Source organism: Pseudomonadota bacterium (assembly GCA_036141575.1).
In the GTDB taxonomy this organism is placed as follows: Bacteria; Pseudomonadota; Alphaproteobacteria; order UBA2136; family JAPKEQ01; genus JAPKEQ01.
The window spans coordinates 1-44,131 of sequence record JAYZXF010000005.1 but is presented as its reverse complement, the minus strand read 5'-3'; the positions used below and the strand labels follow the sequence as shown (position 1 = coordinate 44,131).

Here is a 44,131-nt window from a genome sequence, read left to right as displayed (position 1 = left end):
AGCCGTGTCTTCTGATCGAGATTATGAGCAGATTCTTCGTGTGGTGAAGGGGCTCACTTATACAGCATTTGCACCGTTTAAGTCTTCAGCAAAACAGCTGCTTGCTTTTATTAAGCATTATGAAATCCAACTGACAGATACTCCGGAAGAAATTGCAGATAAAGAATATGGGTGGCGTATTGCGTTGGCGAAAGAATCTGGCAACTTTGTACTTGCAAGTATGTTGGAGCAAATTTTTACGCAAATGCGTCCGTACTGCCTTAAGCGTCTTGCGGTAGAAGAGCATCGCATGCAGGCGCTGACAAAGCAGCAAGTGATTATCAGCTACTTAGAGCGAGGCGATGTGGCTGCTGTTGAAAGGTGTTTTAGCCTTTAAGATGAAGCGTCTTGGCGCTTGAGGTAATCTTTAAGTGTTGTGTAGGCGTCATTAATAATACCCATGCGTTCTGCAGCGTCGTCTCCCGTGTAGATGTCCGGGTGGAACTTTTTCGCAAGGGCTGTAAACCTTTTCTTAATCAGGGTTGGTGAAAGTGGAGGTTCAATTCCAAGTGTTTCGCAAGCCTCTGTAATGCGCTTAGGCATTTTAGGTGTAAAGATTTTTGCTGTTTCAGCACTGCCCTCCATGTAATCAAACATGGTGTAGGGGTTTTTGTACGTACGATCAGCCGCAAAAGTTGCTTTTTTGTATGACTCCGTGTTTACACCCATTTTCCATGTGGGGCGTCCCCATGTGCCGCCTGACTGCATGGTGTAAAGATCGTCACTGCTAAAGCCTTTCAGGCCATTCCATTGTTTGTTGAATTCTTTGATGTGTTTTTCGCAGAAATACTGGCGTGCAGAAATGTTTTGAGGGTCCCTTGGTGCAGGGAAAGTTCCTTCAAGTTCGCATTCTGGATGGGCGCATTTCTCAGTCATGCTTAAGATATAAAGGCAAATACCTTGTTTATCAAGGCCATGAGCCAAGTTTTTTGGTGTAAAAATAACCATAGTGATAAGCAAAGGCCGGGACCAAATGCAATGTGGCCATTTTTATTCGGAATAAATGAAAGGGCAATGCTGATAAAGCAAGCAGCCATCATGTAAAATGGTAAGAAGGTTGCGCCAAGCCAAAGACCTGAGGCGCCAATAAGTTTGATATCTCCACCGCCAAGGAATGCTGATTTGAGCATGAACTCAATCAAGAAACTGAAAAAGAGAATAGCGCCAAAGCCAATAAAGCCTCCGAGTAAGGCCTGCTGCCATGACAGTGCAACAACCCCAATGGCAATACCTGCAAAGGAGAGAAGGGCCAGTGGAGCTACATAAATATTCGGCAGAGTGTGGTTTGTGAGGTCAAGTGCCACGAGCCTTGCAAGAATCAGGCTTGTGAAGCCCCAGAAGGCATATTCTGTCATACCATTAAGGCTAGGGTAAGCAATACTAAGCAAGCCGAGAAGTATGGCAAGGGTCAGGGGTATATGAAAGCGTTCAGGAATAAGTCCTTCAGCCATATCCTCTTCTGTTAAGAATTTACGCTCAAAGGCAAACACGGCTTACTGGTACCAAACCTGTGCACTAAATGGCGGATCTTCACGGTCCGTCAGGTTTGAGTTGTAGCGTAGTGTACGGTTCCAAGGGTCTGTGGAATAGCTAGTTGGTAGATTTAGTAGGTTGAGTAGGGCTTGCATAGAGGCGTTATCACCACTTGTGTATGTTGTATCTGTACAAGCACTTGTTGTCCCTGCAATGTCGGTATCAGTACATACAGAGTCAAAGTACTGAATATTACCATTCGTATCTAGGCTTGAAACAGGGTAATAGTTAAAGTTGGTATAAGACTTACCACCACTTGTACACCATGCTGGCCCTGGACAAGCGCCATCGGCATCTAGGTACCAAGCTGCTTCTACAGCAGCAAGGCGATCAGAAATTTCTTGTCCTTGTTTTCTGTAAAGGGCGACACGGTCGCGTTCAATTGTGATTGTTGAAAACTTAATACCAATATCATCCCCTGCAGCGTTCCAAGCTTGCCAGTCAGCATACGAAGCAATTGTTACAGAGTCATCTGTGCTATTTTTACCATTGGTATGGATTGTTCCATACCAAACTGTAACGGGCACATCTTCAATTTCTATATTTGTAGAGCCTGTTACATAGTTCCAGTTATTTCCCCAAGGGTCTTGTTGGAATTGAGATTCTTCAATCATGCCTGATGTGAATAGAGTAGCAATATCAGGAGAAAGTACGGTGATACCTGTTGTAATGTAGTATTTCATGTTTGCATTCACTAGCAAATCTACAGCGCGCTCAGCGCCATCATTTTTACTACGCTCTACGCGTGAAAGGACGGTTACACCACCTGTTGCAGCCATAATACTGGCAATGATCAGTGCCACACGGGCATCCATTCCAAAAACAGCACCTGTTTGGCTTTTTAGGCGTTTTGCAATAGCGCGTATCATTTTTTTCCCCTTATTTCCCTAGTTCATGTCCACGCGGACATTAAAGTTTTTACCCCATGGCGTTGTAAAGCTCAGCGTAGCTTCCGTATCACTGGCATAGGTGTAAACAAAATCATTTCCCCAAGTGTCTTTGTAACCTGTGAGGTTGTTGACACCGTTATCATATTCCGTTTGATTGGCAGGGAACCTGCTGTTTTCTGTATAGAAAGTGTAAAGCATGCTGGCTTCTTTTTCCAGAAGTTGCCTTGAGTGCTTAACCTGCTGGTTTCTTAAGGCTTCTGTATCAACTGTTGCGAGCGGTTTATCTAAGCCACCATCATAGTTTGCAATAGCTGACTCGTTGGCAAGTCCGCCTACGTCTGAACGTAAGAAAGCATCATCTGAAGAGGTGATAGCAATACGTTTGTTTTGAATATCTTGAACTTGGCTACTATCTACTTCTCTAATTTGAATGGCTGCACCACTGCGTGTTGTGTTTGTGGATGCAGAAAGAAAGCCTTGGGCGCGGCTTAAGTCATAAGTTTGGCTGTAATTATTGCTCGCAGTATTGCTATTCTCCGACAAAATAGCGATTTCTAAAGCTTCTTTAAAGTCTTCAGAGTGCCTTTGTTGGGCTTTGAGCTTTTCAGCTTCAAGGGTTTTTAGGTCCTCCCTTGCCCATTGCGCGAGCATGGTACTAAAAACAGTAAGAGCAGCAAGCACGCCAAACATAAACGGTGAAAAACCGCCTTTTTGACATTTTATTTTGCTCGTATGGTGCTCTCTTGCTTCCATCATCTCTTACAGGGCCAGATTGATCTTAAGCGGGTAATCTTTATCTCCAATGGTTAAGATCACTTTTCTATGGCCAATTTCTTTTACTGTTACCCCTATCTTATGGGTAGCCATACGAGTTGCAGCCCCTGATTTTATGCCAAGTTCTGCTTCATATTGCTCAATAACGTTATTTGCCTCGTTAATAAAGGATTGGTACATGCCTTTATCCATTGAATCTTGAGGGGGTAAGTATTGCTGAACAATGGATCTAAAGTTTGTGTTTTGTCCCTGAGGTCTTTGAACTGAAAGGAAAAACCTTTCTTTTTCACTATACTTTTCACCATCAAGCACGGCGTACTTAAATGGAGATGTCACAATGCTATCAATTTTGATTTTTTTGATATCTTGCGTAAAATCTTGCGTGTTGAGCTGATCTTGCTCTTTTTGCAGTGTTTGACGCAGGAGCCTTTCAAGGAATCTTTTGAATTCCGCAGGGGAAAGGCGACCTTTAGCATCCGTATAGAAGTCAGGCAGTTGGCCCTTAGCTTGATATGTTTGTAATCCAGCTAGGCGATTATCAATATCCTTGAGGTTAATTTGTGTATCAGAAAAGAGACCTTCACCTGCAAAGAGGTCTTGAAACTTTTTATTAATGATCTCTTCTTTAGAAATTTGGCCTGTCGCTACGTATTCTACAATTGTGTTATTAGGAGCAAGCTCAACAGGGACAACTCTGCCTGTTACAAGCATAGCAGATACTTCACCATCTTTAAGTGCGATATTTGCAGTTGCGATTTCTCCTGTACGGAGAAAAATACGTTGCTTTGTACCAACATAAGCCTGAGGTACCGGATTTTTCTCTCTTATAATGGCAACAGATTCGTTTTCGTTGTATCGGCTATAGATATCAATCAGGTTTTGGGCTGTTTTTGGATCAAATGGGTTCACGCCCTGTGTATTCAAAGATCGGTCAAGGTTTCCTGTGAGTACAGAGAACGACTCAGGTCTTTTCTCTTGAATTTCTTTCACAATATCATCTCGTGTGAATTCAAAGTCAGGCTGACCTGTAAATGTATTGGGCCATTTGAGGTTTTGGGCATAGCCTGTGCTTGTGAGCGAAAGGCTGTACAGCGCAAGTGCTATTTTAAATCTGGCGTGGGTTGTGGACATAGAGGTACCCTTCTATTTGAACCGTATGGTGGCCAGGTTTAAGTTCTCGGTTTGTGCGCGCACAGTTAAAGCAAGTTTTATACACAGAAAATCCAGGTGTTGATGCGATAAGTGTGAGAAGTTCTGTCACGGCTGCATATGTTTCTGTGCCTGTAATGCGGTATGTGTGGTAGTAGATACCAGGTGCTGCTGGGTTTTGCGTTGGCTGACCTACAAAGTTAAAGTCTAAATCCTTTTCTGCAAGGTTGAAGAGCCTTTCAATGTTGTTTTTTTGGTCTTGGCCAGCTTCTAAAGTCTCTCTAATTGATTTTTGAATATTCGTTTGAATACGTAAAATTTTATCTCTATTTTTCATAGAACTACGCAAGCTATTTTCAGTGACCTGAATTTTATCGATATTTTCAAAAACTTTAAACGTACCAAGGATGGCTGCAAACGCGAAAAGGGCAAGCCCAATAGTGAATTGAATCATGATTCAGGCTCCTCTACTGCATCTGCTGTTTCACCAAGGGTGCGGTTACCAATAGCTCTGGTTTTACGGGCTTCTTGTAAGTAAGGGTGAAGCTCTTTAATAGCGTCTCTTAAAGGAATTAACCCCTCAAGTTTCATCTTTTTATTTCCTGGCTGGCGTCTTACAGCCTTAACTGTATTACTCAGGGCAAGAAACGATTTGGCAACAGGCTCTTCCTCAAGCCAGCCATCATAAGCATCGCTATCTGCATTAATTGTTAATAACAGATTTGTTGGCGGATCTAGAGGAGATGGTGACTCGAGTTCGAAAGAGTCAATTTTCATGCCTGAATATTGGATAGCATATGATACATCCTTCAAAATGAATGGGAAGTACTCTCTATAAGACATGTTCTGTTGTTGCGTTCGGATCATATTAGAAAGAACAGCAAAGTTTTGTCCTGATGGAATGGACTGTGTGACACGGTTTCTGTCTGCTTGAAGTTTTTGAATTTTGGTATCTTGCATGTAGGTGATAGCAAAAACCATCATAGAAACGAGAATACCAATAGATAGCATGATATTACCGTATTTCTCTTGGAAAGACGGCATATTCAGCCAAACTTCACTAAAGACAGGTGATTCACGAAGAGGGAGCACGTTTACACGCAGCTCTTCTAATTTATCTTTTTGCCAGTTTGTGTAAATATTTTTCGTATAGCTTCTTGGGTATGATTTAAGAATTGCCTTAATATCTTGAACCCACGTCAACTGAGATGTTGGTTGTAAGTAGTTATCTTTAATATCCCAGTGGAAAATAACATCAGCTACAACGATAAAGTTCACCGTGTTCGAGTCTGCAGGGGGCATGCGACAATAATCCATGAGAGGAATATGTTTAATGCTCTCTGTCATTAATGTATCAGGGACTTCTTCATCTGAATAATCGTCAATCAGAATTTCTTCTGGGGCAACAGGTTCACCTGAAAGGTCACGTGGTGCAAAGAAAGAAAGGCACATGTTACGGCGTGCTTGTTCATCTGATACATCTTGCCAGCTATCACCAAAAATAGGTTGATCTGAACCATCAGGGAGATATTCTACGCGGTTTAGGCCTGTAAAACAGATGTTTTTAAACTGTTGTCCAAGGTTGTTTTTTACAATAGGCATGTCAATACTCTCCTACGACTGTGCAAGTACAATTGACATCATCTCAAGTAGCATGACGCTACCACCCATTAGCCACAAAATAACAGAGAATGTACTAATAAATCGCTTGTGTGTATCAGATAGATCTCGTTCTAGAATGGAGTATGCGTGGTTCATACCTTCAATCATGACATCGTTGGTACCTGAATCATTACCTGCATAGTTTTCTGATACGCGGATTGGTGTAACAATAAGGCCTGGGAACCCTGCTTTTTCCATGGCATCTGACATTTTACCACCTGTGGTAATGACCTGGTTAAAGGCATCGATTTTACGGCGCAGTACAATGTTTGTCGACATGGCCTCCATAATAGGGATCATCTGCTTTGGCTTTACACCACTTTCCACAAGGTGTGGGAAGTAAAGCAGCATGTTTGCATATGTTTTATAACGAATAAACTTACCCATCAAAGGAACGCGAAGCGTGTAGTAATCTAACCAAAAACGCCCTTGCGTTGATTTGATTGCAGCATATGCGCATACGCCAAACGTAATTCCGATGGCCATAAGAATGTGCCAGTGGTCTGCACACCATCCAGTAATGTCCATAACCATGCGTGGTGCTGTACCAAGTTGCTTACCTTGGGCAATCTTCAGCTGAGTTAGGACAGGAAGTGTATTTAAACCTGTGTTGAAAATAGAAAATAAACTGAACGATAGCATGAGGAGAGGTGTGAGAAGCTCAGCCATACCTGCACGAGATGCCGCGATTTTTTTATCTTCTAGAACTTGTAGAATGTGGAATGATTCTGTCATGTAGTTTGAGGCTTCACCAGCCATAACGGCGGCGCGGTGAACATCATCAAACATCACATGTTCCATTTCCATGGACTTACTCATAGGTTTACCTTGAGCAACTTTTTGGGCAATGGCGTGTAGAGCGGCAGAAATATCTTCTTTACCTTCACTGCGGAAAGATTTAGCAACAGCACGTACGGCAGATTCAGTGGTTTGACCACACTTAAGCATTTGATACAAAAGGAAGAACATGCGTTCACGATCTCGTGCGCGCATTTCTGTTACCCGGGGGCCTAAAGCATCACGACTGAATAGTTTCCAAGTCTGCACTGAAAAATCTTTCTAGTTCTTCAAGGGATGTTACCCCAGTTTTTACATGTAGAATACCCTGCGTCAACATATCAGGCATTCCAATTTCCATAGCTTGTCTGCGGACAACATCAATCCAATCAGGGCGGAGTGCTGTGTTTGTCCACACGTTTCGCGTAATATCTTTACGCCAAAGTTCTAAAATTTCTTCAATTGCTGTACGGCCTATGTAGCCTCTGTGTCGGCAAGCTTCACAACCGTTTGCATTCGCTTTGTAAATCACGTCTCCCGGTTTGAAATCAATTGGGCGAAGGTTGTTCAATTGTTCTGCAAAGTCTTCATCAAGCTCAAGTGGCACTTTGCATTTGTTGCAAAGTCTCTTTACAAGACGTTGTGCAATGATACCACGCACGTTAGAGAAAATTTGCTCAACCGGAACGCCGCGCTGTACAAGGCGGTCAAGGGTCATGAAGGTATCGTTGGCGTGCATCGTTGTAATAACAAGGTGACCAAGGTTACCGGCATCAATACAGCGGCGGGTATCTTCAGGGCTACGTACCTCACCAATAAACAGAACATCAGGGTCAAGACCAAGAGCGGCATACATGAATGACTCAAGATTTAGGCCTGCGCTGAGATCTTCTTCCGTTTGGATGACGTTATCCATACGTTCCTCAATCTGTTTCTCGTATGAGATGACATTTTGACCAGGACGCTGACCACGACGAATGATCATGCGTGCACCAGTTGACTTACCAGAACCTGTAGGCCCGGCGAAAATAATACATCCTTCCTCAAAACGCATCAAAACATCAAGCTTACCGATACTCTCTTTACGCCAGCCAAAGTTATCAATGCTGCCTTCAAATGGTTTTAGGAAACGCATGGCAATCTTTGCTGTGCCTTCTAGCGTAATGGGCTGTGTTGTATAACGAATATCAATATGCTGACGGGCAGACAGTTCAAATGTCATACGTCCGTAGAGCGGTTTCTTATAGTTTTCTGCACGTACACCAGCCATGTGACGAAGACGACCTACCACACGCTCATAAACTTCAATAGGAAGCGGTACAAGTTCTTCAAGCTCGCCATCAATACGTGCCATAACCGTTGGTTTACGGTTTAGGATTTCAACGTGTAAATCCGAAGCGTTGTTTTTATAAGCGGTACGAATAATTTCATCTGTAAGGTGAACAATGGCATCATCGTTACCAGCGTTAATTTGTGCGTAGGCTGTCTCCACAAGGAATTTGAGAGAGTGACCTTCACGCTTAGACATACGCTCAATGGCAGATTCAATAGATTTTGCTGAGGCCCATACAAATTGGTGCCTGTTTTTACGGTGACGTAGAACAATCTCACTGAGTAGACGTTTGTTTGGTAAATCAGCTGCTGCCCATGTGATGGCACCACGGCCAAGTTCAATGGGGCAGGCTGTATAGAAGTTCATAAAGTCGGCGTTAATGCCATCCACTTGGTGTGGTGTGGTCCGTGCCATTTCTTCATCTGTACGCACAGGGTAATCATAAGCAATGGCTTTGTAGCGCGATTGCTGCATTTCAGAAAGCTTACCGGCTTTACCAAGAGCATCAATAAGCTGCTCCGGGTCTTTTTGCACAGTAACAGGCAGACCTTGTAGGTCTGCTATGTTGATCACTTGATCACTGATCATGAGATCGACAATGTCCATCCGTTACATCGCTTTCTTTTTCTTAAGTCCTATTATGGCAAAAAATAATGCCAAAACTCAAATAATAGGTGTGTTTTCTAAAGAAAATGGCCTCGTATGTCTGACGAGGCCATTTCTGCCGTTGCTAAATGAGCACAAATTTAAGAGGTAGGCTTAATTTTATACGCAAGGGCCAGGGCCTTGGCAACGAGAGAGTTTATATCGAGTTACAGATACACCTGCTGTATCAACGTATCTGAAGTTACCGTTTGCGGCATCAACTGCACCGTCAATTTGTGAATCGATACGCTCAGCAATTGGTGTTGGTACTTGAGTTAGTTCTAACCATACATAGCAAATGCCAACACATGCAGCACCAGTTGGGTTGGCAGCGGCAGCGTCAGGGCCTTCTCCAAGTGAATATGTACCAAATCTTACTTGGTTGTCGTTGGCTATTGTGAGGTAGGGGCCGTTCCATGATACAGCACCAGAATCAGCCAGAAGGTCATTAAAGGTAACTGTATCTACACCTGTATCAAAGACTTGGTTGATGTAACCTTTTGAGATGTTATCAAACTCAGTTGTAAGGGCGGTTACGTTTGTTTCTGTGATACTGCTAATAACGGCAGCACCAGCAATTACAGAAAGACCACCAAAAATAGCGAGGGCTACGCGGGCATCAAGGCCGAACATGGCACCTTTCTGATTTTTAAACTTTTTAAAACTAAACATATCGTGTTTTCTCCAGTCATAGGGTTGCATTGTATTATGATGTTACATTTTAATTGTAACTGACAGGTAGGGAAAAAATGAGAACTAAGCTTAAAAAGTTCAATTAAAACAATTGGGTGTGATACTTTTGCAAAAAGAAAAAGGAATGTAACGTTACATTACATTCCTTTTGATATCTTTCTATAAACTAGTTAGACAGTGTCTCAAGCCATGCAATAAGGTGGGCGCGGTCAGCATCTTTTCTGATGCCTGGGAAGGCCATTTTTGTGCCTTTAATGTATTTCTTAGGATTCTTAAGGTATTCGTTAAGAGCGTCTTTATCCCAGTTGATTTCACCTTTCTTACCTTGGAAGGCTGCACTGTAAGCAAAGCCATCTTTCGCCATGATTGGTGCGTTGAAGATGCCCCAAAGGTTCGGACCTATACCGTTTTTGCCGCCATCATTAAATGTGTGGCAAGCTTTACATTTACCAGAAACCTTAGCACCTTTAGCTGCATCGGCTTCAAATGTATGAATGTCAAATGGTGCAGCTTCAGCAACAACAGTACCTTCTGTAGGTTTGCCGTGAACTTCTGCTTTTGCAACCATGTTTTCTTCTGCGTGTGCATTATGAGGAAGCACTGTACCTGTAATAATGAAGTGGCCACCAAAGTAAATCACTGCAAAAAAGTCAGCAATAAGAACAAAATGCGTAAAAAGACGTGTTGCTGGAGACATAAAATTAACCTTTTTTCTTAAAATGTCTGAACCTTGGTGCATAATAAACGGGTGTTTAAGAAGTCGTCAAGCTTCATGGGGATGGAAATTGACTAAAGTTAAGTAAGAAAGTTTTTCTACTGTGGTAATTGGGAAGGTTATTGGTGTTCTGGCTGGTTTGATGGTGAACTGGTTTCCTGAAGGCGCGATTATTGGTCTGATTGTCGGGATTTTGCTGGATGAGCTTGTTTTGAAGCGGGTTGTTCAGCGCAGTAAAGAGACTTATTGGATGCAGGAGTTTTCTTGTTTGTATTTAGAGCTCTTAGCTTCAGTGGCTGTAGCTAAAGGAAAAATTACGAAACAGGATATCATTTGTATTCGTAATGATGCATATATTGCCGCTAAAGATAACCCGATTGCCAATCGTATTTTGAAACGTGCGAAAAAGAACCGTAAAAATTACAATTATCTTATTGAGGAAATTCAATCCTGCTGCGAAGGGGTTGAGAATATGTTGAGTATTGTTGCAAATGGTGCTGCAAGGGTTGGTGTGTTGCAGGGAGCTGCTGGCCGTCAAAAAGTGGAACAGCTCTTTCATGAGTTTGGCATGCCACCTGTGAACTGGGGGAAAGTTTCTATTGATGATGGTATATCTCAAGCTTCATCTCGGAAAAAGGCATCAGGTTCGTCTTCGAGTTCAAAACAAGGTCAAGATCATTCCTATGATGACAGCCCACATGTGACCAGGGCTTATGGAAGTAAAAGCCCTTATGCAGTTCTGGGTGTAAAAAGCACGGCAACGGCTGCAGATATTAAAAAAGCTTACAGGTCCCTTATCCAAAAACATCACCCTGATAGAGTAAGGGCTGAAGGTAAGTCTGATAAAGCAGTAGAAAAAGCTGAAAAGAAAGTTGCTGAAATTAATGCGGCCTATGAGGTCCTGCAAAAGAAAAAGCGCCCGTAGGCGCTAGTTTCTTGAAAAGTCGATTAGTGCAAAGGACCTTTAGGTTGGTGCTCTGGCGGAAGGCGGTTGGTTAGAATTTGCAACAGACGCCAAGGCTTATCAACCTCAACTGGGAACATCATTTTGATGTGATCCAGCTGTTCGCCTTTTACATAAGGCTTGATATATTCCCATCCAAGGCTACCAGGTTGTTCTGCAGGCTCGCTGAACATAGCAATCCAGATGTCTTGGCCTTGCAGGTCATCTAGGTTGTCGGTGGCAAATTGCGCCAAAAGGCGGGTTTCTGTGCAATGTTTGGTCAGAGACAGTTGCATGTATTGTGGTCTTGTGCCTTCGACGAATTTCAGGAAAAGGTCGAAATGACGGCCGTTATCAAAAGGCTCTACGCGCTTGATGCGCATGCGTGCGTAGTGGATACGCATAATGAACATCCTCCTACTGAGTGTGGGTGAACTTGGAATCAAGATTTGTTGTATACATAAACTGTAGGGTGTTTATGGGTGTCGTGCAAGAGAAAGCTAGCGAAAATTGTTTTTTTTGTTAAACTAGCGAGTATGAAATTACAAATGCTCATTCCTGTATTGACTTTGGCTGCATCTCTTTCAGCCTGTGGGCATTACTATTCTTATAATAATGATGGTTACCGTTATACGAGCCATCATCCCGTAACACAGCCATATGTGAGTTCAGGTCATCAGCAACAAGCTCAGGCATCTGGTGAGAGTGTTGGTATTGTTCATTCTTATGTATCGGCTCTGGATGAGGCGAAAGCGGATATGGCGACTGAAAAAGCTGTGTCTACTGAAAGTGAAGAGCTTTACACAGATAGTTTTTCTCCTTGGGTGAAAGCTGAAGACGGGCTTGGTGAGGGGTATGTCTTCTCAACAGGTAACCACCGTAAGCGCTTTGAAGATGCACTAGAAACAACACCGCAAGGTGGTGAGGTGCGTTGGCAGGCCGGCTCTCAAGCTGTATTGTTTAAGCCAAACTCAGCAATCTACCAACCTTACTACAGTGGAGGCCGTTGCCGCGACGCTGTGGTGATGGTGACAGGTGGTGTGCAACAGCATAAAACGCGTGGTCTATTTTGTCAGCGTGCGCCGGGTGCCAGCTGGGTGATGCTTTCAGCTTTGCAGGGGTTATAGTAGCAACCGCATAACTTTTCTCTTCAGTTACGTAGCTGTTACTACGCGTCTTCATTAAAAGTCATGTGCTTATTTATTCTATCCGCCTGAAAATTGTAAGTTTATGCTTTGGTTTTGTTGTTAAAAAACAAGCGGTCAGGCTTGACAATTGATACATCGTCCTCTATAAATCCACCATCACTTTACTCTATCTAGAAATGGGTAAATGTTAAGTGGTTGTTTTCAAAGTATTTTTGAGACAAAAACAGTAAAGACATCCGCCACAAAAAAGGTGGTGCATGCGGTATATCATTTTATGGTGCCGGTGCTAATGGGTGATTGAAGTTAACAAATAGCAAGGTGAAAACTATGCCAACAATTAACCAATTGGTGCGCAAGCCTCGTAAGCCTCAAGTTGTTAAAAACAACGTGCCGGCTCTTAAAGCTTGCCCTCAGCGTCGTGGTGTTTGTACTCGTGTTTACACAACGACTCCTAAAAAACCTAACTCAGCACTTCGTAAGGTTTGCCGTGTGCGCCTAACAAGTGGTTTCGAAGTAACATCTTACATCGGTGGTGAAGGTCACAACCTTCAAGAGCACAGTGTAATTCTTATCCGTGGTGGTCGTGTAAAAGACCTTCCGGGTGTGCGTTACCACACTGTTCGCGGTACGCTTGACTGCCAAGGTGTTAAAGATCGTAAACAAGGCCGTTCTAAGTACGGCGCGAAACGTCCTAAGTAAGAGAAGGAGTATTAAACATGCGTCGTAGAAGACCTGAGAAACGTGAAGTCCTACCAGATCCTAAATTTGGTAACGTAACACTTGCAAAATTCATGAACATCGTGATGCAAGACGGTAAAAAGAGTGTAGCTGAGAAGATTGTTTACGGTGCCCTAGATGGTATCCAAGCAAAATCTGGTTCAGATCCTCTTAAAGTATTTGATGAAGCACTTACAAACGTGAAGCCAGAAATGGAAGTACGTAGCCGCCGTGTTGGTGGTGCGACTTACCAGGTTCCTTGTGATGTGCGCCCTGAGCGCGCACAAGCACTTGCTTTCCGTTGGGTAGTGGGCGCCGCGCGTAACCGTGGTGAGCGTACTATGAAGGATCGCCTAATGGGTGAACTTATGGACGCCTCTCAAAACCGTGGTAGCGCTGTTAAGAAGCGTGAAGACACGCACAAGATGGCAGAAGCGAACAGAGCGTTTGCACACTTCCGCTGGTAGTCGGATTTGGGGCGGGCGCTTAGCGCTCGCCTCGCTTTTTATTAAACACAAAAAAATAACCTAAAGGGTGCTGAGACTAAAGCACCACAAGGAGAAAAATAATGGCTCGTGAATATGCCTTAGACCATTGCAGAAACATCGGGATTATGGCCCACGTTGATGCTGGTAAAACAACGACAACAGAACGTATTCTATTTTACACTGGCCGTGAGCACAAAATTGGTGAAGTACACGATGGTGCAGCGACTATGGACTGGATGGAGCAGGAGCAGGAGCGTGGTATTACAATTACCTCTGCTGCGACAACATGTTCTTGGAAAGACCACCAAATTAACATCATTGATACACCTGGACACGTAGACTTCAACATTGAAGTAAAACGTTCTGTACGTGTACTTGATGGTCTTGTAGCGGTATTTTGTTCAGTAGGTGGTGTTGAGCCACAGTCTGAAACAAACTGGCGCCACGCAAACAACTACGGTGTTCCTCGTCTTTGCTTTATTAACAAGATGGACCGTGTTGGTGCAGACTTTGATAAAGGTGTTGAGATGATCCGTGATCGCCTACGTGCGAACGCGATTCCTATCCAAATGCCAATCGGTAAAGAAGATGGCTTCAAAGGTCTGATTGACCTTGTAGAAATGAAGGCTGTTGTTTGGAACGATGAGAGCATGGGTGCTGACTACGATGTAGAAGAAATCCCAGCTGACCTTATGGATCGCGCTCAAGAGCTTCGCGCTGAGCTTATTGAAGCTGCTGTAGAGCAAGACGAAGCTGCTCTTGAAGCTTACCTAGAAGGTAACGAGCCAGATAACGAAACACTTAAAGTTCTTATCCGTAAAGCGACTCTAAACATGGCGTTCTTCCCAGTACTTTGTGGTACTGCGTTTAAGAACAAAGGTGTTCAGACTCTACTTGACGCTGTTCTTGACTACCTTCCATCTCCAGATGAGATTGATGACGAGAACCTTAAAGCGACGCCAATGGATAGCGAAGAAGAGATCGTTCTTAAAGTTGGTGACAGCGAAGCTATGGCTGCGCTTGCCTTCAAGATTGCTTCTGACCCATTCGTAGGTACTCTAACATTTGTACGTGTTTACACGGGTGTTCTTAAGAGTGGTTCTTACATCTACAACTCTGTTAAGGGTAAGAAAGAACGTGTTGGTCGTATCGTGAAGATGCACGCAAACAAGCGTGAAGAAGTATCTGAGCTCGTAGCAGGTGAAATCGGTGCTGTTGTCGGTCTTAAAGACACAACAACTGGTGACTCTCTATGTGATGAAAACAAGAAAGTTGTTCTTGAGACAATTACTCCAATGGAACCTGTAATCTCTATGGCGATTGAGCCAAAGACAAAAGATGCACAGGAGAAAATGGGTATTGCTCTTGGTAAGCTTGTTGGTGAAGATCCATCATTCCGCGTGAACACTGATGAAGAATCAGGCCAGACTCTTATCCATGGTGTAGGTGAGCTTCACCTTGAAATTATGGTTGACCGTCTAAAGCGTGAATTCAAAGTAGAATGTAACGTTGGTGCGCCTCAAGTAGCATACCGTGAAACGTTCACTCAAACGGGTGACGCTGAAGGTAAGCACGTGAAGCAATCTGGTGGTCGTGGTCAGTACGGTCACGTAAACGTGACATTCGAACCGCGTGAGCGTGGTGAAGGCTTTGAGTTTGAGTCTAAGATTGTTGGTGGTGTGGTTCCTAAGGAATACTTCAACGCAATTCAGCAGGGTATTGAAGAAGCCCTGAAGGGTGGTGTTGTAGCGGGTTACCCACTTATTGACGTGAAAGCGACTCTATTTGATGGTAGCTACCACGATGTCGATTCATCTGAAGCAGCATTTAAGATGGCTGGTATTCTTGCGGTACGTGACGCCAAGAAGAAATGTGGCGCCGTTCTACTTGAGCCAATGATGAAAGTTGAAGTGACGACTCCTGAAGATTACATGGGTGACATTATTGGTGACCTAAGTTCTCGTCGTGGTCAGATCAACGGTAACGAAGACAAGTTCGGTTCTAAAGTGATCACTGCTGAAGTGCCACTTGCGAACATGTTTGGTTACGTGACAAACCTACGCTCTATGAGCCAAGGTCGTGCGAACTACACAATGGAATTCAGCCATTACAACGAAGCTCCGGCTAACGTAACTGCTGAAGTTCAAGAAGGTCGCGCTAAAGTAGCGTAATTTACCTCACTTAAGCAAAAGCCCCGTATGTGCGGGGGGGTATAGTGAAAGGCGTGACAGTTCCGTTTTCTGACCACACTCTCACAATATCGAAAAGCCGCTACCTTAATTGGTGGCGGCTTTCTTGTATTTTAATTTACAAAGTCTTTTTGTTAAAAATAACCTCGTCCTAATACAATATCATCTGCATCGTGTTCTTCACTAGGGAAGCATTCATTAAGATGCCATACAAGTCTTTGAAACCCATCTAAGCTTAAAGGATGGTCATTTAAATATTTTTCAAATAAAGATTTATTAGATTCTCTTCCAGATGCTGTTGAAAAATTAGAACGAATATTAGATGCTAGTCTCTTTGATTTTCTAAGAACTATAACTTCATCAATAGCTGTAAGCTTTGTATTAATAGGTGTCATATCAAGCCATTCACATAATAATATATATTTTGATCCTGATGTTGCTTTTTTTAACTCTCCCGCCGTGGCTGAAGCTTCTTGAAACATGGTTTTATCTAGGTTAGTTTTTATTTCAGTAGCAAAATAAGAAACCTCTACCTCTTCACTAAACCTATCTTCCTCATTGTCGCTCCTAGTAATTTCAATCTTATGCTTTCTCGTTACAGAAAAATCTTGATCTTTTTTCTTAATATAAGTGCCACCTTTTGAAAGCTCTACAAAAGGGCTATCAAATGATAATCCAGCAAAGCTAGATTTGGGGCCACAATTAAGCCCTGTCAATCGAAGAAATCCTGGAACAAGACGACTATCAAATAACCTAGGTAAAAATTCTTCTAGTATCGTATTATCAAGTTTGAGTTGTCCTTTCTGTCGGTATAAGAAGTCTGTTTCTGCACAGTATATCAGATCAAATTCAACGGATTTCTTGTAACTATTCAATAGCTTTACCAGATCCCCTAAAAGTTCCTCCCCCTCACTTTCCAAAGAATTCATATCATTAACCCAAGTGTCATATATATTTATCTGCTCAGATACTCTACCTAATTCTTCTTCTGGTAATTTATTATTTGAAACTAGTGCTTTAAGTTTGTCGCCATGTGGGGTTGCGTATTTAATATCAGCCATAACAATTCTCCTTCTCTAGAATTGGTGAAGAGTTTATATCGCCACTTCTGTTAATTGCCATTTCAATTTCTTGAGACTTATCTTTATCACAGTAGTTAAGAGAGCTTTTTAACGCCTCAATTCCTATGTTTTTACCTATTATCTTAGCTTTTTTTATATCAAAACTATTCGGCTTCAAAGTAATTACATCTTCATAAATTCTCTCACCAAAACGGTTAAGAAAACTTCTTTCTTTCCAATCTATAATTTTTCCTCCTAGCCCTTCGGAAGATATGGCAGCGATTAACTCGCCATTTTTAAAAGCTGTCCCTCTAACTCGTGATTCGCGGCCTAAAACAATAGTCATGCATCCATTGTCATTTCTTAATACTCGTGCCGCTTCAACCATGTACTGGGCCATATCCATACAGTACTGCACTACTGTCATATATCTATTTTGCCTAAATTTACGATTTGCACCAACCTCTGCTGTTGCTACCTTCAGGGGAGTATAGCCTAGTGCCTCTAGAATCGGTCTATAATTTTGATGATAGTTAAAAACATTAATATACGGAGGTGAGGTTACAATGTAATCTACAGAGTTGCTCTCCAATCTTAATTGTCTGGCATCTGAGACTTCAGCAACAGGCTTCTCCTTAGTATATGGCAGGTTAAGTAAATATTTTTTTATATATTTTACGCTGCTATGCATTTTTTTTTCATTAATGTAGTTATTACTTCCAGCAGACAATAGCAAAAAAGGTTTGAGAACATTTTCCACATTTGTATCAAATTTTTGCTGGAAAAAGACTTCTGCCACAGAATATAAATCTATTCTCTCTTCTTTATTAAATAAAGATAGAATATGATTAAATAATGAATCTAAAGTTATAATTAATTGACACCTTTCCTCATAAGGCATTGCACTTACAGAGGAAAATTGAGCTAAACAAATTGCTGCTGGGTTAATATCACAACCATAAGAAGAAAGGCCTCGTTGAGCAGATTCATATAAGACAGTGCCGCTACCACAAAAAGGATCGACCACCACCCCTTCCTTGGGTGCATATATGTCTAGAAGGTAGTCAACAAGTTGCGGGCTAAATTGGCCTCTCCAAGGAAGAACACTCGTCCTGTCTCTGTCTTTAATATCTAAAAGATCTTGATCATTTGATCTAACAATCTTTTTTGAAAAGGGTGATGACCCTAATGCAGTAGAAGCATTAAACATAAGCTAATCTGTTCTCCAATTAAATGTACTTATTTATCAAAAAATTGCGTGTGCGGCATTGTCGCACATTTATAGTTAAAAACCTAAATATTATCTCTTGTATTAGACTCTCAAACCTTTAGGAGATTAGTTGGAGGTGAAGTTCTTTGGTATAATTAGTTGTCATAATTCTTTAAATAATATTTTCTGGGTAAGGCTTATTATGGTTTTTATACAGTGTTATGCATGATATCAATTTTTTACACGTTTATGGATGAGCCATCAAGCACACATAGCAGCGTGTTGTGTGCTTAACGTTTCGAAGAAACGAAAGGTGTGAGCAGTACACATGCGTTAGCACTATAGTACCCCGCCTTTAGGTGGGGATATTTATCTTTTATTACACTACAAGATAGTAAATTAAAATTAAACGGTTAATAGTTTTCCTATTAAGTTTTTTGTTCCCTTTAACAATTTTTGCTAAATTTGAAGCATCCACGCCAAGTTCTTTTGCAAGGGTTCGTATAGAAATATTATTTTCTTTCATGTGTTTTTTTATTTTTTGAATAGTTTCTTGTTCTTCTAAGTGCTGTTTATCCAAAGTTTTTACAGCAAAATATAGTTTTCTAAGGCAAGTAGCTGATGGCTGAGTATCACCTTTGCAGTCATTGAAACAACCTTTTATAAGGCGCGCTACAACGTAGTTGTTGAGCTTCTTATGCCTTACCCTGCAACGTTTTCACCAACGCTTTATTCTCTTTTTGAGATACGAGGCGCATATACAGAAACCCGTAAAGGATTCTCTTTTTAAGCGATTTGAAACCGCCCTTCGGGGCGGTTTTTGCTATACGTGGAAGCTTTCCCCGCAGCCGCAACGGCCTTTTTCATTCGGGTTGATAAACTCAAACGCGCTACGGAGTTTTTCAGTAACGTAGTCCATAGTTGAGCCGTAGAGATATAGAGATGCAGCTGGGTCTAGGTAAACTGTGACACCATCTTGCTCAATTTTAATATCTTTCTCATTTGCGTCTTCAACGTAGTCTAGCTGGTAGCCAAAGCCGTTACAGCCTTTTTTGTTGACGCTCACACGCAGGGCAATGACGTTATCTTCTGCTTTAGAGATGATCTCTTTCAAGCGATCTACAGCCGCTGGTGTAAGGGTAATTGGCGCTTTTGTATCACTCATTACAGGAGTCCTAGTTCTAGTTTAATGTCATCACTGAGCATATCTTTATGCCATGTCGGCTCCCAAACCATAGTGACAGTAACATCTGAGATGCCTTCAACCTTGCGCACAGCGTTTTCCACATCTCTTGGGATTTGGTCTGCTACTGGGCAGTTTGGGTTGGTCAGTGTCATATCAATCTCTACCTTATTATGGCTATCGATACGAATATCGTAGATCAATTTAAGGTCATAAACATTTACAGGAAGTTCAGGGTCAAACACATTACGTAGTGCATAAATAATACGCTCGAGAAGAGGAGACTCTTCTGCGGGTTTCTTCTCTGTTTCAGGAAGGCCTGTAAATTCAATTTTAACTTTAGACATGAGTCTAGCCCAGCATCATCTTGGCTTTTTTCAAAGCTGAAATAAGTTGGTTGATATCGGCTTCAGTGGTACTGAGGCCGATGCTGGCACGAATGGTATGCTCTGTGCCAAGAACCTTCATAAGAGGTTGGGCACAGTGGTGGCCTGTGCGTACAGCCACATTACATTTATCTAGAATCATGGCAACATCGCTGCTGTGGATACCATCAAGGTTAAATGAAAAGACACCGATTTTGTTTTCAGCCTGACTATATAGAGTCAGGCCTTCAATCGCCTTGAGCTCTGCTTCTAGTTTGCTTGAAAGCGCTTTTTCATGCGCTTCAATGGCATTCCAACCAAGGTCATTGATAAATTGAATAGACTGCGCAAGGCCAACCATGCCAACAATATTTGGTGTGCCGGCTTCAAATTTAGCAGGGGCTTCAGCGTAAGTAATGTGATCGAAGGCTACAGTTTCAATCATATCTCCGCCGCCTTGCCACGGTGGCATAGCGTCAAGGAGCTCTTTTTTACTATACAGAACACCAGTACCAGTTGGACCGTAAAGTTTATGGCCTGTAAAGGTGTAGAAATCAGCATCAATATCTGCCATATCTAGCTTCATATGTGGTGCGGCTTGGCTACCATCAATGAGGGAGATAGCGCCAGCCTGATGGGCCTGTTGAACCATGTCTTGAACCGGGTTAATTGTGCCAAGTACGTTAGAAACATGCGTGAAAGCAACGAGCTTTGGTTTGCTTTCTAAAGCCTTTGTGAAGGCATTCATATCAAGTGAGCCATCGCTACCCAGAGGGATGCTTTTAACGGTTGCGCCAACTTGTTCTGCAAGCATCACCCAAGGAACAATATTGGCATGGTGCTCCATTTCTGTGAGGAGAATGGTGTCACCAGCTTGAATGTTGAGTTTGCCCCAGGTGTTCGCGACGAGGTTAATAGCTTCTGTTGCGCTACGGGTAAAAACAATGCTGTTTTCATTTGCGCCAATGAAGTCTGCAACCAGAGTTCGGGCGTTTTCATAAGCTGTCGTTGATTCACCAGAAAGTCTGTATAGGCCACGGTGAACATTGGCATAATTAGATGTTTGGAATGTGTGCATCGCATCTAGCACTTGCTTTGGCTTTTGTGCGCTTGAGGCACTGTCAAAGTAAGCAAGGTCTGTATTGCTTGCATGGTCAAAAAGAGGGAAGTGGTGCTTGAAGCTTTCCACGTGCCTTACCCTTTGCTTGTTTCCGTAAGCCATGTCGCAAAGTTTTCGCGCCATAGTTTGGCTGTTGCTTCATCTGGAATGCGCTCAAGAACTTCTTCAAGGAAGCCTTCTACAAGTAGGTTCTCTGCTGTTACACGTGGTACGCCACGTGACATGAGGTAGAAAAGGGATTCTTGATCAAGTGTTCCAACAGTGGCACCGTGTCCGCACACGACATCATCAGCATAAACTTCAATCTCTGGCTTGCTATCTGCGCGAGCGCGATCTGAGAGAAGAAGTGATTTACAGCTCATTTCTGCATCTGTTTTTTGCGCGACTTGAGCCACAAAGAACTTACCTTGGAAGACGCTTTGACCACGTTCGCGGCAAACATTACGTGCAACCACTTCTGTTTCACAGTTTGGTTGGTTGTGATTCACATGGATTGTGAAATCCTGTGTCTGCTTGGCATCGGCAAGGTTTGTTACAGCAATCTCTGTTTTAATTTCTTTGCCGTTAAGGTCAATATCAAGTGTTTGGCGACCAACTGAACCGCCAATGTTCATACCGTACACGTTGAGCTCACTGCCTTCTTCAGCATGGATGAAGGTATGTGAGGTATGCATTGTGTCATGACGCTCATTTTGTAGGTTCATGAACGTCAGACTTGCGCCTTTATTTACATGGATTTGCGTAAGTACATTGGCCCATGATTCACCAGCGCTATGGCTACTGCTAGAGAGCGTTAAGCTTGCACCTTCTTTAAGGGCAATGCAAAGGTGAGGGAAGTTTACTGACTCTTTAAGCATGGCAAAGTTCTCGAGTGTCAGTGTTTCTTCAATTTGTTTATCAATCACCACGTAAAGTGTTGAGCTCTGACTGTGAGCAAGGGCCGCAAGGCTCTCTTCAGTTTTAGAGAATTCGTGGTTATGCATACTTTGAAGGATCGGGTGCTCTAATGCTTCCCTTTCTGTCAGAATGTTTACACCGCTTGGAATGCTGCATACTGTTGCGTGACCGTCAAAGAAGCGAATATCACTTTCACCACAAGATTGTTGGCTGGCATGGCTTGCCTTTTGGAAGGGCCAGCTGGTACGCGCAAGGCTACCAAGGTTTGTATAGTGCCATTTTTCGTTTCTTGGCGTTGGAATGCCGTTCTCTAAAAAGAGGCGTGCATTGGCAGATTTATCTTCTGCCAGCATATTTTTAAGTGAATCAATCAGCGTCATTATGCTGCATCCCCAATAACTGCCTCGTAACCTTTTTCTTCAAGTTCAAGGGCTAGGTTCTTGTCACCAGTCTTTTGAATTTTACCATCTGCAAGAATGTGAACAACATCAGGCTCAATGTAATCAAGCAGGCGTTGATAGTGTGTAATCACAAGGAAGCTGCGAGAAGCGTCACGTAGCATGTTTACACCTTCTGCAACCACTTTAAGGGCGTCAATATCAAGACCCGAATCTGTTTCATCAAGAACTGCAAATGTTGGGTTTAGAACCTGCATTTGTAGAATTTCAAAACGTTTCTTTTCACCACCTGAGAAGCCCACGTTAACCGCACGTTTGAGGAAGTCATCTTTAATCTTCAGGTTTTTAGTCGCTGTTTTAACAATACGTAGGAACTCAGCACCATCTAGCTCTTCTTCACCGTTGGCTTTACGCTTGGCATTAAGAGCTGTGCGTAGGAATGTCATGCTGTTTACACCTGGGATTTCGACAGGGTATTGGAAAGCAAGGAACAGGCCAAGGTGTGCACGCTCTTCAGGTTCCATTTCTAGAACGCTTTGGCCGTGGAAAATAATGTCGCCTTCTGTAATTTCATAACCGTCTTTACCAGAAATAACATTCGCAAGCGTACTTTTACCTGCACCGTTAGGGCCCATGATGGCATGAACTTCACCATCTGGAATTGTGAGGTTTAGGCCTTTTAGGATTTCTTTGTCATCAACACGGGCGTGTAGGTTTTTAATTTCGATCATCTGTTCTTACCTTGTGTCTTCATCTTTAAATTATTTATCTTTTCTACTCTCGTCTCGCTATTATGTGATGTGGATAGGGTTAAAAAAATCCTTTATCCAACACTGTTTTCGAGTGTAATTCCGAGAAGTTTTTGTGCTTCTACGGCAAATTCCATTGGCAGTTCTTGCAATACGTCTTTGGCAAAGCCGTTCACGATCATGCTGACTGCATCTTCTTCGCTCATGCCACGCTGGCGAAGGTAAAACATTTGTTCTTCACTGATTTTAGATGTTGTGGCTTCGTGCTCAACCTGCGCATCAGATGTTTTGACATCAATGTATGGCACCGTTGTTGCCGCACAATTGTTACCAATCAGCATGCTGTCACACTGCGTATAGTTACGGGCACCTTTGGCGCTATTCATAACAGATACGCGGCCACGGTAAGTGTTCTCACCACGTTCAGCGCTAATTCCTTTAGAGATAATCGTACTCTTGGTATTTTTACCAATGTGGATCATCTTTGTGCCTGTATCGGCTTGCTGCTTCAGGCGTGTCACTGCAACGCTGAGGAACTTACCTGTACTGCCATCACCTGTGAGGACACATGAAGGGTATTTCCATGTAATGGCACTTCCAGTTTCAACTTGGATCCAAGTCACTTTACTGTTTTTACCAATACAGTCGGCACGTTTAGTCACAAAGTTGTAAATACCACCTTTGCCGTTTTCATCACCTGGGTACCAGTTTTGTACTGTTGAGTATTTAATTTCAGCATCATCGAGTGCAACCAGTTCAACCACGGCTGCGTGGAGTTGGTTTTCATCACGCATTGGCGCTGTACAGCCTTCAAGGTAGCTTACGTAGCTGCCTTTATCAGCGATGATAAGTGTGCGCTCAAACTGGCCTGTGTTGAGTGCATTGATACGGAAGTACGTTGAAAGTTCCATCGGGCAGCGTACGCCTTCTGGAATGTAAACAAATGAGCCGTCTGTGAACACTGCACTGTTAAGAGCTGCGTAAGCGTTATCTGTTTGTGGAACGACAGTACCAAGGTACTTTTTCACAAGTTCTGGGTGTTTTTCAATCGCTTCACTGATTGGGCAAAAAATTACACCAGCTTCAGCAAGCTTATCTTTAAATGTTGTCGCGATAGATACGCTATCAAATACGGCATCTACAGCAACACCAGCAAGGATCTTCTGCTCATGGAGAGGAATACCGAGCTTCTCATAAGTTCTGATCAGTTCAGGATCAACCTCATCAAGGCTCTTAGGGCCTTCTTCTTGGCTCTTAGGTGCGGCGTAGTAGTAAATATCGTTAAAGTCGATTGGTGGGTAGTTAACCTTAGACCATTTCGGTTCAGGCTTACTCTTCCAAAGTTTGTAGGCTTTTAGGCGCCATTCGAGCATCCATTCTGGCTCGTTCTTTTTGGCGCTAATAAAGCGAATAACGTCTTCATTGAGCCCTTTAGGGGCGTAGTCCATTTCAATATCAGTGGTAAAACCGTACTGATAATCGCCAGATGTGGCTTCCTTAGATGTGTAAGTATCGTTAGGCATTGCAGGTCTTATCTTTACATTCTTCGTCAAATTCTACGCGAACCAATGGGTTTGTTGGTTCAATAAACTGTCCAAGTGTTACGCCCTGTAGAGCGTTTTTTACCGCTTCATTAATGACATGCCAGCGGTCTTTTGTTGGGCAGTTTCCATCCATTGCACATGTCGTTTGGGTACGGTCGAGGCATGTTGTCATAGCGATTGGGCCATCAACAGCTTCGATAATTTCAGACACATTAATTGTGTTTGGGTTTTTAGCGAATGTGTACCCGCCGTTTACACCACGTGTCGAGTTAAGAAGACCTGCTTTAGAAAGCATCTTCATGAGTTTACGTACTGTTGGAACTGTGAGCCCACTATTTTCAGCAACTGTTGTTGCCGTATGATTGGCAAGTGGTTCACTTCCCATGAGCGTCATCATGACAACAGCGTAATCCGACATTTTACTGAGTTTCATCATGGCGTTTATACCCTACTTATTCACGCGTGATCCATATATGTTCAAATATATGGGACAATTTTTGTTCTATATACAGGATGTTTTACGAGTTTTTGGAGGGGAAGTCAAGTTTTGACAGGCTTATTCGCCGTCTTTCCAGTCGACTCTAAATAGGCTGTGAACACCATCGAATCCTTTGAGGGACACACCTGGTTGTTCAGTGGCTGTGTAGCCGTAAGGTTGAGCTTGTTGCCACGCTTCAGCAGAGAGCGTGATTTCACCGCCTTCAGTATTGGAAAGAACACGCGCAGCCTTGTTAACAGGTGTACCAAAGAGGTCTCCGCCAATGTGAACAGGTTCACCGTAGCTTACACCCATGCGTACTTCAAAGCTTTCAGCCTCATGGTTTGCGTTAAACTCTCTAATCTTCTTTTGCGCAATAATGGCAGCATCAAGGGCATCTTTAACTGTTGCAAATGAGGCCATGATGCCATCACCTGTATGCTTAATTTCACGTCCGCCAGTCACAGACAAGCCTTCGCGTACGGCTTCATTATGTGCGTTAAGAATGCGCATCATCCATGCATCACCACGTGCTTGGTGTTTGGATGTGAAGTCCACAATATCTGTAAAGTAAATGGCCGCCGCGCCATCTTGGTCTGATGTCTCTTCTTGTTGAGATTTCCAGAACTCAAAAGCTTGTTGAAGGTGTAGCTTAAGCTCATCTTCATCGTGTTGTGTGTGGTACTGCTTAGATAGCTGGTAACCCATGTCATACATGTTTGAGTAGCGTGGGTAAGCAAGGTACTCTAGAATGTTTTTATAGCAAGCTATAATGCTCACTTTAGGAACTTCTAGTTTTGAGTTTTGGATAATGTCGCTGATCATCTCAATGAGAACGAGTCTTTTATGATTTTGTGATTGGTGAATATATTCAATGACACCTGAACAAAGCAGGATAATACCAAGTGCAGACTCATCAGGTGCAGACTCATCTTCTTCATTCCAAATGACTTCAACAGCATGGTCAACAATGCTTTGGAGGTGAGCTTGAATAGATGGAATATGATCTTCTTCTTCAGGATCCATAGGCCCTGGACCTGTATCCATTTTTTTTGCAATAATTTTTGCAGCGGTTTCAATAGAAGCGCTTGGGTCAAACTGTGCGAACTTAAAGACAATCAGTGTAGAAACAGCTGTGAAAAGGGCACCGACAAAGGCAGATGTCACATCGTCAAAAATATTGAGGAGCGCCATAAAAATAGCAACTGCAATAATAAGAGCAAGCATGCTGTTACTCATGACTGAGTTCAATTTACTATTGGTCTTTATTGGCCCAAGTTTAGGGTCTGGAGCTGATGGAGCCGTCTTTTTTGCAGTAGATTTGTTGTTGCGCATTGTTTGCTGCATGCTTTGTGTACGCATGTTTTTATGGCCTTCTTTCAGGCTTCTTTGCACAGCATTAAACTCTGGTTGCCCAGAAGAGGTGAACCCATAGAGAACAGATTTTGAGCGGTCATCAATAACAGCAACGCCGGCGTAGGCTTTTTCTTGCTTATAACGAATCGCATCTTGGACAGCTTTTTCAGACTCAGACGGAGAATAGGTAGAGTGAATCTCCCATACGCCTTGTCTTAAAACACATAGATCAATGCTCATATACTATGCTTGTCCTTCTTGTTGCAGTGCGTCTGTAACAGATACTGCCTCTGTTGGTTCTATTTCTGGAATGATATCCCCTGTATTCTCTACTGTATGGGCTCCGGTGTATGTTGTAAATTCATAAATAGGTACGCTAGCTTCTTCGTCTTGAAGGTTGAACTGGAAGCCGTGCTGTTCTGCAACACTTGCAATGCCTTTAGTTACGGCGATGCCGTCGCTATCCATGCTACGATGAATGATATTGAGCTCCTCAATGGCAGGGCCATGAAGGCCTGATTGCGTTTGAATTGGAATACCGTGACTAATGGCAATGCGGATATCAAATTTGCGGCTTGAAACACGTCTACAGAAATTTTGATGCATGAATTGGAGTTCCATGGCAGCGTGCATAGCCGATTCCGGTGTCGTAAAGATGAGAAGGGCACCATCACCTGTACCTTGTATGTACTCACCTTTTTGATGTACTGCAACAGTTTTAGTCATGCGGTTATGGGCGTGAACGACATCTTTTACCCACTTTTCGCCTTTTTCATTGCTTTGAGCCGTGAAGCTCACGATATCTGTAAGCATGATTGAAATTGGCTTAAGGTATGGCAGCTTGGAAAGCTTGGTCGTGTTCTTTTCTTCGTCAACCTCAAAGAATCTTTCAAGGTCGTCATTTTCCCAGGCATTAAAAATACTGAGAAGGTCAATACGCTGTTCCGAGTCATTCAGAATGTTCGCACCATAGGCGCGTCCAATGAGGTACATCAGGTTGTTTTTAGGTTCGGTAAGAATGCGATCCACATGGAGAGCGCAAATAAATGCTTGCTTTTCTGAGAGGCCAAGTTGCTCAAGTGTATGACCAATGGCTTGGTTTCCAATACCGCCTGGAAGGCCTACATGAGAGCAGAGTTTACGACCAATACCACAGATAAGAAGAATAGCTGCAATTTGTAATGTGCCGCGCATAACGCCTTGTTCTGGAAGCCATGCCAGCTGCTTGGCTCGCTCGATGGCTTCAAAGAGGCTTTTTTGTATTTGGTGACGTGCTTGCTCAAAGTCTTCTTCGCCTTCTTCAATATTGTTCCAAAATTGATTGTTGTTGCCATTGCCGTTCTGCTGTGCGTTTTGTGCTGTTGGATTAGGGATATGCCCACCCCCAATTTTAGGGAGAGCGGCATTGGTGTTTTTTAGATTAATCGCTTTTTTCTCATCGCTCTGTCCATGTAGAACTTGCTGCTCTTTTTGAGCGCTTTTTGTAAGTGGGTTTGGTCCATCTTCTGTCTTTGCACCCTGAGGTTTGAATGGGTTTTTCTTTGAGATTTGAGCCGCAGTTGGAATCTCATCTTCCATTTCTAAAATCTCAGGAGGCTCTGTTGTGTCAGTCTCTTTAGGTGTGTTGAACTCTTCTTCTAAGTGTGCTTCAAGCAGGTTTTGGATGTTTCTTTCCTGTGCTGTATCGTCATCGTCTTTTGTTGCTTCATCTGGAAAAGGTGCAGCTTGAGGGTGTGTCGTATCTTTAGGCTTTTGTTCATCTTGCTCTGAAAGCTTTTTACCAGTAATGAGGTAGTAAATAGATTCAATAATCATATCCCAAAACGATTGTGGAGCTTCTTTTCTAGACCCTGCACCTTGGGTTTCAGTTTTCATCTGAGCTGCAGGGCTAGGAGCCGTATTACCAGCATGTGCCGTAGTTTGTTTTTTAGGAGCGCCAATCGTTTTCTTTGCATTAGATTTTTCGCGCATGGTTGGCCGTTCAGCTTTGACGCTTTTTCTAATGTCATAATATGACGGTTTGGGCATGCCTTTGAGTGAAATGTAATAACTTACATGCATTTGTTCTACAGAAAGCACGGCAACAGCCGCGTATCCAGTCTGGATATTTGCAGCTTCTTGAATAGCAATCTTTTCCTGAGATGCGTCGTAAGTACTAATGAGGTCCCAAAACCCATCTCGGAGTGCGCATAGTTCTATCGTGTCACTCATTTCATTTTTAGTTTACGGTACTTTGGTAACTCGCCAAATAAAAAGGGCTTTTATGGTATGTGACGTGGCATATTTACGTCTTGAAATGTGTCGATTTGGACACCATAATAAAAGACATGATGAAAAATATTTTTGTAGCTCTCTTCGTTCTAGCTGTTTCTTCTTTTTCTGCATTGCAGGCTGAAGAAGAAAAGAATCATAAAGTTGTCTTGTTTATGGACCCAACACATTTGATAGCAGGCGGCCCGATGGAGGTAATTCAGTACCTCACTTGGCACCCTGATGTAGACACAAGTGTTGCTCTTAGAGATATTCCAGAAAAAGATCTTGAGAAGTTTAAGCAGATGGTTATGGCTGGAGAAGATGATGAGAGCCCTGAAGAAGAGAGGCTTTTAGAGCGCTGGTTTGATGAAGAAGATAAGCTGAAAAAAGCTGGCTATAGTGATAAAATTAAAGATTTTACGCAAAAGTATAGAAAGATGGAGCTCTCTCACCTTACAGAAGAAGAGCAAGCTGATGCGCGTTTTCAGCCGGTTCTTGATTCTGGAAATAGGCTCGCTAAAAAGTTTAGAGTGAGCAGATATCCAACTATGGTCGTGATTGATACACGTACAAAACGTGTAACAAAATACCCGCTACCATCGAAGTTTTTTGATGCTGTAAAAAGTTTGGATTTCTTATTTAAGACATCTGAAAAGCAGTTTAAAGATGCTAAATAGCTATAGTTTAGAATAAGCCTTAATTTTTTCTTCAACAGCAGTAAGCCCGTTTCTTCTATTCGGTGAAAGGGCTTCTTCCATGCCAGCTTTCTCCAAAAAGTCAGAGGCTGATGTGTTTTGAATGTCAGAGCTGCTTTTTCCATTAAACAGGCACAGTAAAATATAAAGAATGCCTTTGACGATATGGGCATCGCTATCTGCTATGAAATGATGGTTCTCATCTTGTGTCGTGTGAATGAGCCAAACTTTGCTGGTACAGCCTTTAACAAGAGCGCCATCTGTTTTAAGAGCATCTTCCATTGCAGGGAGTTTTTTGCCAAGATCAATAATGTAAGAGTATTTATCCTCCCAATCATCAAAGAGTTCAAAATTCTCTAAAAGCTGCTCTTGTGTTTCAAATGTGCTCACTTGATTTCCTCATTTATTCGGCTCCAAATTATGAGCGTTTTGCTTTTATCGTCAAGTTTTCTGTCTGGAATACAGTTTTTATGTGTTGAATTTATAAAAGTTTGTTATAAATAAGCCATGAACGGCACTGTTAGTGTCTTAAAAACAAACAAAATACTGGATTAAAAACGATGTTTTCTCGTCTAGCTATGGTTGCTGCAGCCACAACTCTTGCAGCGTGTGGCGGCTCTCATGTTGCTATGAATCAATCTGAATTTGAAAAAGAACTTGTTGCAGATTACAAGCCTCTTGCTGAGTACGAAGCTGTACAAGGTGATGTTGTTGATGCGCACTTCTACCGTAAGCGTATTAAAGCGATTATGGCTGGTGATACACCTAAGCCAACAATGGTTGACGCCCGTGAGCTTCCAATGGAAAAAATTGGTGAACTTTCAGAAGGCCGTGCTCTTCTTGTGAAATACCTAGAAGATGGTGCTAAAGAGCGTATGCCTGAGTGGGCTGCTGAAGCACAAGCTAAGTTTGACTGCTGGGCTGAGCAACAAGAAGAAAACTTCCAAAGCGAAGACATTAATGCTTGTCGTGCTGATTTTTACGAAGCAATGCGTCACCTAGCGCCTGCTAAAGTTGCTAAAGTTGTACCTGTGCAGCACATGAAAAGTGCAGCAGCAGTTTACTTTGACCTTGATAGCAGCATGCTCACTGCAGCGGCGAAAAACGAGCTTAAAGTTGTTGCCGAAAAGATTAAAGGCATGAACCCAACAAGCATTATGCTTTCTGGCCACGCTGATACATCTGGTAGCACAATGCACAACGAAAAGCTTTCTGCTAAGCGTGCAGAAACTGTAAGTCGTTTCCTAAAAGAGCAAGGCGTGAACACTGAAATGTTCAAAGTAACATTTACTGGTGAGAAAAAACTGCCTAAGCCAACTGCAGATAACACTGTAGAAGCAGCAAACCGCGTTGTGAACATTACTCTTATTAAGTAATTGTTCTTATAAAAGGGCCCCGCAGAGCGGGGTCTTTTTTATTGTGTGAAGTATAAATATCCGTTAGCGTAAGACATATGAAATACGTACTTATTTTTTCTATTGGGCTGTTTGTGGGAGTAGGACTCTTTACTTTGGCCTTCCAATTTTTCCAGAACCCAGATGTAAAGGCTGATATTGAGATGCTTAAAGAGTATCAAGCGCGTCGTGGTGGGAATCAGCAGCAAGAGCTTATTGTGCCTGAGGGTGCTGATTATAACCAAATGCTTGGTGAACTTACAGGTGGTATGAACGGTGCGACTTCTTCTCTCAATGATGCTGTAAAGGCTGCTGAAGATGATTTGCAAGGTTTTGCTGGTCAGCTACAAGGCGTTCTTGAGTCTTTTAAGGCGCTTATTGGGCAGTTTGAAAAAGACTCTGAGCCTATGCGTCAAAACTTAGAAGATCTTTCTAAGAATCTTGAAAGTGCTTTAACGCCTATTGAGCAAACACAGTAATTAAAGCTGCAATTGCAATAATCTGAGGCAAACTCACAAGAGGGAGGAAGAGGGCAATCTTCCAGCTTTTTGTGGTGTCTTTAAGAATCATCACTTCTGTGTAGTCAGTTGATACTCCAGCCATGAGAAATGCAAAGGCATTACCGGGCGCTTTGGCGCGTGTCAGGATGTCAGCAGCAACAGGGGTTGAGCCTTCAGAACACACTTCAAGAACCGTTGCAAAGAGAACTGTAAGGCCAAGGCCAAGAGCTGTTGGGCCAAAGAGTCCTGCAAATGTTTCGATTGGGAAAACTGCGCGCAAAGTGCTTGCCAGTACAATACCAAACAAGAGCCATTTAATAATGATACGGCTCCCGCTTTTTGCTTCGCTTATAAATGTTTTGAAGAACAGCTTATCAACATGAATGTATCTGTGTAGGTGCGCCATATCCTCCATTAGGTGGATGGGCTCGTGTGTGTCAGGCTTATTGGGGTTTGCTGGGAGTACGCCGCGCTTTACAAAGTGCTCAAAAATAAGACCTGTGATGATACCCACCACCATAGAAAGTCCAATAAACATCATGGTCCAGAAACCACCAATAAGTGACCAAAGAATAACTGTGAGCGAGAGTGAGTTCCATGGGCTCGCCAGAAGGAAAGCCATCACTTGGCCAAGGCTGGCGCCTTTTTGGTAAAGTTTAGCACCCACCATAAGAATACCATGGCTGCACATGTCTAATAGAACACCTGCTGATGTGGCACGTACAATACCTGAAAGTTTGCCACCATCACCAAGTAAATTAAGAACATACTTTTGTGGAATCATACCAATGAACCCAACAAAAATAACACCCATAACAACACCCCACCACATTTGGTGTACAAGGTGATGCACACCGTGTGCGGCTTCCATAAGTCTTGGAAGTTGCTCATCTAAATGAGGCATAAATGCGCCAATGATATATAGGGTTATAACAGCCAAAAGAGAGCCCCATAGAATCAAGTCAGGGCGTTTCTTCTTAGGTGAATTATTAGAGCCGCAGCAGCTTGGTTTTGCGGACTCTTTAGGTGGACAGCAACTATTCATAAAGTAAATGTAACATAGCTTGGAAGAGATGGCATAAAAAAACACACCCCAGTTAAGGGGCGTGTTGAGATCGATTAGTTTATATTGTCAAGGTCAAGATTTTTTGCGATTTGGACTGCTGCTTGATAGGTAGTTTTATCCAAGCGAGGGCCAATTTGGCAAATGACACGAGAAGCCACAAGAGCCCCTGCAAGCAGGGCTTTTCTTGTGTTGGTAGCATCAATGGATAGTGTTGGGTCATATAGGCTCAGAAAGCCTCCAAGAAAACCATCTCCAGCTCCATTGGTATCTAAGAGTTTGCCGGGAAGAGGGGCCGTGCCTGCGGAAATAGCAATTTTGGCTTGTGGGTTATGGTACTCACAGCCATCTTTGCCTTTGGTCACTACACGCGTGGTCTGTGCAATGCACTGCGCGAGCTTTTCATCATGACCGGCACCGTTGATGAGGGCTTCCAGCTCTTCTTCATTGGCAACAAACAAGTCAATGCCATCTTCAATGTGCTGAGCAATGGTGTCATGATACTTGATCACAACATTTTCCGCAGCGAGTGTAATGGCAATTTTGACATCATTTTCACGCGCCAATTCAAGAGCACGATCAACCGCGTCTGTTTGGTCAATAAATAGGTAACCTTCAATCACCAGCATGTCTGCATCAATGATATCATCGGCAAAATCGTCGACAATTTCCGGAGTGATGCGGGTGTTGTAGGGCAGGTTCACAAATGTACGTTGACCGTCAGGGGTAACAAGCACGTAACCTGCTTGGCTCTGTACGTTTTCACCAAAGTTGGTGATCATGGTTTTGACACCCACATCATGCATGCCTTTTGCAAAGGCGTGGCCAGTGGCGTCATTTGCAATGGAGGAGACAAGTGTGGTTGTGACACCTAGGCACCCAAGTGCGTAAGTACTGTTGGCCAAAGAGCCACCAGGCATAGACTTCGCATGTGGGAACATGGCTTCCAGTTTGGTTTGAAGTTCAGGGCTGCCGGCTTGATGGCTACCGCTTTTGAATCCAAGCGTTGCCAGCTCAGCCTCACTAACTTCAACAACAAGGTCCGTTACTGCATTTGCAAGTGTAACAATTTTCATGAAAAAGTTTCCTTGTAGCAAAGAGAAAAGAAGATAGATGAGATATTGTGTGCAACTTATCGTTTAAAAGCGCTGTAAGTCAAGCAAAAACCATTGGGGGAAGCTTTGCTTTATGGTATGGTCTGGTCATGAATTCATTCACACAATTTTTGAAATCATTCTGGGCAAGTTATTTGCTGTTTGTTTTAATGATGACGGTTGCGCTTATTGTACCGCAAATCGGCGCTCTTTCCATTGGTATGGCACAGGATTCTCTTTTAACTGTACAGTTGGTGCCGTACATGTGCGGGCTCTTTTTATTTGGAAGCACGCTCTTTATTTTGAGTGCAGCATTTAAAGCTGTATGGCTTTCCACTGCAGCACGTCTTTTGAGCTTTATTGGAGCAGCTCTCGCTGGTGCAGTTGTATTCACGACTGTTTGGGAAACGCATCAAGTTTTGGAAATTGGTCATTTTGGTATGAGTAACCTATATGAAGTCAGCATCCTTCTGCTGGCTGTAACAGGCTCTTTTGGATTGTGGTTTGAAAGTAAAAAACAGTTTAAAGGCTTTGCGCTGTTTCTTGCGCCGCTTTGGGTTTTTCAGGTGCTTTTTATTATCTGGCTAATGAGCATTAATCAGGCAGGACACAGAGAGCTTCTTCCTGCGCTACAAAGTCAATGGCTGCCATGGCACGTGCTTGCCAACTTTATTGGCTATGGGTGCTTTTTTGTTGCGGCCTCTGCCGGTGTGATGCAGCTGATACGTTCACGTGCTGACAGACTTGGAAAAGAAAGCAGCCTTCCAACAGTAGAAGCCTGCACAGATTTACATTACAGAGCCATTTTGATTGGCTTTCCCGTGTTTAGCCTTGCCATTCTTCTTGGATGCGTTTGGGCATATGAGGCATGGGGCGGATATTGGAGTTGGGACCCTAAAGAAACATGGGCCCTGATTGTTTGGTTAATTTATGGCGGATACTTGCATGCAAGATACACACATTTTGCACGCGGAAATGTACTTGCGTGGTGGACGATTGTCGCCTTTGCCGCTACACTCTTTTGTTACTTAGGTGTGAATATGTTTTTAGATGGCATGCACAGCTATGGCCAACTTGGATAAGGAAAGAAAAATGATGAAAAAGCACGTAACTCTTGCTTTGTGTGCAGTAGCACTTACAGGCTGTTTTGCAGACCCTGAACCAGTAGAGAAAATTGGTACTGTTGAGAACCTATACAATGACGGTATGGATGAGCTCAACACGAAAGAGTGGGACACGGCGATTAACACATTTGAAGAGCTTGAGCGTCAGCACCCTTACAGTGGTTGGGCGACACGCGCACAAATGATGGTGGCGTATGCAGAATTTAGAAAAGGCAACATGGACGAAACTGTCCTAGCCGCTGAGCGTTTTATTCGTGCGCACCCTGGCCATGTTGATCTCCCTTACATGTTTTACCTTGTTGGCCTTGCACACTACCTGCGTATTAGTGATGTGAACCGAGACCAAGCTTTCACAGAGCAAGCGCTTCTTGCGTTTGAAGAGCTTGTACGTCGCTACCCTGATAGCGAATATGCACAGGATGCAAAACTTAAAATTACCTTATGCCAAGACCACCTAGCTGGTAAGGAAATGATGGTTGGCCGTTACTACCAGAGCCAAGGTCGTCATCTTGCGGCTCTTAACCGTTTTAAAGAAGTGATTCAAAAATATGAGCGTACGGCTCAAACACCTGAAGCCCTTTACCGCCTTACAGAAGCTTACCTTTCTATTGGTCTACCGGAAGAAGCGCAAAAGAGTGCATCTGTACTCGGACATAACTTCAATAACTCTGACTGGTACGAAAAAGCGTACGGTCTACTTGTTGAAAGAAACCTTGCTGATGAAGGCGCTCAAGAGAGCTTCTTGAAGAAGATCTTTTAAGGAGACCTCAATGTTAACGCATCTTTCAATTCAAAATATTGGACTGATTGAAAAGCAGGAACTGGATTTCTCTGCTGGCCTAACAACCTTAACAGGGGAAACAGGTGCAGGTAAATCTATGCTAATGGATGCGTTGTCTCTCGCTCTTGGTGAACGTGCAGATTTTTCTCTTATTGCATCAGGTCATGAAAAAGCCGAAGTAACGGCTATCTTTACCAAGCTCCCTAGTACTGTAAAAGAGATTCTTGAGGACATGGGTGTGGAAGAAGAGGGCGAGCTGATTCTGCGCCGTCAGCTTAAGAGTGATAAATCAAGTTCGGCTTGGGCCAATGGAACGCGTGTCACGCAAAGCCAACTGCAGGCACTTGGTGAACACCTGCTAGACCTTCATGGTCAGCATGACAGTACAAGACTTCTTTCTAGTGCCGCACATCTCGATATTTTAGATATGTTTGCAGGCGATACAAAACAACTGAGTTCTTTGAAGAAGGCACACACCTCTTTTGTTGATGCCCAACAAGCGGTAGAGCGTGCGCGTGATCGTATTACCAATCGTGAGCAAGAGCAGGAGCTATTAACAGCTTACGTAAAAGAGCTTGAAGAGCTTGCGCCAAGGAAGGGTGAAGAAGAGACTTTGATGGCTGAGCGTAGTATGCTCATGGCAGCAGAAACAATGGGCAGTGCGCTGAGTGATGCGTCTGGTGTGTTGAGCGATGCAGCCGTGCCTGCGCTTGCTCAGGCAGATAGCCTTCTTTCAAGTGTAACTGGCGTTGAAGGTGAAGAGTGGGATACGCTGACTGAGCGTCTGAGTGCGCTACATGCAGAAGCAGATGATGTCATGCGTGATCTGTCTCGTATGGCTGAGCGTACAGAGCCAAACCCTGCTCGCCTTGAAGAAGTTGATGATCGTTTGCATAGCCTGCGTACCATTGCACGTAAACACCGCGTAGAAGTGACAGAGCTTGAAGAGCTTTTACCAAAGCTTCAATCAGATTTAGATGGCCTTGAAACACTGGGTCAGGATATTGCAACACTAGAACGTCATGTTGAAAAAGCATTTGATGTTTATGAAGATGCTTGTAGAAAACGCAGTACCATTCGTGGCCTTGCTGGACAGAAGCTTTCAGCTGAAGTTGAGCATTCGCTTCAGCACCTCAATATGAAGGGCAGCCGTTTTGCTGTAGAGCTTGAGCGTATGGATAAAAATAGCTGGAATGCAAAAGGTGCTGATAAGGTGACCTTTATGCTATCTACGGCGCCTCAGTCTCCATTACAGCCGTTGTCTAAAGTGGCATCGGGTGGTGAGATGTCTCGCCTCATGCTGGCATTAAAGAAAGTCTTTTATGCCAACTTGCCTTCTATGACTCTTATTCTTGATGAGATCGATACAGGGATTGGTGGCGCGACGGCGGATAAAGTCGGCGAAGCGATGAAGCAAATGAGCGGCCAACATCAGATTCTGACTATTACTCACCAGCCTCAAGCTGCAAGTAAAGCTGATACACATCTCTATATTGAAAAATCTGATGTTAGCGGCCGTATGGTGACCTCTGTGCGCGCGCTTTCTAAAGACGAACGTGTGGATGAACTTGCACGTATGCTTTCTGGTGCGGAGGTAACTTCTGAAGCGAAAAAGGCAGCTGAAAAACTGCTGAGTGCAGGTTAACAATGGACCTGTTTGATTCTGCTGAAATTTCTCTAGATAAAACGCAAACGGCGAAAAAACGTATTGATGATTTGCGTTTTGATATTATGCGTCATAACGCGCTTTACCATACGGAAGACGCACCAGAGATTTCTGATGCTGAGTACGACCTTTTGGTTGGGGAGCTTGAGAAATTAGAAGAGCAATACCCGCAATTCAAAAGTAAAAATAGCCCAACACAAAAGGCAGGCGCAGCGCCAAAGCGCGGCTTTGAAACATGTGCTCATAAAGTGCCTATGCTGTCTCTTTCTAATGCATTTAGTGATGAGGATATGAAAGAGTTTGTGATTCGCATTCAGAAGTTTCTCGGTAAAGACGAGTTCATTCCTTTATATGGAGAGCTGAAGATTGATGGTGTGTCTTGTGCCTTGCACTATGAGGGTGGCAAGCTTGTTAAAGCACTGACGCGTGGAGATGGTAAAGTTGGTGAAGTCATTACTGAAAACGTGATGACGATTTCTGATATCCCTAAAGACCTGCCAGAGGACTTTCCTCAGGATATTGAGGTGCGTGGTGAAGTCTATATGCGCGATGATGAGTTTGAGGAACTTAATGCTTCTCAAACTGAAAAGGGTTCTAAGGTTTTTGCCAATGCGCGTAATGCGGCAGCAGGATCACTTAGGCAGCTAGATAGTAAAGTTACGGCAGAGCGTCCACTTAAGTTTTTTGCCTATAGCCTCATTGGTAAAAGTGATACTTACGCGAGCCACTCTGAAGAAATGAGCTTGCTTGGTGAGGCTTGTTTTACGCTTCCACCGGAAGCTGAATTGATTGAAAGCGAAGAAGCACTTTACAAACACTACCAACGTATTTCAGAAAAGCGCTCAGATCTTGGTTTTGGGATTGATGGACTTGTTTATAAAGTTGATGACTTGAAACTTCAAGACCGTTTAGGGTTTGTTGCAAAAGCCCCGCGCTGGGCGATTGCAAGGAAGTTTCCTGCAGAACAAGTGACGACGGTTCTCAAGGATATTGAAATTCAAGTTGGTCGTACAGGTGTGTTAACACCTCGTGCCGTACTTGAGCCTGCAAAAGTAGGTGGTGTAACAGTGAGTCATGCCACGCTGCATAATGAAGACTATGTTAAAGATTTAGATATTCGTATTGGCGATACTGTGTTTGTAGAACGTGCAGGGGATGTGATTCCAAAAGTACGTTCGGTTGTTGAGGCAAAACGCCCTGATGATACAGTGCCATTTGAAATGCCAAAAGAGTGCCCTGTTTGCGGGAGTCATGCTGTACGCCCAGAAGGTGAGGCGGCAACGCGTTGTATTAACCATCTGGACTGCCCTGCTCAGGTGGAAGCTGGGATTATTTATGCGGCTTCTAAAGGTGTATTTGATATTGATGGCTTGGGTGAAAAACAGATTCAGCTATTTATGGAAAAAGGCTGGCTGAAACGTGTTCCTGATATCTTTAAACTTAAAGAACATGAGCATGAAATGAAACAGATGGACGGCTTTGGTGATAAGTCAGTTGATAACCTTCTCGCTTCTATTGATACAGCAAGAAGGGTTGATATGCCGCGCTTTATCGCTGGATTGGGCATCCCAATGGTGGGCGCTCAGGTGGCAACGCTTATGGCTGAAGTTTACGGCTCATGGTCTGAACTTCAAAGCATCATGAAAGAAGATGTGCAGAAGCTTGAGTCTATCGATGGTATTGGCCCAAAGATGGTGGAGAACATTCACTTGTTTATGGATGAGCCACATAATGTAGCTTTACTTGATGCCTACGCTGAAGCAGGTGTGGTTGTTGAAGACTATAATGCGCCTGAGCGCACTGAAAGTGAACTGACTGGTAAGACGGTTGTTCTGACAGGTACACTTACGACGATGACTCGTACAGAGGCAAAGGCGCGTTTGCAGGCTATGGGCGCTAAGGTCAGTGGATCCATTAGTGCTTCAACAGATGTACTTATTGCAGGTGAGAAAGCCGGCTCTAAACTTAAAAAAGCTGAAAGCCTTGGTGTAGAGGTTTGGGGGGAAGATAAACTGCAGGCGTTTTTAGGGTAGAGATTATTATCAATGAGTAAGGGAGGCCTGTAAGGCTTCTTTTTTATGTTGTGAGAGATATAGAAATGAAAATGGAGGTGCCTAATCCTGCCCAATGGAAAAGGTCACCTCCGTCGATATGGGTTGTGTAATAGAGCGAACTTCCCTCTTACGACTTTTATTATTATTATGTCGCATGTGTTCGGCCTATATCAAAATTTAGCAACTATTTGTTATTGTTATTTCTGCTAATTTTTAAAAGTTTGTCCATTAAAACGGTAGTGATGAACTTTGTCCATCAAGGGTATTTATAGTGTAGGAAACTCTGCCTAAATCAGCAATCAAAAAAGCATAAAAAAGGTCAATTTTTACCACAATATATTGAATACACAAGCTGGCTGTGGCTTTGGGAACACTACATGTAGTGGTATGCAATTATATGTGCCTGTGGATAAAATTGATTGTTTTGAGGGCTCTGTTTGGGGATAAGTTGAAGTTCTTTTTAAGAATCAATTGGTTCTTTGTTGTCTTGCTCTGCCATATGTAAAACACGCTGCGGGAACGGGATCTCAATACCATCTTGTTTGAAGCGCTTCCAGATATCCATAAACACCATACCTTTGATGTTGGCGATACCTTCTTCTGGGTCAACAATCCAAAAACGGAGTAGGAAGTTTACGCTGCTATCTGCAAAAGCAGTGATAAAGCATACAGGGTTAGGAGTTGTGAGAACGCGAGGGTTTTCCTTAATGGTTTCAAGAAGGGCTTCGCGCACTTTTTCCATATCGCTATCGTATGAAACACCAACCTCAACCTCTAGGCGGACCTTGCGGTTGTTGTAACTCCAGTTGACTACCTCATATGTCATGAGGTTTTCATTTGGAATAAGAACTTCTGTACCATTACGTTTGCGCATAACAACGTAGCGGGCACGCAGAGCAATGATTTGACCAAGGTGTTCACCAATGGTGAGGACATCACCAGGTTTTACAGATTTATCGGTTACCAAAATGATGCCACTAATGAAGTTAGAGACAATTTTCTGTAAACCAAAACCAATACCAATACCAAGAGCACCACCAAAGAAGGCAAACATAGAGAGGTCAATACCAACAAGGTTTAAGGTGATGAGGGAACCAAAGACAATACCTGCAATATTCACCATTTTTGTAATCAGCGTGCGCGCACTTGGCGTAATGTGAAGGCTTCTTTGCATGAAGGTATCAACAATCTGAGTAAAGGTACTTACACTCCAAATAAGGATAATGAAAATACCGGTAACCTTAATCACGCTCCAAAGAGAGAGTTTAGCTTCACCAGCAGTAAAACTTGCGCTATCTAAAAATTGAATAATCGGATCGAGTTTATCTGTCACCATGAGGGCGAGCATGGCCCAGAGAGACAAGATAATCGCACGTCTAAAGGCAGGGTTTAGGGTGCTGCTTTTAAAGAAGCTTGGAATAAGCCAGGCAGCTGTACCCATAATGGCAATATCAATATAAACGGCGCCATGGCCTAGGGCAGTAGAAATTGTGCGGCAAATGGCAAGCAAGACAAGGAATGAAATCAGCTTGATTTGGCCGCTAATAGAGGCTTCTAGAGCTGGCCAACGGCTCAGGAAGGCCTTGAAAGGTGTAAAGACAATCTTTCTTGCGATGAGAAACATGGCAAGAATAATCAGAACCTGTAGTGCTACTGGAATGAGAGAGATAATTGTTTCTTCATGCTGCTGCCAGAAGTCTGACTTAACCGCAAAGCGGCGCCATTGCATGTCTATATCTTTAATAAAATTATTCCAGAGTTCCATAGACTCAAGTATGACAGAAGTTTTTAAAAATACCAAACCCTGCTCATAAAAAGCAGGGTTGTTGGATCGATTTTAAAGGGGGTTATGGCGTGAGGATCACTGCCACTCTTGCCCGATCATAGCAATGATGTTTGGATCTTGCTCCTGGTGGCGTTTCAGAGTTTCGGTCCATTCTTCAATTTCAGCGCCCATCATCTGCGTGGTTTCGCGAATCATATTATTGCGCGCGCTTTGAGGAATGTTGAGGCTGTTCACCAGAGAAATAAACTGGGTCAGGTGGTAAGGCTTATTACCGCCGGGATCACGAAATTTGTCCTGAGACATAGAAAGCTCCTAAAGTTTAAAGAGGCAGAACACCTCATAGAAAACGGCAGACATATTTAAATCCTCTAGACCCTACCGATGCAGCTTTGGACTGTCAAATGAAAAGCCCCTCTTCAAAAAGAGGGGCTTTAAAAGGTTGAGCGTGCTTATGCTGCTTTTGCACCTTCGAGAACTTCTTGAAGTTCACCGTCTTGGTACATTTCTGTGCAGATATCGCAACCACCAATAAACTCACCGTTTACGTACAGTTGAGGAATTGTTGGCCAGTTAGAGAACTCTTTAATGCCTTCACGGATGTTATCGTCTTCTAGCACGTTGAAGCTTGTAAACTCTGCACCGCATAGGTTTAGAATTTTAACAACCTGTGCACTGAATCCGCACATTGGCATATCTTTTTCACCCTTCATGAAAAGCATGATTGGGTTTTCTTTGATCATTGTTTCGATCTGTGTTCTTGCATCCATAATTTAAATCCTTAATCTTAAGAAAGTTCAATGCCGCGCTCTTTGGCTTGCGCTGGCGTCAGGGTTGTTAGGCCAAGAGCATGAAGTGGGCCATTAAAAGCATCACCAAGTGCTGCATACACATCGCGGTGGCGTGCAACACGTGTTTTACCTTCAAAGCTTTCACACACAACAACGGCGCTAAAATGCACGTCGTCTGGGCTTTCTACTTGAATCCATGCCTCTGGCAATGCAGAGGTTAGAGATTTCTTTACATCGTCTACTGTCATCATCATGAGATTAATTTAGGAGAAAAGTACCTAAAATTCAAGAATCTTGTACGATATTCTTTTTAAACCACGCAGCAAAGTCTAGTAGGGCCGTTCCCCAAAACTGTTGTTCATAGGTTCTGTCTTTATCTCGGAGTTGAGATAGGGTTTCGTTTTCGCCATCTGGAATATAAAACTGGTCATGCCAGCGGCCTGACTGCCCTGCAGCATTTTGTGCAATTATACCTGTAGACCCTCCAGAGAAGATAATAGGCTCTTTATTGGGTTCACAGTATGCAAAACAATGCTCAAGACGTGCTTTTCGGTTTGTTTGCGTCTTCATGAGTTCTAAGAATTTCTCAGTACCGATTTGTTTGTCAAAGTATGCATTATACGGCCCAGGAAGCCCTCCGAGGCACTCAATATAAAGGCCTGAATCTGACTTAAGGCTTGCAATCCCCAGCTTATCTGCAGCATATTTTGCACTAAAGGCCGCAACTTCTGCGCATGTCTTTGCTTGTATTTCTAAAACTTCAAAGTTTGGATCAATGATATCAATTTGAATAGATGGTTCATCTTTAAAGAAAAACTCTAACTCTGCTTTCTTGTGAAGGTTGCCAGTGACGTAGGTAAGTTTTGTCATTAAATTTTGCCGTTCTCAGCAAAGCTGTAGTGGCCTTTTTTACCGATGATCAGGTGGTCATGAAGTGTGATGTCCATAATCATGCCGGCTTGGGCAATACGCATGGTGACTTCTTCATCTTCTAGGCTTGGCGTAATATCTCCACTTGGGTGGTTATGAGCAATAATAAGGCTTGATGCGCCATGGGCTAGAGCTTTACGGATCACTTCTTTCGGGTAAACAGCTGAGCCTGTTGTTGAGCCTTTAAATAAGGTTTCATCTGCAATAAGGCCGTTTTTTGCATCAAAGAAGAGGGCGTGAAATTCTTCATGTTTGAGAGTATCCATGCGGGCATGAAGATACTGAATGACCGCATCAATGTTATTCATATGCGGTTTTTCTTGCAGTTTAGATTTACTGGTATGAACACCTAGCGCGTTACAGAGAATAAGCAAAGAGGCGACATGATCACCAATGCCGTCAACTTCAACCAGTTCATGTTTTTCAGCTTCAAAGACTTTAGCAAGAGAGCCGAAATGGAGAATGAGGCCTTTTGCAATGGGTTTTACGTCTCGACGTGGAATAGCGTAAGTGAGGAGGAGTTCTAAAAGTTCATAGTCGGCAAGGCCGTCAGCACCAAGGGAGGCAAAACGATCTTTAAGGCGCGCACGGTGGCCTTCAAAGTGGTTCTTTTGCTCTTTGACTTTTAATGCTTTCATAAGAGGGAGTATTGCACAATTTAAAGTGTATCAAAAGAAAATCCCCGCTACTTGAGCGAGGATTTTTTTAAAGGTCTAAGTTATCTGTGTAGCCTTCAGGGGATTTGGTGAGGATATCTGCACCACCTTCAGTAACTGCAATTGTGTGCTCGTACTGGGCGCTGTTTTTGCGATCCTTAGTGCGCACTGTCCAATCATCTTCCATCACGTCTCCATCCCATGTACCAATGTTAATCATCGGTTCAATGGTAAAGGTTGTGCCTTTACGCAGGCGGATGTGCTGACGCGGATCACCACTGTAGTAGTGAAGAACCATTGGATCCTCGTGGAATACACGGCCAAGGCCATGGCCGCAGTAATCACGGACAACCCCATATCCTAACGCTTCGGCTTTGGTTTGAATTGTCTTACCAATGTCGTCCAAGTAGCTGCCGCTTTTTACAGTTTTGATGGCATCCATCATGCATTCGTATGTTGTACGGAGTAGTTGTTTGTTCTCTTCAGTAATCCTGCCCACTGGATACATGCGAGACGTATCACCATGGAACCCATCAAGAATAGCCGTAACATCAATGTTAACAATATCGCCTTCTTGCAGAATATCTTTTTCAGAAGGGATGCCGTGGCAGATCACATCGTTGATGCTTGTGCAGCAAGATTTTGGAAACCCTCTGTAGCCAAGAGTGGCAGGCTTTGCATTATGACGGGTCATGAACTCATGGCAAAGCTGATCAATTTTCTCAGTGCTAATGCCTGGCTTAATGTGAGGTGTAATCATATCTAATGTGCGTGCAGCTAGCTCACCAGCCGCAGCCATTTTTTTCAGTTCTACAGAGTTTTTTGGTTTGATTCTCAAAATATAGCCTCAAATCGTTTCTTTAAGTTCATTTTTCCAGTTTATTGCGCTGCACTTTGCTGATGTATATCATATACACAGCGCTTCATTGTTCTCATAAACAGCAAAACTAAACCTTAAATCGCTTCGCTGAATTCAATTTGAGTTCAATATTTGTATTAAACCTTAATTGGAATTTCTTTATCAATAATAATTTCAGTTGGGCTGATGCGAACTTTCATGCAAACAGCTTCAACGCCTTCTTTTAGCACAGTTCTAAATGTTTCGCCATAGACCTTGTCGATCTCATCTGCAACGCTGAATTCTTCGCAGTCTGAACGATTACAAAGGAAAACCATAACCGCACGGTGTCCTTGCTTCACCATTTCAGCAAGCTCATTTAGGTGCTTGGTGCCACGAGAGGTCACAGCATCTGGGAAGAGGGCGGTCGTGCCTTCTGCAAGTGTTGTATTT

General features: G+C 43.2%; 48 protein-coding genes. 13 read left to right on the top strand and 35 right to left on the bottom strand.

Translation table 11 applies throughout. The features are described from left to right. Positions 1 to 376: FCD domain-containing protein (locus VX730_03070; protein ID MEC9291362.1), on the top strand; the 376-nt coding region annotated here is incomplete at its 5' end. On the opposite strand, the gene VX730_03065 is transcribed toward VX730_03070, so the two are convergent. From VX730_03065 to VX730_03015, 11 genes are all read right to left on the bottom strand, one after another. After that, positions 373 to 915, bottom strand: a complete 543-nt coding sequence (locus VX730_03065; protein ID MEC9291361.1) for a J domain-containing protein — start codon at positions 913 to 915, stop codon at positions 373 to 375. The two genes, VX730_03070 and VX730_03065, sit on opposite strands and share 4 nt — an antisense overlap. A gap of 2 nt (positions 916 to 917) precedes the next feature. Next, the gene (locus VX730_03060; protein MEC9291360.1) at positions 918 to 1,490 is read right to left on the bottom strand and encodes a prepilin peptidase; all 573 of its coding nucleotides are present in this window, start codon (positions 1,488 to 1,490) and stop codon (positions 918 to 920) included. 42 nt (positions 1,491 to 1,532) lie between these two features. After that, entirely contained in the window at positions 1,533 to 2,441 is a 909-nt protein-coding gene (locus VX730_03055; GenBank protein MEC9291359.1) for a hypothetical protein, read from the bottom strand. 18 nt (positions 2,442 to 2,459) lie between these two features. Further along, positions 2,460 to 3,152, bottom strand: a complete 693-nt coding sequence (locus VX730_03050) for a hypothetical protein (GenBank protein MEC9291358.1) — start codon at positions 3,150 to 3,152, stop codon at positions 2,460 to 2,462. A gap of 69 nt (positions 3,153 to 3,221) precedes the next feature. Further along, positions 3,222 to 4,367: a hypothetical protein gene (locus VX730_03045; GenBank protein MEC9291357.1), complete on the bottom strand. Its 1,146-nt coding sequence runs from the start codon at positions 4,365 to 4,367 to the stop codon at positions 3,222 to 3,224. After that, positions 4,342 to 4,839, bottom strand: coding sequence for a hypothetical protein (locus VX730_03040; GenBank protein MEC9291356.1), 498 nt, complete (start codon positions 4,837 to 4,839; stop codon positions 4,342 to 4,344). Before VX730_03040 ends, VX730_03045 begins: the two co-directional genes overlap by 26 nt. Then, on the bottom strand, positions 4,836 to 5,987 hold the full coding sequence (locus tag VX730_03035) for a hypothetical protein (GenBank protein MEC9291355.1): 1,152 nt from the start codon (positions 5,985 to 5,987) through the stop codon (positions 4,836 to 4,838). Before VX730_03035 ends, VX730_03040 begins: the two co-directional genes overlap by 4 nt. A 12-nt stretch (positions 5,988 to 5,999) precedes the next feature. Further along, complete coding sequence (locus tag VX730_03030; protein MEC9291354.1) at positions 6,000 to 7,094, bottom strand: type II secretion system F family protein; 1,095 nt, start codon at positions 7,092 to 7,094, stop codon at positions 6,000 to 6,002. Next, entirely contained in the window at positions 7,066 to 8,763 is a 1,698-nt protein-coding gene (locus VX730_03025) for an ATPase, T2SS/T4P/T4SS family (GenBank protein MEC9291353.1), read from the bottom strand. The genes VX730_03030 and VX730_03025 overlap by 29 nt, the downstream gene beginning before the upstream one ends. Positions 8,764 to 8,922: 159 nt before the next feature. Then, a complete protein-coding gene (locus VX730_03020; GenBank protein MEC9291352.1) occupies positions 8,923 to 9,474 on the bottom strand; it encodes a hypothetical protein in 552 nt (183 codons plus the stop codon). Between the two features lie 187 nt (positions 9,475 to 9,661). Further along, on the bottom strand, positions 9,662 to 10,192 hold the full coding sequence (locus VX730_03015) for a cytochrome c family protein (GenBank protein ID MEC9291351.1): 531 nt from the start codon (positions 10,190 to 10,192) through the stop codon (positions 9,662 to 9,664). 121 nt (positions 10,193 to 10,313) lie between these two features. Here VX730_03015 and VX730_03010 point away from each other — a divergent pair, with 121 nt between their 5' ends. Beyond that, positions 10,314 to 11,135, top strand: coding sequence for a DnaJ domain-containing protein (locus VX730_03010; GenBank protein ID MEC9291350.1), 822 nt, complete (start codon positions 10,314 to 10,316; stop codon positions 11,133 to 11,135). 23 nt (positions 11,136 to 11,158) lie between these two features. Here the strand turns inward: VX730_03010 and VX730_03005 are convergent, their stop codons facing one another. Continuing rightward, positions 11,159 to 11,557 carry a hypothetical protein gene (locus tag VX730_03005; protein MEC9291349.1) on the bottom strand — a complete coding sequence of 133 codons (399 nt, stop codon included), beginning with the start codon at positions 11,555 to 11,557 and terminating at the stop codon, positions 11,159 to 11,161. A 132-nt stretch (positions 11,558 to 11,689) separates the two neighbouring features. On the opposite strand from VX730_03005, the gene VX730_03000 reads away from it, so the two are divergent. From VX730_03000 to fusA, 4 genes are all read left to right on the top strand, one after another. Then, complete coding sequence (locus tag VX730_03000; protein ID MEC9291348.1) at positions 11,690 to 12,280, top strand: hypothetical protein; 591 nt, start codon at positions 11,690 to 11,692, stop codon at positions 12,278 to 12,280. Positions 12,281 to 12,628: 348 nt separating this feature from the next. Beyond that, positions 12,629 to 13,000 carry a 30S ribosomal protein S12 gene (gene rpsL / locus VX730_02995; GenBank protein ID MEC9291347.1) on the top strand — a complete coding sequence of 124 codons (372 nt, stop codon included), beginning with the start codon at positions 12,629 to 12,631 and terminating at the stop codon, positions 12,998 to 13,000. 17 nt (positions 13,001 to 13,017) lie between these two features. After that, positions 13,018 to 13,485, top strand: a complete 468-nt coding sequence (gene rpsG, locus VX730_02990) for a 30S ribosomal protein S7 (protein ID MEC9291346.1) — start codon at positions 13,018 to 13,020, stop codon at positions 13,483 to 13,485. Between the two features lie 101 nt (positions 13,486 to 13,586). After that, entirely contained in the window at positions 13,587 to 15,677 is a 2,091-nt protein-coding gene (fusA, locus tag VX730_02985; GenBank protein ID MEC9291345.1) for an elongation factor G, read from the top strand. A gap of 152 nt (positions 15,678 to 15,829) precedes the next feature. Here the strand turns inward: fusA and VX730_02980 are convergent, their stop codons facing one another. The 12 genes from VX730_02980 to VX730_02925 all read right to left on the bottom strand — a co-directional run bounded on the left by VX730_02980 (position 15,830) and on the right by VX730_02925 (position 28,267). Beyond that, complete coding sequence (locus VX730_02980; GenBank protein MEC9291344.1) at positions 15,830 to 16,756, bottom strand: Bpu10I family restriction endonuclease; 927 nt, start codon at positions 16,754 to 16,756, stop codon at positions 15,830 to 15,832. After that, entirely contained in the window at positions 16,749 to 17,966 is a 1,218-nt protein-coding gene (locus VX730_02975; GenBank protein ID MEC9291343.1) for a DNA methyltransferase, read from the bottom strand. The genes VX730_02980 and VX730_02975 overlap by 8 nt, the downstream gene beginning before the upstream one ends. A gap of 379 nt (positions 17,967 to 18,345) precedes the next feature. Continuing rightward, complete coding sequence (locus VX730_02970; GenBank protein ID MEC9291342.1) at positions 18,346 to 18,546, bottom strand: helix-turn-helix domain-containing protein; 201 nt, start codon at positions 18,544 to 18,546, stop codon at positions 18,346 to 18,348. 243 nt (positions 18,547 to 18,789) lie between these two features. Then, a complete protein-coding gene (locus VX730_02965) occupies positions 18,790 to 19,131 on the bottom strand; it encodes an iron-sulfur cluster assembly accessory protein (GenBank protein ID MEC9291341.1) in 342 nt (113 codons plus the stop codon). Then, positions 19,131 to 19,496, bottom strand: a complete 366-nt coding sequence (locus tag VX730_02960) for an iron-sulfur cluster assembly protein (GenBank protein ID MEC9291340.1) — start codon at positions 19,494 to 19,496, stop codon at positions 19,131 to 19,133. The genes VX730_02965 and VX730_02960 overlap by 1 nt, the downstream gene beginning before the upstream one ends. 4 nt (positions 19,497 to 19,500) lie before the next feature. Continuing rightward, positions 19,501 to 20,703 (bottom strand): cysteine desulfurase, encoded by a 1,203-nt coding sequence (locus VX730_02955; GenBank protein MEC9291339.1) that lies wholly within the window; start codon positions 20,701 to 20,703, stop codon positions 19,501 to 19,503. Positions 20,704 to 20,708: 5 nt separating this feature from the next. Beyond that, positions 20,709 to 21,911: a Fe-S cluster assembly protein SufD gene (gene sufD, locus VX730_02950; GenBank protein MEC9291338.1), complete on the bottom strand. Its 1,203-nt coding sequence runs from the start codon at positions 21,909 to 21,911 to the stop codon at positions 20,709 to 20,711. Continuing rightward, entirely contained in the window at positions 21,911 to 22,660 is a 750-nt protein-coding gene (gene sufC, locus VX730_02945; protein MEC9291337.1) for a Fe-S cluster assembly ATPase SufC, read from the bottom strand. The genes sufD and sufC overlap by 1 nt, the downstream gene beginning before the upstream one ends. 92 nt (positions 22,661 to 22,752) lie before the next feature. Beyond that, a complete protein-coding gene (sufB, locus tag VX730_02940) occupies positions 22,753 to 24,201 on the bottom strand; it encodes a Fe-S cluster assembly protein SufB (protein ID MEC9291336.1) in 1,449 nt (482 codons plus the stop codon). Continuing rightward, entirely contained in the window at positions 24,194 to 24,655 is a 462-nt protein-coding gene (locus VX730_02935; protein ID MEC9291335.1) for an SUF system Fe-S cluster assembly regulator, read from the bottom strand. The genes sufB and VX730_02935 overlap by 8 nt, the downstream gene beginning before the upstream one ends. Before the next feature lie 123 nt (positions 24,656 to 24,778). Next, on the bottom strand, positions 24,779 to 26,296 hold the full coding sequence (locus tag VX730_02930; protein ID MEC9291334.1) for an adenylate/guanylate cyclase domain-containing protein: 1,518 nt from the start codon (positions 26,294 to 26,296) through the stop codon (positions 24,779 to 24,781). A 3-nt stretch (positions 26,297 to 26,299) separates the two neighbouring features. Next, positions 26,300 to 28,267: an adenylate/guanylate cyclase domain-containing protein gene (locus tag VX730_02925; GenBank protein ID MEC9291333.1), complete on the bottom strand. Its 1,968-nt coding sequence runs from the start codon at positions 28,265 to 28,267 to the stop codon at positions 26,300 to 26,302. A gap of 116 nt (positions 28,268 to 28,383) precedes the next feature. Between VX730_02925 and VX730_02920 the strand changes: the two genes are divergently transcribed. After that, entirely contained in the window at positions 28,384 to 28,986 is a 603-nt protein-coding gene (locus tag VX730_02920) for a hypothetical protein (GenBank protein ID MEC9291332.1), read from the top strand. Here VX730_02920 and VX730_02915 read toward each other — a convergent pair whose 3' ends face one another. After that, positions 28,987 to 29,394: a SufE family protein gene (locus VX730_02915; protein ID MEC9291331.1), complete on the bottom strand. Its 408-nt coding sequence runs from the start codon at positions 29,392 to 29,394 to the stop codon at positions 28,987 to 28,989. Positions 29,395 to 29,564: 170 nt separating this feature from the next. On the opposite strand from VX730_02915, the gene VX730_02910 reads away from it, so the two are divergent. Both VX730_02910 and VX730_02905 read left to right on the top strand, forming a co-directional pair. Next, positions 29,565 to 30,380: an OmpA family protein gene (locus VX730_02910; GenBank protein ID MEC9291330.1), complete on the top strand. Its 816-nt coding sequence runs from the start codon at positions 29,565 to 29,567 to the stop codon at positions 30,378 to 30,380. Between the two features lie 77 nt (positions 30,381 to 30,457). Next, positions 30,458 to 30,877 carry a hypothetical protein gene (locus tag VX730_02905; GenBank protein MEC9291329.1) on the top strand — a complete coding sequence of 140 codons (420 nt, stop codon included), beginning with the start codon at positions 30,458 to 30,460 and terminating at the stop codon, positions 30,875 to 30,877. Here VX730_02905 and VX730_02900 read toward each other — a convergent pair. Together VX730_02900 and VX730_02895 are read right to left on the bottom strand one after the other, a co-directional pair. After that, the gene (locus VX730_02900) at positions 30,858 to 31,838 is read right to left on the bottom strand and encodes a permease (GenBank protein ID MEC9291328.1); all 981 of its coding nucleotides are present in this window, start codon (positions 31,836 to 31,838) and stop codon (positions 30,858 to 30,860) included. The two genes, VX730_02905 and VX730_02900, sit on opposite strands and share 20 nt — an antisense overlap. 179 nt (positions 31,839 to 32,017) lie before the next feature. After that, on the bottom strand, positions 32,018 to 33,037 hold the full coding sequence (locus tag VX730_02895; GenBank protein ID MEC9291327.1) for an adenosine kinase: 1,020 nt from the start codon (positions 33,035 to 33,037) through the stop codon (positions 32,018 to 32,020). 128 nt (positions 33,038 to 33,165) lie between these two features. Between VX730_02895 and ccsB the strand changes: the two genes are divergently transcribed. Genes ccsB through ligA form a run of 4 tightly spaced genes read left to right on the top strand, consistent with a single transcriptional unit; the run spans position 33,166 to position 38,659 of the window. Then, positions 33,166 to 34,137, top strand: coding sequence for a c-type cytochrome biogenesis protein CcsB (gene ccsB / locus VX730_02890; protein ID MEC9291326.1), 972 nt, complete (start codon positions 33,166 to 33,168; stop codon positions 34,135 to 34,137). A gap of 10 nt (positions 34,138 to 34,147) precedes the next feature. Next, positions 34,148 to 34,939, top strand: coding sequence for an outer membrane protein assembly factor BamD (locus VX730_02885; protein MEC9291325.1), 792 nt, complete (start codon positions 34,148 to 34,150; stop codon positions 34,937 to 34,939). 10 nt (positions 34,940 to 34,949) lie between these two features. Next, positions 34,950 to 36,605: a DNA repair protein RecN gene (recN, locus tag VX730_02880; GenBank protein MEC9291324.1), complete on the top strand. Its 1,656-nt coding sequence runs from the start codon at positions 34,950 to 34,952 to the stop codon at positions 36,603 to 36,605. 2 nt (positions 36,606 to 36,607) lie between these two features. Then, complete coding sequence (gene ligA / locus VX730_02875) at positions 36,608 to 38,659, top strand: NAD-dependent DNA ligase LigA (protein ID MEC9291323.1); 2,052 nt, start codon at positions 36,608 to 36,610, stop codon at positions 38,657 to 38,659. A gap of 481 nt (positions 38,660 to 39,140) precedes the next feature. On the opposite strand, the gene VX730_02870 is transcribed toward ligA, so the two are convergent. The 8 genes from VX730_02870 to VX730_02835 form a co-directional block, all read right to left on the bottom strand. Beyond that, positions 39,141 to 40,445 carry a mechanosensitive ion channel domain-containing protein gene (locus VX730_02870; protein MEC9291322.1) on the bottom strand — a complete coding sequence of 435 codons (1,305 nt, stop codon included), beginning with the start codon at positions 40,443 to 40,445 and terminating at the stop codon, positions 39,141 to 39,143. 96 nt (positions 40,446 to 40,541) lie between these two features. Then, a complete protein-coding gene (locus VX730_02865; GenBank protein ID MEC9291321.1) occupies positions 40,542 to 40,769 on the bottom strand; it encodes a hypothetical protein in 228 nt (75 codons plus the stop codon). Between the two features lie 146 nt (positions 40,770 to 40,915). After that, positions 40,916 to 41,236 (bottom strand): Grx4 family monothiol glutaredoxin, encoded by a 321-nt coding sequence (gene grxD / locus VX730_02860; GenBank protein ID MEC9291320.1) that lies wholly within the window; start codon positions 41,234 to 41,236, stop codon positions 40,916 to 40,918. A gap of 14 nt (positions 41,237 to 41,250) precedes the next feature. Beyond that, entirely contained in the window at positions 41,251 to 41,508 is a 258-nt protein-coding gene (locus tag VX730_02855; protein MEC9291319.1) for a BolA family protein, read from the bottom strand. Positions 41,509 to 41,539: 31 nt separating this feature from the next. Next, positions 41,540 to 42,124 (bottom strand): non-canonical purine NTP pyrophosphatase, encoded by a 585-nt coding sequence (locus tag VX730_02850; protein MEC9291318.1) that lies wholly within the window; start codon positions 42,122 to 42,124, stop codon positions 41,540 to 41,542. Then, the gene (radC, locus tag VX730_02845; GenBank protein MEC9291317.1) at positions 42,124 to 42,822 is read right to left on the bottom strand and encodes a DNA repair protein RadC; all 699 of its coding nucleotides are present in this window, start codon (positions 42,820 to 42,822) and stop codon (positions 42,124 to 42,126) included. Before radC ends, VX730_02850 begins: the two co-directional genes overlap by 1 nt. Before the next feature lie 67 nt (positions 42,823 to 42,889). Continuing rightward, a complete protein-coding gene (map, locus tag VX730_02840; protein ID MEC9291316.1) occupies positions 42,890 to 43,678 on the bottom strand; it encodes a type I methionyl aminopeptidase in 789 nt (262 codons plus the stop codon). Positions 43,679 to 43,836: 158 nt separating this feature from the next. Next, on the bottom strand, positions 43,837 to 44,131 hold a 295-nt coding region (locus VX730_02835), incomplete at its 5' end, for a DNA/RNA nuclease SfsA (GenBank protein MEC9291315.1).

What these genes read in the sequence shown, in the direction of transcription:
- VX730_03065 (MEC9291361.1), bottom strand. Translation starts at nt 915, where the DNA reads ATGACTGAGAAATGCGCCCATCCAGAATGCGAACTTGAAGGAACTTTC.
- VX730_03060 (MEC9291360.1), bottom strand. Translation starts at nt 1,490, where the DNA reads ATGGCTGAAGGACTTATTCCTGAACGCTTTCATATACCCCTGACCCTT.
- VX730_03055 (MEC9291359.1), bottom strand. Translation starts at nt 2,441, where the DNA reads ATGATACGCGCTATTGCAAAACGCCTAAAAAGCCAAACAGGTGCTGTT.
- VX730_03050 (MEC9291358.1), bottom strand. Translation starts at nt 3,152, where the DNA reads ATGTTTGGCGTGCTTGCTGCTCTTACTGTTTTTAGTACCATGCTCGCG.
- VX730_03045 (MEC9291357.1), bottom strand. Translation starts at nt 4,367, where the DNA reads ATGTCCACAACCCACGCCAGATTTAAAATAGCACTTGCGCTGTACAGC.
- VX730_03040 (MEC9291356.1), bottom strand. Translation starts at nt 4,839, where the DNA reads ATGATTCAATTCACTATTGGGCTTGCCCTTTTCGCGTTTGCAGCCATC.
- VX730_03035 (MEC9291355.1), bottom strand. Translation starts at nt 5,987, where the DNA reads ATGCCTATTGTAAAAAACAACCTTGGACAACAGTTTAAAAACATCTGT.
- VX730_03025 (MEC9291353.1), bottom strand. Translation starts at nt 8,763, where the DNA reads ATGGACATTGTCGATCTCATGATCAGTGATCAAGTGATCAACATAGCA.
- VX730_03020 (MEC9291352.1), bottom strand. Translation starts at nt 9,474, where the DNA reads ATGTTTAGTTTTAAAAAGTTTAAAAATCAGAAAGGTGCCATGTTCGGC.
- VX730_03015 (MEC9291351.1), bottom strand. Translation starts at nt 10,192, where the DNA reads ATGTCTCCAGCAACACGTCTTTTTACGCATTTTGTTCTTATTGCTGAC.
- VX730_03005 (MEC9291349.1), bottom strand. Translation starts at nt 11,557, where the DNA reads ATGCGTATCCACTACGCACGCATGCGCATCAAGCGCGTAGAGCCTTTT.
- VX730_03000 (MEC9291348.1), top strand. Translation starts at nt 11,690, where the DNA reads ATGAAATTACAAATGCTCATTCCTGTATTGACTTTGGCTGCATCTCTT.
- rpsL (MEC9291347.1), top strand. Translation starts at nt 12,629, where the DNA reads ATGCCAACAATTAACCAATTGGTGCGCAAGCCTCGTAAGCCTCAAGTT.
- rpsG (MEC9291346.1), top strand. Translation starts at nt 13,018, where the DNA reads ATGCGTCGTAGAAGACCTGAGAAACGTGAAGTCCTACCAGATCCTAAA.
- fusA (MEC9291345.1), top strand. Translation starts at nt 13,587, where the DNA reads ATGGCTCGTGAATATGCCTTAGACCATTGCAGAAACATCGGGATTATG.
- VX730_02980 (MEC9291344.1), bottom strand. Translation starts at nt 16,756, where the DNA reads ATGGCTGATATTAAATACGCAACCCCACATGGCGACAAACTTAAAGCA.
- VX730_02975 (MEC9291343.1), bottom strand. Translation starts at nt 17,966, where the DNA reads ATGTTTAATGCTTCTACTGCATTAGGGTCATCACCCTTTTCAAAAAAG.
- VX730_02965 (MEC9291341.1), bottom strand. Translation starts at nt 19,131, where the DNA reads ATGAGTGATACAAAAGCGCCAATTACCCTTACACCAGCGGCTGTAGAT.
- VX730_02960 (MEC9291340.1), bottom strand. Translation starts at nt 19,496, where the DNA reads ATGTCTAAAGTTAAAATTGAATTTACAGGCCTTCCTGAAACAGAGAAG.
- sufD (MEC9291338.1), bottom strand. Translation starts at nt 21,911, where the DNA reads ATGACGCTGATTGATTCACTTAAAAATATGCTGGCAGAAGATAAATCT.
- sufC (MEC9291337.1), bottom strand. Translation starts at nt 22,660, where the DNA reads ATGATCGAAATTAAAAACCTACACGCCCGTGTTGATGACAAAGAAATC.
- sufB (MEC9291336.1), bottom strand. Translation starts at nt 24,201, where the DNA reads ATGCCTAACGATACTTACACATCTAAGGAAGCCACATCTGGCGATTAT.
- VX730_02935 (MEC9291335.1), bottom strand. Translation starts at nt 24,655, where the DNA reads ATGAAACTCAGTAAAATGTCGGATTACGCTGTTGTCATGATGACGCTC.
- VX730_02930 (MEC9291334.1), bottom strand. Translation starts at nt 26,296, where the DNA reads ATGAGCATTGATCTATGTGTTTTAAGACAAGGCGTATGGGAGATTCAC.
- VX730_02925 (MEC9291333.1), bottom strand. Translation starts at nt 28,267, where the DNA reads ATGAGTGACACGATAGAACTATGCGCACTCCGAGATGGGTTTTGGGAC.
- VX730_02920 (MEC9291332.1), top strand. Translation starts at nt 28,384, where the DNA reads ATGATGAAAAATATTTTTGTAGCTCTCTTCGTTCTAGCTGTTTCTTCT.
- VX730_02910 (MEC9291330.1), top strand. Translation starts at nt 29,565, where the DNA reads ATGTTTTCTCGTCTAGCTATGGTTGCTGCAGCCACAACTCTTGCAGCG.
- VX730_02905 (MEC9291329.1), top strand. Translation starts at nt 30,458, where the DNA reads ATGAAATACGTACTTATTTTTTCTATTGGGCTGTTTGTGGGAGTAGGA.
- VX730_02895 (MEC9291327.1), bottom strand. Translation starts at nt 33,037, where the DNA reads ATGAAAATTGTTACACTTGCAAATGCAGTAACGGACCTTGTTGTTGAA.
- ccsB (MEC9291326.1), top strand. Translation starts at nt 33,166, where the DNA reads ATGAATTCATTCACACAATTTTTGAAATCATTCTGGGCAAGTTATTTG.
- VX730_02885 (MEC9291325.1), top strand. Translation starts at nt 34,148, where the DNA reads ATGATGAAAAAGCACGTAACTCTTGCTTTGTGTGCAGTAGCACTTACA.
- recN (MEC9291324.1), top strand. Translation starts at nt 34,950, where the DNA reads ATGTTAACGCATCTTTCAATTCAAAATATTGGACTGATTGAAAAGCAG.
- ligA (MEC9291323.1), top strand. Translation starts at nt 36,608, where the DNA reads ATGGACCTGTTTGATTCTGCTGAAATTTCTCTAGATAAAACGCAAACG.
- VX730_02870 (MEC9291322.1), bottom strand. Translation starts at nt 40,445, where the DNA reads ATGGAACTCTGGAATAATTTTATTAAAGATATAGACATGCAATGGCGC.
- VX730_02865 (MEC9291321.1), bottom strand. Translation starts at nt 40,769, where the DNA reads ATGTCTCAGGACAAATTTCGTGATCCCGGCGGTAATAAGCCTTACCAC.
- VX730_02855 (MEC9291319.1), bottom strand. Translation starts at nt 41,508, where the DNA reads ATGATGATGACAGTAGACGATGTAAAGAAATCTCTAACCTCTGCATTG.
- VX730_02850 (MEC9291318.1), bottom strand. Translation starts at nt 42,124, where the DNA reads ATGACAAAACTTACCTACGTCACTGGCAACCTTCACAAGAAAGCAGAG.
- radC (MEC9291317.1), bottom strand. Translation starts at nt 42,822, where the DNA reads ATGAAAGCATTAAAAGTCAAAGAGCAAAAGAACCACTTTGAAGGCCAC.